Source organism: Xenorhabdus sp. NBAII XenSa04 (assembly GCF_963866145.1).
In the GTDB taxonomy this organism is placed as follows: domain Bacteria; phylum Pseudomonadota; class Gammaproteobacteria; order Enterobacterales; family Enterobacteriaceae; genus Xenorhabdus; species Xenorhabdus indica.
This window is the reverse complement of record NZ_CAWMEB010000404.1, coordinates 1-57,671: the sequence shown is the minus strand read 5'-3', so window position 1 is coordinate 57,671 and position 57,671 is coordinate 1. Positions and strand designations below refer to the sequence as shown.

Below are 57,671 nucleotides of genomic sequence, written 5' to 3'. Positions count from 1 at the left end.
GGCGGCACAAGAACCAGATTTCACGGGCTTTTTTCTGCCCCACAATCCGCGCCATATAAGATGCTCCCCAGCCACCATCAAATGAACCCACTTTAGGGCCTGTCTGACCAAAAATTGCATTGTCTGCTGCAATGGTCAGATCACACATCAGATGTAATACATGCCCTCCACCGATAGCATATCCGGCAACCATAGCAACAACGGGTTTTGGACAGGTACGGATTTGGCGTTGAAAATCTAATACGTTCAGATGATGTGTTCCGCCTTCATCTCTGTAACCACCATAATCGCCACGGATCTTCTGATCACCTCCCGCACAGAATGCTTTTTCTCCCATTCCTGTCAGGATAATTGTGCCAATGCTATCGTCATAACGGGCATCAGACAGTGCCTGAATCATCTCTTTAACGGTCAGAGGACGGAAAGCATTACGCACTTGCGGACGATTAATCGTGATTTTGGCGATACCGTCTGGAGATTTATGATAAAGAATATCTTCAAACCCGCTGGAACAATCTTGCCATTCAATCGGGAAATATAATTTTTCTTCGCTTGGATAGAGCATTATTGAACTTCCTTAACCAAAAAGTGATAAAAAATGGTTCACTGCGGCAGAAAAACCCGCAGGATTGCTGCTGTGAGCATTATGTCCAGCCTGGGGAATTATTTTTGATGGCAGTGCATACCGCTTCACAATTTCTTTAAATTTCTGATCGTGTTCACCACATAAATAAGCAAAAGGCACTGCTATTTTTTGTAATGCAGGCACTAACCAAGGCTGGTGCCCAAGTGAGGTACGTTCTAACATGTCAGCAATACTACAGCCTTTGTTTCGGCTACGAAGATGAATAAAACGGAGGCGCTGTTCCGGTGACAAATCTGCAAATACAGGTTGTTGATACCAGTCAGTCAAAACTGCCGACATGGATTCTTCACGAAAACGTTGTGCCCAATGCCTGTCATGCAACAATCTGGCCTCGCGCTCCTGCTGGGAAAACAGCCCCGGATTTCCCCCTTCTACCACTATTCCCCTTAATCCTTTTTGGTGACTGTGAGTCGTATTGTTTTGAGTTGCCTGGTTTTGGACTGCCTGGTTTTGAACTGCCTGGTTTTGAACTGCATAGTACATAGCAAGCCGTCCACCAAGTGAATAGCCGATTAACCAGTAATCGTGGATCTGATATGCAAGCAAAGTTTCGTTCAATAGCTTGCTCATCTCTGCAAAATCCCCCACAGCCGTAATATCGGCAGAGTCACCGTGACCGGGTAAATCAATCAATAAAGAAGCATATTGGTTACAGGCGGTTACGATGGGCAACCATTCATTGCCACGTCCCAACAGACCATGTAACCAAACCAGCCATGTGTTCTTCCTATCTACATTCACTGTCTCTGCATTGACTATCTGACCGGCCAATTTCATAGTTCAGTCACCTGTTTCAGCAACTCTTGCAGACATATCGCACCTTCGTTATCTGTCACGATTAATTCAATGATTGTTGCTGTTTTTTGCTGCCATGCCTGTTCAAACGACTGTTTCAATTCAGACCAGTTTTGTGGCGCACTATAATTCAAACCAAACATGGCGGCAGCGTGATTAAAATTGATATTTTGCGGCATACAGTAAAAACGCTGGCGTGTTTCCTGTGGTGTAGGCAGTAATGAAAAAATTTGGCCGCCATTATTATTTACGATAAACAACACTATAGGTGAAACGCTTTCCCGCAATAAAGCTAAGCTATTCAAATCATAAAGCGCAGAAATATCGCCAATAATCGCTAAAGTCGGCTTACTGGTCGCCCGTTGCACACCGACAGAAGTCGCTATTAACCCATCAATTCCACTTGCACCACGATTGCTGTAAACCGGATAACCCGCAGGGAGTTGTCCTAACGCATCAATCAAACGGACAATCAAACTATTGCCGACAAATAACTGCCCTTGCTGCGGTAATAATTGATGTAGCTGATGAGCAACCGCTGCCTCACTGAATTTTCCGGCCAATTGTGCGCTAACACAGCCGAATGCTTTTTCAGACCAAATCCCCAGTTCACTCGCCCAAGAAACCTTCGTCTCAAAAACCTTCGTCTCAAAAACATCAGGCATCTCTGTTTGAGCGGGGTGATACCGTAACCAATCAGCCACATGACAGGTAAACTTACGTCCCTGATGATTAGCGGGATCAAGCCTTCCCATAATAGGGTCAATAATCCAATACTCTTCTGGCTGACATTTGGCCTGCCACTGCAATAATCTTTTTCCGGTCAGACTGGAGCCAAACTGAATAACCAACTGCCCTTTTGCCAGGATTTCCTGCGTACAGGGATGGTTCAGCCACAAATCAGCGCAAGGCAAAGGTTGACCTGTTTGGGACAACACATCTCCAATCAATGGCCAGCCCATTTCTTTCGCCCACTGTGCAACAAGTTTCCCTTCTTCGGCTCCTATTCTTCCTGCCAGTACGACACCGCGTTTCTTCCGCCAATAATCCCAATCCGCTACTTTGGCAATAATGTGCGTTACTGATTGCTTAAGCCACGGCTGGTGGCCTTGCCACCAATTACCTAGCGTTTGCAGCCATGCCTGATATTTTTCATCGTCACCATATAACGGCTCAGCATAAGGGCAATTGATATGCAGCCCTCCTTGCTTCAGATTTGACATCGCATTATCAACGACAGAAACCAACCAACTGGCTGAAATATCGATGGTCGGTCGTGGCAGAGAAAGTGTTTGAGCCGGATGTGAGGCAAAAATATTACTCTGGCGAATAGCCTGATTCGCACCACAATCGATTAATTCCGGTGGTCTGTCCGCAGTGAGAAAAACCAACCGTTCACCGGTTAATCCGGCCTCAATCAGGGAAGGATACAGGTTAGCCACTGCGGTTCCTGACGTCACAATAACAGCAACGGGTTCCTGACTCGCTTTTGCCAATCCTAGCGCCAGATGACCTAGCCCTCTTTCATCAAAGTGGGTATGACATACCAGTTTACCGTTCTCTGCGGCAGCTTTTTTTACAACGGAAAGTGTCAATGGTGTGGAACGAGAACCAGGAGCAATACAGACATGACGCAGACCATGACGAGTCAGTGCTTCCAGTAAAAGTTCCGCCCAACGACGGTTCAGTGCGCTGTTTGACATAGAGTGTTCGAAAACTTCTTTCAAAAATAAGATGAATTATATAAGACATTCTTCACGCTTATTCTCTTAAAAACGCCTTCTTTGTTATAGCTCAAAGAAATGCCATGTAATTGACGTTATTTCCATGAACTTATTCATTTGCTGAGTTACCTAGCAATGAACGTAGTCCTGCGGCTTTATTCTCAATTTCTATCCATTCCTGCTCAGGATCAGAGCCAGAAACAATGCCTGCTCCCGCACATAATGACAATAAATCACCCTTTATATAGGCGCATCACAACGAAACAGCAAATTCATTCTGCGCCAAACATAAATACCCCACAGATCCGGCATACCAGCCACGGTGAAATTGCCGTCGTTCCTGCTAATGTTTCAGTAAATATCTGTAACTGATAGCGGTAATAAAGTCGTTCTGGGGTCGAAGCAAGAAAAGCAGAACGACTGAATACCAACTTCGCTAACATTTTTGGCATTAAGGATTTCGCATATATCAGCGATAACATTGGCAATCTGATCCACAAACTTCCCCACTAATAACTTAATAAAACGCAAAATTATACGAGTCACCAGGAATTATTAAAGTACTTATTATTTATCTGATTGTTTATGCGGTTGGTTTTGATCTGAATATCTAACGATAACTTCACCATTTTTACTGACTTATTGCCTATTTTTATTACTCAAATCAATAATTGCAAATTTTCTTTAAATAAATCAGTGATATATTAAGAATCACATTATTGACACCGATAGAATCCTATTTCTAAAAATAAACAACACAAGGCTAACATGCCAAACTTAGTTATCAGAAAATGACTAATTTAATGTTTATGAATTTAATCACACTAAAAACCAAAAATATAATTCTCACTTGCAAAAAGATAATAAAATCATTCTCAAAACCCAAAAGTAAGTTTGAAAAAACAAATCACCTACTGATAATAATCACCAAAAATATCAGCAATGAAAAATATTCACATTCATAATTAACATTTTTTATTGTGGTTAATTTCATTCATAAATATTAAATTAAAAATACTATAAGAAAATTCTCAAAAACAATTAAAAACAACAGGTTAAATATAATGCCTTTATTTTATATAAAAAAATAACAACAAGGTATTACTTATTAACCCATAATAAAATCAAGAAACAATATTGCCTTGATGTTATGTCTATTGTTTTTCAAAAAATACCCATTGATATAAAGCCACACAATACGTATTATTTTGCCTCTTCCAAAATGAAGAAACAAAATGCTTGTCTTAATCAAAATTCAATTTTATTTCGTCTGATTCTGCTGTTTTTTTAAATAAATAAGCAGTATAAAAAGGGGACGCCGTGTTATATCTTTATTTTAGGCCGATAGGCTTTCTTAGATATCGGTATAGTCTGTTATCGTTATTTATATCACTAAGTTGTCTAATAACAACAGAGGCCGCGACAGCGGGTTATGATGCATTAATTCAACGAGCCAGAAGTGGCAATACCATCCCCATACTTGAATATATTCGTCAAGAAGAAAAACGGCGGAAACTCTCTCCTTCTCAGGTAGCTGATTGGTTACAGGTCACAAGCTGGGCGGGTCATGACAATGAAGTGATTAATCTTTGGCAACGCTATCATGCTATGGAATTACCCGCCAGAGGGATCGCCGCTGCCGCACGCGCTTATCGCAATCAGCGCCAGTGGAATCAAGCCATTCAATTATGGCACCTGGCTTCAATTCTTGAAAAACACAACCACGCTATAAAAGCGGGTTTGATTATGACGTTGGCAGATGCCAGGCGAGACAGTGAAGCCCGTCGCCTGGCAAAAAACTTACTGTCCCATCAAACCAGTGCTGCTAATTACCGTTTAATAGCCTATGTGGATCAAGCCGCCGGGCGCTCATGGGATGCCATGCAGATGCTCACTATCGCCCACGAACGTTTCCCCAAAGATAAGGCTACAACCCACGATTATCTGTTCAGTCTGAAAAACAACCGGGTGAATGGTCCGGCCTGGTTACTGGAACAAAAACACACCACACAATTACAGTTATCCCCCGGCCAACAACGCAAACTGGAAGCTGACGCTGCGGCAGAGTTAGTTCGCCTTGCAATGATCCCCAACCGTAGTGAAAAAGAACGATTTGATATCGCTGATAGAGCACTTGCCCGCTATGAACATATGCTCAATCAATGGCGGAAACAACCAGATGCCCAACAAGACTATCGACGTGCTCGTATTGATCGCCTCGGCGCACTGCTTGCCCGTTTCCGGACTCAGGAATTCATTGAAGAGTATTTACGCCTGCAACAACCTTCCCAGACAGAAAAAAACGTCGTTATACCGGATTACGCGCATAAATGGGCTGCGTCTGCCTATCTGAACCTCCGCCAGCCAGATAAAGCAAGGGATATCCTGCGTCCACTGAATTATCCAAATGGAAAATATCCAGATAAAAAAACACCAGTGCACCATATCACACAGGAAGATGATAGCGTTCTTTTTTATGCCAATGTGGAGAGTGAACACCTTAATGAAGCTCAACAACTGGCAACTAATATCAAGCAACGTAATGCTTATATGACGAATGTTTACGGTTCTCCAATCCGGGTGCCTAACGACAACTGGTTGCAAGGGCAACAGTTTTTGGCTGAATCAGCCCAACTGCATGAATATCTTCCCGAAGCAGAAAGACGTTTTACCCATTTGGCTCGTACCGCTCCTGGTAATCAGAAATTACGTATTGATCTGGCAGCCGTCTGGCTGGATCGTGGCTGGCCACGTCAGGCAGAAAGGGAACTGAAACAAATCGAGGGACTTGATCACCGTAATTTGTCATTGGAAATTCAGCAAGGCTATACCGCTTTAGCATTACAAGAATGGCGACAAGTCGATCTGCTGTCTGATGATGTCATCACCCGCGCCCCTGAAAATATGCTGGCCAAACGTTTTAATCGTCTGCGTAATGTTCATCACATGTCAGAACTGCGTGTCAGAGTTAATCAGGGTATTGATTCAGACAGCCCCACGAGTGGTAAAAGTAGTTCAGACATTGATCTTGTCATTTATAGCCCTCCTATTCATGATAATTGGCGCTTGTTTGCTGGCGGTGCTTATAACCGCAGCCAATTCAGTGAAGGCCGTGGCTTAAACCGTGATTTACGTGGTGGTATAGAATGGCGGGCACGGGATATTTGGCTGGAAGGCGAAGTTTCTGGCCGTCATTATCGTCATGGCAATAAAGTCGGTCTGCGTTTTGCCGGATGGTATGATTTAAATGACCAATGGCGTTTGGGAGGTTCAGCGGAACGTCTGGCTCGTAATACTCCTTTACGGGCATTAACCAATAATATCTACGCCAATGGCGGGCAACTTTATACCCGTTGGAGACACAGTGAGCGCAGCCAGTGGACAGCTCGTTTTGCTCCTTCATTTTTTTCTGATGGCAATAATCGCTTTGCATATGCTATTGACGGTATGCAACGCATCTACACAGCACCTTACCTGAAACTCGATGCCACACTGGAAATCAGTACGACACATAACAGCAAACAAAATACCCCTTATTTCAATCCAAAAAATGATTTTACCTTCCTGCCAGTATTGGAAGCCGACCACATCATGTATCGGCATTACCAAACCGTTTGGAGTCAGCAGCTCGCGGCTGGTATCGGTGAATACTGGCAGAACGGGTATGGCGGGGGGCTGATAACGACCGTGAGTTATGGGCAACGTATTAAGTGGAATGATGTTGTGGATGCAGGCGTGAGGATCACGCTGGATAAACGCCCTTATGACGGTAAACGTGAAAAAAACCTGCAAGCTGCTTTTGATTTGATCTATCGGTTCTAAAGGATTTTTTATGACTTTCAACGTAATTCGCTATTGGTTAATGATTTCAGCTTTGCTGGTTAGCCTGTTTATTTCGCAACTCAGCATCATGGCCTATGCTGAAAAACCAGAATTCGTTCCACCAGCAGAGCGCCCTTTGTCCATGAATGAGCGCCCCTGGCCTCACAATGGTTTCGTCGTACTGGCTTACCATGATGTTGAAGATGACGGAGCTGATCAACGATTTATGTCAGTTCGTACCAGTGCGCTGAACGAACAATTTGCCTGGCTGCGCGCAAATGGCTATCAACCTATTACCGTTGATCAGATCCTCGTTGCCAATCAGGGAGGAACCCCATTACCCCCAAAAGCTGTGCTACTCACTTTTGATGATGGCTACAGCAGTTTTTATCACCGAGTTTTTCCCTTGCTAAAAGCCTATAACTGGCCTGCAATTCTGGCACCAGTCGGCATTTGGGTTGATGTTCCCGCAGGAAAGCCGGTGAATTTTGGTGGCTTGAAGGTATCACGGGAACGCTTTACGACCTGGGAACAAATTGCGGAAATGTCCCGTTCTGGTTTGGTGGAGATTGCTTCTCATACCTATCAGCACCACTATGGTGCTATTGGTAATCCACAAGGCAATACCGAACCTGCCGCCGCTATCCGGATCTATGATCCCAAAACAGGTAAATATGAAAGCGATCAGAAATTCCGCCAACGCATGGAACAGGATGTCGCCACAATCACCCAGAGAATCGTTTCTGCTACAGGCAAAAAACCACGCGTCTGGGTCTGGCCTTACGGCATTGATAGCGGCGTTACTCTGGATATTGCCAAACGTCATGGTTATCAAATGGCACTGACACTCGACAATGGACTGGCCAAGGCAGAAAACTTAAATAACATTCCGCGAATATTGCTCACTAATAACCCAACGTTAAAAGAGTTCGCTGAACAGGTTATTCAGGTTCAGAATAAACGCATCCTACGTGTTGCCCATATTGATCTGGATTATGTGTATGATCCTGACCCTATTCAACAAGCACGCAATCTCGATCAGCTAGTACAACGTGTTGCTGATCTTCGTGTTAATACTGTCTTCCTGCAAGCATTTGCCGATCCTAAAGGCGATGGCAATATCTATGAGCTTTATTTCCCTAACCGTTGGTTACCGATGCGGGCAGATTTATTTAACCGGGTTTCCTGGCAACTGCATAGTCGGTTGAATATTGATGTTTATGCGTGGATGCCAGTTCTGGCATTTGAATTAGAACCTTCACTGCCTCGCGTAACGAACTATAACGAAGATAATGGCAAGTTATCCGTGAGTAAAACACAATATCGTCGTTTATCTCCTTATAACCCGGAAAACCGCCGGAGGATTAAAGAGATTTACCAAGACTTAGCTGCTCATTCCATATTTCAGGGTGTGCTGTATCACGATGATGCTGTCATGTCAGACTTTGAAGATGCCAGTCCGGATGCAATTAACGTTTATCAACAAGCTGGTTTTCCAGCATCTGTTGCCGAAATTCGTCAGGCTCCGGAACAGTTTGCCCGTTGGAGCCGTTTCAAGAGCCGATATCTGACTGAGTTCACCCAAGAATTGACTCAAACCGTTAAATCAGTCCGTGGTTATCAAGTAAAAACGGCCCGTAATATTTTCGCCCTGCCTATTCTGGAGCCAGATAGTGAAGAGTGGCTTGCTCAAAATCTGGACGATTTTCTTACCCATTATGATTGGGTTGCACCAATGGCAATGCCATTAATGGAAAAAATATCGCTATCAGAAAGTAATCAGTGGCTATCCCGTTTAGTGAAAGCTGTTGCCCAACGCCCGGAAGCACTGGATAAAACAGTTTTTGAGCTTCAGGCTGTTGACTGGCGAAAACCATTAAATAAAAGAGCGATACCAGGCGAACAAATGGCTGAATGGATGCGTCAATTACAACTGAATGGCGCACAAAATTTTGGTTACTACCCTGATGACTTTCTTAATAACCAACCAGAAATGAACAAAATCCGTCCTGTTCTTTCTCCAGAATGGTATCCACTAAATGATTGATCGTATTCTTGCTTTTATTGTGCTCTGCATTGTATTGAGCATTCCGGTCGGTATCGCCATCACCTTTACAGGTGAGGTTATGCTGCATTTTGTGTTTTTCTGGCCATTATTCATGTCTGCTATCTGGATCTCAGGAGGCATTTATTTCTGGTTCTATCGTGAAAGACACTGGAAAAAAAACGACGTCCCTCCCCACTTGGAAGGGGAACCCCTGATATCTATTTTGATCCCTTGCTATAACGAAGGGCCAAATGTGCGCGAAACATTACGGGCAGCACTAAACCAGCGTTATCCTCACATTGAAGTGATCGCAATCAATGATGGTTCAACTGACAGTACTGCCCATGAACTCAATGAGATGGCTAAACAGCATAGCGCCTTGAAAGTAATACACTTAGAACAAAATCAGGGGAAAGCTACAGCGCTTCAGGCAGGAGCTGCCGCTGCCAGCAGTGATTATCTGGTCTGTATTGACGGCGATGCTCTGCTAGATCGCGACGCAGCAGTATGGATGGTAAAACCCATGATCGATCACCCTCGTGTTGGTGCGGTCACAGGCAACCCTCGTGTCCGTACCCGTTCTACCTTGATTGGCCGGATTCAAGTAGGTGAGTTTTCTTCTATCATAGGCTTAATCAAGCGTACCCAACGGGTTTATGGTCAGGTATTTACCGTTTCTGGCGTTGTTGCCGCCTTTAACCGCCGTGCTCTTGCTGATGTCGGCTATTGGAGCAATGATATGATTACCGAAGATATTGACGTCAGTTGGCAGCTACAATTACACCACTGGTCTATCTTCTTCGAGCCTCGCGCTGTCTGTTGGATTCTGATGCCCGAAACTCTCCGGGGGTTATGGAAACAGAGGCTACGCTGGGCACAGGGCGGAGCTGAAGTATTTCTCAAAAACCTGCGTAAACTCTGGTCATGGGAATATCGCCGTATGTGGGTATTATTTACGGAATTCTGCTGTTCCGTCATTTGGTCATTTACCTTTGCCCTCTCAATTATTTTGTTTTTCCTCGGCATGTTTGTCACATTACCCGAAAATATCCGCGTCTATACACTCTTCCCGCCTGGATATACAGGGTTGGTATTAGCCGTAACTTGCCTGATCCAATTTATTGTCAGTCTGGTCATTGAACGACGTTATGAAAAACACGTTGCATCATCACTTTTCTGGGTGATTTGGTATCCAATGGTGTACTGGATGCTGAATCTGTTCACTACACTTGTATCTTTCCCCAAAGTCATGCTTAAAGTACGCCGGAAACGTGCCCGTTGGGAAAGCCCTGATCGTGGAATAGAGAGAATAGAATAATGAAAGATCCGTTGATATTTACAGAACAAAGATTATTACCTCGTCTTATTGATATTATACTCACCATTATAGCGTGGGCTGGATTTACCTATTTATTCATAGTGGGGCTATTTAATTCGCCCCATCATGGCCCAAAACCTGTTACGTCTGTATTTACCTCAGAAGTAAGTTCAATTGTACTTTATATTATCATCGCCATATTTAATTCACTCCTGTTGATCGGGTGGGCGAGATACAATCAAATCCGCTTTCGTATAGAACGTCGCCGCCATCGACCTGTATTAAATAATGAAGAATTGGCAAAGAGTTTTTCTTTAGAACCGCAATTAATGAACAGACTAAATCAAGGCAAAGTTTCCAGTATCACTTATAATACCCATGGACATATAATAGGAATAACTGAAAAATCAAATCAATTAGTCAGCAAATAATTAGCAAGGAAATTAAAACTTCCTATCGCTTAAACATTTTGCAACCTATCTCAGCCAAATGCTACTTGTGTCTGATAATTATAACACTTGCAAAAACACTATGATGAGATAGGTTCTAATTGAGGGTATATTCCATCAATAATTTTGTTATCTGGATTAAATGAAAAGCAAATACTGGAACTTGTTATGTGCTTGACTGAATGGACTCATTGTATTGTTAGACGTTACGTTTCCAAAGTATTTCTACGGGTACTAACGATTTTTTGCTTAACCATTGTGATGTGTAATTCAATAGTAACAGCCATGCCTGATGCTAAAGAAAAAATAAAACTCAATGAAAACGTTGTACGTGTCGTTTCTGGTATTATCAGTTATACACACTGGCCCGTCACACGTTCAACGCTACATTTGTGTCTGGTCGCACCATCTAATTACATTGATGTCTTAGCCAACATCAATATGCCCACTGATGATACAAAATTACAAGTAGAAATTCTGAACTTCAACGCAGAAAAATTATTAGAGAAATGTGATATTGTTTATTACGGTCAAATTGACCCTATACTTCAACATCAAGTGATTAGTCAAAAAAATAGCAAACCACTTCTCACAATTGCTGAACAAAACCAACATTGTGAAATCGGTAGTGCATTTTGTCTTAATATTGACAGTACACAAACGACGTTTAACCTTAATCTCGATATTTTGACACGCAGTGGTGTACGCGTAGATCCAAATGTCCTGCAATTGGCTCGCAAGGCGGAATAACTGTATGAAAAAGCGTTATTCACTAATGCCATCACGCCCGACCTTACGTCAAGCTGTTCATCGTATTCATTTGATCATTACTTTTGTTACATTATCCGTTGTCGGCCTGTTTCTTTCATTACTGGCGCTAGTTGCCATGCAGAAATATGCTGAAAATAACTTAAAGCAGACCTCATCAACAATAGCTCATACCGTTCAGGCTGCGGTTGTATTTAATGATAAAACAGCCGCGAACGAAATATTGGAGATGATTGCGGCTCATAATAATTTTACAGAAGCGAAAATTTTCGATGCCAAAAATCAAATTTTGGCGAGCTGGCAAGCCAATAAAACAACGCGAACCGGTAATTTCAAGAAACTGCTTGAATATTGGATTTTCCCTGAGCCGATCACTTTTCCCATATATCACCATCAACAACAGGTGGGTTCGGTTTGGTTAATCGGCAATAGTGAACACATCATCAAATTTATCTATCAAGCCTTATTGGTACTATTTGCTTGTTTACTGATTAGCGCCATACTTTCACTCTATCTCTCCCTGCGTATGCACGATGGTATTGTCAGGACATTACAAAACATTGCTGGTGTTGCCCATGATGTCCGGCAACGACGTGCTTTTTCACAACGTGTTCCTTCCGCCAAAATTGCAGAACTTCATGAATTAAGTCAGGTTTTTAACCATCTGCTTGAAGAATTGGAAGAATGGCAACACCATTTACAAACTGAAAAAGCAGCATTGGCATGGCAGGCTCAACATGATTCCCTTACAGGGTTACCCAATAGAGCCACTTTTGAACGCGTATTATCGACTGTGATGAATGATAAATTCATGCGTGAAAGCGCAGTGATCTTATTTATTGATGGCAACCGATTAAAATATGTTAATGACGTCTATGGACATGCAGCAGGTGATCACGTCCTGATCACAATAGCTGATACCTTAAAAATGAAAGTACGAAAAACGGATACTGTCGCTCGTCTTGGTGGTGATGAGTTCGCTATTTTATTACCTTCAGCCAATTTGGAAGATGCAGAAAGAATCGCAAAAAATATTATCCACGCCATGGACACTCCAATTCAGCTCCCCAGTGGCCAACACCTGCGTATCACACTCAGTATTGGTATCGCCCTGTCAAATGGTGATTTGACAGCAGAACAACTACTCTCTGAAGCAGATGCTGCCATGTATCACATCAAACAACGAGGTGGTGGCTGGTATTCCGTTGATACAACAAAAATAAACTATTTATCCAGGAATTCATCATGATAAAAAACCGTGTTTTTATATTTGTGATTGCATTTATTACTCCTCTTCTCCTTAATGCCTGCCAGAATAAAGGAAACCTAACGGCAGAACAGATCACAATCCTTAAACAGCAGGGATTTCATCAAACTGACGAAGGATGGCTGTTTGGCATGTCAGAAAAAGTGCTCTTCGGTAATAATCAATATCATTTACGTCCTGAAGGTGAAGCAAAGCTGATAGAACTGGCGGCGGCTTTATCTAAAGTCGGTATTCATCACGCACGCCTGGATGGTCATACAGACAATTATGGTGAATTGAGCTATAACAACCAGCTCTCACTAAAGCGGGCTAACACTGTTGCGGATGCCCTGACACGTGGAGGAATGCAAAGATCCAACCTGAAAACCCGTGGTTTGGGGCCAAGCCAACCTATTACAGATAACCGCAGCTCAAAAAGCCGGGCAGAAAACCGCCGTGTAGCGATTGTGATTACTGCTCAGTAAATCACTTATATACCTTATGGATTACAAGATGCAACCAACAAAGCGGCGACTTGGAAGACAATGAGTATAAATAAAGTAAGGAATAATCTGATAAAAGATTGGCATTAATCAATAAAATAATTTAATTATTTCGCCAAGGATGGCAATAATAACCCATCAATTACGCAATCTATTAGCCGATCCTCGCCATACAGCTATATATATTTCCTGTATTCAATATCTTCCTGTAAGATAGCCGACGTTGTTTTTTCAAACAGAAAACTATTTTTTATAAACAACAAGCTCACAGAATTTTACAAAATTAGACGGTAAGTCTACTGTTGGGTAATGGGCTTTATCAAAAAGGAGAAATGATGGGGCTGAATTTTAAATCATACCGAACATTGTATCGGGTATTTGTGGTATTATTCATCGTCATCACATTAAGTGTTGGCAATATATTATGGAAAGTATTTTCCAATTATCAGAATAATATCAAGCCTGATATGGAGCTGGAGGGCGTTTTGCTTTCATTGGCAATATTCATGCTCTTATCCACCATCTTTTTATATCAATACACTAAAACTGTTATTATTCCGACATATCAATTAAAAAAATCCATTAAAAATAAACAATTTATCCCTTATATACAACCTATTATTTGTAGCCAAAGTGACACCATCATCGGATGTGAGATCCTTGTACGCTGGCAACATCCTGCACAGGGGCTATTGACACCAAAAGATTTTATCGTGCAAATTGAGAAATCAGATTTGATTGTTCCTCTAACACGTAATTTAATCACGCAAGTACGGAATTTCTTTGTTCCGCTTACCCATCAGCTACCTAAAAACTTTCATTTTAGTTTCAATATCAGTGCAAAACATTATAAAGAAGCCAGCTTATTAGATGATTGTCGTGATTTTCTACGAGCATTCCCTGAGAATTCTGTCCGGTTGATATTAGAAATTACAGAAAGAGAATTACTGGAGCCGGATGAGTACTCGATTAAACTATTTAATAAATTAGATGAATTAGGTGTATTAATCGCTTTAGATGATTTCGGCACAGGTTATTCAAACCACACATATTTACAAAAATTGAATGTTAATATGGTGAAGATAGGTCATAACTTCATCAGCAAAATGAATACGGATATGATTTCGAAGCATATTGTTGAAAATATCATTGACTTAGCATTGCGACTGAATTTAGAAATTGTGGCAGAAGGCATTGAAAACCAAAAACAGGTGGATCAACTAAGAGACCATTCCATAAACTATTTGCAGGGGTATTATTTTGATTGTCCCGTGTCATTGGAAGAATTTGTTAATAAATGGTTGAAGTAAATAATACAGCTATTCTTAATTTTAGGATTATAGAAAATAATTTTAAAAGATATCTGCATCCAGATTAAAGTACTTATTTCAATACCTTCTTAAAAATTATTACCATAGTAGCAATTAATGATATATATCAGGCCATAATGCCACTTAAGCTTAGGGCGCACACCACCGGAGCCACTGGCATTCATTAAATACTCAATAAAATCAGAATTTGTTCCTTCAAATTCTTTAACGGCTTCTTGGCCGAGTGTAATAAGATCGATGTCTCTATCATCAGTATTGGCAAATGACATCACGGATTCATAATTTCCTGATGGTGTTATATGGCACACCAGAACGCTTCAACGGTGGTTTTTTGTTGTTTACGCTGTCGCTCGCTTAATCACCCCGATTTTCCCAATCATCTATTTTTTCCAATAATTCAAATCTGCCTTCTTGTGAAAATACTATATTACTTAATAATATTAATTCGCCGCCAATGGCAGGTTGTAATATTCGATCGGTCTTATCCATAGTATATTTTTTATAGTTCTCCATTCGTCCAGCCTCTATTTCATATTACCAGGTGAGTCTAAAACTCTATTTTAGCAGCATGGACAAGGGTATTTTTGATTCAAAGTTAGAAAATTAACGAACAATCATCCCCAATAAAATCCCTACTACGCTAAAATCCGCATCACTGAATGTGGTATTAGCAATACCGATACTTCCCAGAACAGGCAACAAGAATACAGGCAGAAATGTAATCAATAACCCTTGAGCAAACGCTCCAAGGATCGCCCCTCGCCTTCCTCCCATTGCATTGCCGAAAACACCCGCGGTTGCACCAACAAAGAAATGAGGGACAACACCGGGAATAATCACAGTCATGCTCAACAAATAGAGAATAAACATGCCAACAACACCGGCAATAAAACTGCTCAGGAAGCCAATCAGAACAGCATTTGGTGCATAAGGAAAAACCACTGGACAATCCAGTGCAGGTTTGGCATTTGGTACTAATTTGTCGGAAATACCCTTAAATGCAGGTACGATCTCAGCAATCACCATTCTGACGCCTTGCAAAATGATATAAACACCCGCTGCAAATGTGATTGATTGCATCAGTGAATACATCACTCTGTTTTTTCCACCGCTGACTTGTCGGACTAATTCCTGATCAGCAAATAAACAGGTGATAATAAAAATAATCGCCATAGTTAAAGCGATGGCGACAGAAGTATCGCGCAGAAATAATAAACTTTTAGGTACGTTCATCTCTTCCGTAGAATGCGCTTTATTACCCAATTTGCTGCCAATAAACCCCGCCAAGACGTAAGAAAGTGTTGAGAAATGACCAAGTGCCACATCATCAGCGCCTGTCACTTTTTTCATATAAGGATGAGCAATCGCTGGAAAAAATACCATTGAAATACCAACAACAATTGAGCCGATCACAACCAGCATCGTGCTATTTATTCCTGCTACAGAAAGAATAACCGCCACCATCATCGACATAAATAAAGTGTGATGCCCGGTCAAGAAGATGAATTTCCAAGGTGTGAAACGGGCAATTAGAATGTTAATCACCATAGCAAAGAACATAATCATCGCCATCTCTTTACCAAAACTTTTCTGCGCTATCGAGACGATAGCTTCATTATTTGGTACAACTCCCTGAATACCAAAGGTATCTTGAAAGATAGTGGCAAATCCACCTAATGAAGTCACTATCAGGCCCGCTCCTGCACCTAAGATAACGAATCCAAGTATAGTTTTTACTGTTCCTTTGATGCACTCCGTCACAGGCTGTTTCTGCATTACCAAACCAATTAATGAAATTAGCCCGACTAAAATCGCAGGCTCTGCCAGTACGTCGTTCATCAAAAAACGGAAGAAATCCATATTTTTCTCCAACTACAATTTACCGAGTTCTTGCAATACCGCAGATAAACGCACTTTCATGGCAGATTTATCTAACATATTTTCTAATACAATGATTTTCTGAGCTATCTGCTGTTTAATCAGTTGTTCTGCAATATCTTTTGTCGCAATGAAAATATCGCTCTTGGCCGCTTTTGCTGAACCTAAATCTGTATGTTCAACACTGGCTTCAACGCCTAATTCCTGCAAAATATTTTTAATACTTATCTCCATTATCAGGCTGGTCCCTAAACCATGACCACAAACAACGGTAATTTTCATCTTATTTTCCTGTTAAATAAAAATATTGGTTAATATTCTTGAACAATAGAAAAAATCTCGTCTTGGTTTTTAGCCTGCATTAATCGATTGATTTTTGGCTGATCATCAAATAATCCTGCAAGTTCAGCGATCACTTCTATATGGCTATCACTGCTTGTTGTAGCAAATACGAACAGTAACTTGACCGGATCATTTTCCACAGAGCCAAACATGACACCTTGTTTGATAAACGTCAGGCTCAGGGCAAGACGATTGGCTCCCTGCTCCGGTCTCGCATGGGGGATCGCAATACCTGAACCAATCACGTAATAAGGACCAAACTCTTCATGGGCACGATAAATGGCATCGACATAACTCGGCTGAATCGCTGCATTATCGATAAGCGGCTGACAGGCTAACTCAATGGCCTCTTGCCAATCTTTAACACCAGGAATCCATTGAATAACATCACGATTCAGTAGTGTTTTTAACATTGAATGCTCCTGATTTAACGTGTTTTCCGCCAACAGTACATCTATAAAATATTTTCAAAAGTACGTCACTGAGTACAAGCATAGTCACTGCAAATCAAACATACCGATGGAAAAAGAAAAAAAGCACAATAATATGGAGTAAATCACATTACAGATTGAAATGAAGAGATAGACATTTATACAAAATTATGCGCATAAAAAATCCCCGGATTGTAAGCCCAGGGATTGGAATTTTCTGTTAACAGGCCATATTGGTTAACGGACTAAATGCAAAAAGTGAATGTGCTTTTCGTATTGATCCAAAATATCGTGGATGATCTGTTCCTGAGTCCATCCCATCAGATCGTAATCCTGTCCACCCTCTTTAAGGTAAACTTCAGCACGATAATATTTTTGTTCCTCACTTCTTTCATTATCTTCCAGACCCACAATAGCAAACGCTGGTTGAATATAACCTCGCAGACGAACTTCATAGACAAAATTAAGATTTTCGCCAAAATCCACTTCCAGATGAATGCGGTCATCCAGTTCATCATTGATGACAACAACTTTATTCTGCTTTGCCAATTCTCCAGCCACCATACTCATTGCCTGCTGAATGACTTCGCCCATAAAGCGTTTTACCTGCGAACTTTTAGGGTAATAAACAATATTTCTTAATCTTCGCTGCCATGGGATCGGGTTACGGCTGGCCGGAGGCGCTATTGTGGTCATCTGCTGGCTGTCTTTCTTATAAGCGTCAATTCGTAATGCCTTAAGCAAGCCATATATCGATATCAACAAAATTATCGAGAAAGGAAGCGCACTGGCGATCGTTACTGTTTGCAAAGCAGATAAGCCCCCTGCAATCAATAAAGCAATGGCAACTGCTCCCATCAAACCTGCCCAGAAAATCCGCTGCCAGATAGGTGTATGATGAGCTCCACCAGAAGCCAGTGTATCAACCACCATGGCACCAGAATCAGCAGAAGTGATAAAGAACATCACGACCATGATCATTGCAATGAACGATAAAACGGTAGGCAGTGGAAAATGCTCCAGAAAATTGAACAGCGCCAGGGAAACATCTGTCTGTACGATGCTGGCTAATTCTTTGGCTCCCTGATTAGCAATCATGTCAATCGCACTATTACCAAATGCCGTCATCCACATCAGAGTAAAACCACTGGGTACGAACAAAACACCAGTGACAAATTCCCTGATTGTCCGGCCTCTGGAAACTCTGGCGATAAACATCCCAACGAATGGAGACCAGGATAGCCACCATCCCCAATACAGTAACGTCCATCCCCCTAACCAATTACTGGACTTAGGTTCATAGGCATACAGGTTAAATGTTTTGCTGACAATATCCGAAAGGTAGCCGCCCGTATTTTCCACAAAGGACTTCAACAGCAGTACCGTTGGTCCCAAAGCAACAACCAGAATCAACAATAAAAATGCCAGCCCTAAATTCAACTCAGATAAAACACGGATGCCTTTCTCTAAACCAGAAATAACCGAAATGGTAGCCAGAGCAGTGATTGTAATGATCAATACAACCTGTACCGTCCCATTGATAGGTAAATCAAATAGATGATTAAGACCAGCATTCACTTGGAGAATGCCATAGCCCAAAGACGTGGCTACGCCAAATACTGTACCAATAACCGCAAAGATATCGACAGCATGACCAATTGGCCCATGAATTTTATCACCAATAATCGGATACAGCGCAGAGCGCAGTGTTAAAGGCAAACCATGCCGATAGCTAAAAAATGCCAGAATCAAAGCCACAATGGCATAGATTGCCCAGGCGTGAAGCCCCCAATGAAAGAAAGTTAACTTCATCGCCTGTTTAGCCGCAGCAATACTTTCAGGTGTGCCCACCGGTGGTGACAGATAATGCATGACAGGTTCAGCCACACCAAAGAACATCAATCCAATACCCATTCCCGCAGAAAAAAGCATGGCAAACCAGGAAAAATAACTGAAATCAGGTTCTGCATGGTCAGGGCCAAGCTTTATATTGCCGTATCTGGATAAACCCAAATAGGTAACTGAAAGTAAAATCAACGCAACGGCAAGGATATAAAACCAACTAGCATTAACAAACAAGTCTTGCTGCAAAGATTTAAACCACCTATCGGCAAGCTCCGGTTTCAAACCAGCAAATGCGACCAGTGCAATGATCAAAAATGCCGAGAAGAAAAAGACTGGTGGGTTAATGTAAGTTTTCGTCTTTACCTGTCCAGTATTATCTTGACTCATACTCATCCTTCAAAATTAGTGTCCGACACTATCTCCTATATCAATCCAAAAAATATTTTGTCGAAATTTCAATAAAATAAATATAACCTCAATTAAGGGTTACCCATCCTGTAGATCTTTTGCGCTCATAATTCACTCAAGCTACGTTCATGGTCACCTTAACATAAAAATCAGAGCAGCTGTACTCACAGCGAGGTAGACAACCACCATTATTAACAAACAAATAACATTAATAGTTAATAAATTAACAATAAAAAACATTAACCTCATTTTTCCGTGTGATTTATTAATAGCATATGACCGATAGTGCAATGATCTCTCACTCAGGTTAATAACTGACATAAGGAAGTTAACGCTATGTTAAATAGATTAGATAAGTTAGATGGATTAAAAGGTAAACGAGTTGTGGTAACAGGCGGAGGCCGTGATTTTGGGCAGGCCATTTCTGTCTGGTTCGCACGGGAAGGTGCACATGTTGACCTCTGTGCTCGTCAATTAGAACGTGCCGAAGAGACTCGTGAAATCATTCAGGGTGAAGGTGGGATTGCAAGAAGTTATCAATGTGATGTCAGCGATGCACAATCAGTTCGCAACTTTGCCAATCAATTACTACAAGACAGTAAACCCATCAATATTCTGATACTGAGTGCAGCCCAATGGCTGGAAGGCAATCTGAGTGATAATGACAGTGATGAAGATATCATCAGCACAATGAATTCCGGTGCGACGGGTTCCATGCTATTGACCAAAATGTTATTACCAAGCCTGCGTAAGTCTCAAGGAGCTGATATTATTGCAATGGTGTCAGTCTGCGGCATTCCAAACTTTATCCGCTCTGTCGCACATCCGGTATTTTTCGCGGCCAAACATGCAATGAGTGGCTTTTGCCAGACTATTTCCCATCAATTGAGCAAAGATAATATTCGCGTAACCGGAATCTATCCTCCTGATTTTGAAATTAATGGTTTTGATGAAGATCTGGATGACCATCAAACAATGGGTAAACAAGTACTGAACGGGCGCTCAGTGTGGGAATCCATACGATTTGTTTTGACCCAACCTCGCAGTTGCCATATTAGTGCAATTTATTTTCAGGGCCCAACTTTTGAGGATATGAAACAGTTATAACCATGCTAATTAACTTACCTTGCATGTCATGGTTGGCTATAGCTTCAAGAAAAGGGCACCCATTCTATCAACCTTACTGAACAATAGTTATCATCTCGTTACTGATCGTTCCTTTCTCTCTCTTTTGGTTTATTTTACATAAACAAAGACCCAGCTAATCATGGCTGGGTCTCTAATAATATTAATTAATACCATGCCTTACATAACACTTTTCGCCTGTTGGACAATATCAATCAATGGCTGTGGCCAAACACCAAGGAGCAACACCAGTAATGCGGTAAGCAACACAACAATACCACCGGAGGTTAACGCCCAGTTTCTTGGCGTGTCGCGATTCAGTGCTTTCGGTGCTGGCAGGTATAAACTCACCATCACACGCAGGTAATAATAAAGGCCAATCGCACTTCCCACTACCACTGCTCCGGTCAACCACCACAATCTGGCCTCAACACCTGTTGCAATAACATAGAATTTACCAATGAAACCAAATGTTAACGGTATTCCCGCCAGTGACAACATCATGATCGTCATAACAGCCGACAGGATGGGTTTATGCCAGAACAGGCCACGATAGGAGAATAGTGATTCAGCATCAGGGCCTCTGTACGGGCTGGACATCAGGCTGACTACCCCAAATGCACCAATGCTGGCAAGCAGATAACCGGCCAGGTAAAGACCCGCGGTCTCTTCTGCCAGGGTATAGTCTTTAATGGCGATTAACACCACCAGCAAATAACCTAAATGTGCAATGGATGAGTAACCGAGCAGTCGTTTGATATTGCTCTGCGTCAGTGCCAACAAGTTACCAAACAGGATAGAGGAGATTGCAATCACAGTTAACACAGTGCGCAAAGTCTCGCTGTCGGTCACCGGTGCTTCAATAAACAGACGCATTACTACGGCAAAGATAGCGACTTTACTTGCTGTTGCCAAAAAGGTCGATACGGGTGCCGGCGCGCCCTGATAAACATCAGGTGTCCAAAGCTGGAAAGGAACGAGGGAAAGTTTGAAACCCAAACCCACAATCATCATCCCCAATCCAGCCAGAACCAGAGGTTCATGAAGTTTACTGTCACTCAGGCTTCTGCCCAGTGATGCAAAGGACAGATCACCTGATTCAGCATACAGCAGTGCAATACCGAATAGCAGGAACGAGGATGCTGCCGCAGACAGCAGCATATATTTGATACTCGCTTCCAGTGAGCGCTTTTGGCGGAATGCGTAACCGATCAAACCAAACAGTGGCAAAGTAATCAGCTCAATACCGATAAACAGTGATGCCATGTGGTTTGCAGAAGCAAGCAGAACGCCTCCGGCAGCCGCAATCAACACCAACAGGTAAAACTCTTCTTTGTTATCGGGATAATTTTCCAACCATGAATAGGCGAATGTCGTCGTTGCCAGGCTCGCAATCAGCACCAGGGCAGTATAGAACATTGCAAAACGATCCACATGGATCAGTGGAGTGACATCCATCGGCTCCTGCAACCCAACAAAATAGAGAGAAAGCAGGGCTAGGTTTAAACCAATCACTGTCAAGGTGACATTGGTGAAATGATCGCGTCGCCATGCAATGGACAGCATCACAACCACCACCGTCAACCCAACGATCAATAGCGGCAACAGTGCGATCAATTGTTCAGAAGTTATTGTCATGGCGAATTACGGCCCTGTAGTTAAAAGTGAAGCTGAATACCAATTCTGGATGTTGCTCATCGCCGCAGCCGAGGTATCAAGAATTGGTTGCGGGTAAACACCAAGAATAACCAGCAAGACAACCAGCAGCAGCAAAATAGAAATTTCTCGCGCATCCATCCGTGGTAATGGTTCATCTGATTTCGGCGTTCCGTAGTAAGCCTTCTGCATCAGGTATAAGGCGTACACAGAAGCAAAAACTAAACCAAACACGGATACAGTAGTAACTAAAGTGAATTTACTGAAACTGCCAAACAGGATCATGAATTCACCAACAAAGTTACCGGTTCCCGGCATACCCAATGTCGCCACAGCGAAGAACAGAGATATCGCTGGCAACAATTGGATTCTTGCCCACAGGCCACCCATCTGACGCATATCACGGGTATGCAGGCGTTCATACAACTGACCACACAGAATGAATAGCCCTGCGGCTGACAAACCATGTGCAATCATCTGGATCACCGCTCCCTGATAAGCCAATTGGCTGCCGGTATAAATAGCGATCAGAACAAAGCCCATGTGTGAAACACTGGTATAAGCAATCAGACGTTTGATATCGGTCTGGCTGAAAGCCATCCATGCTCCGTAGAAAATGCCGATGACCCCCAACCACATAGCGATTGGTGCAAATTCCGCAGAAGCTTGTGGAAACAAAGGCAGACTGAAACGCAGCAGACCATATGCCGCTGTTTTCAGCAAGATCCCCGCGAGGTCAACAGAGCCCGCAGTTGGTGCCTGACTATGGGCATCCGGTAACCATCCGTGCAAAGGCACAACTGGCATTTTCACAGCAAATGCGATGAAGAATCCCAACATCAACAAATATTGGACGGTATGCGACATCGGGGTATCCAGCAGTTTTTCATAGCTGAATGACCATTCTCCGGTTGCATCGTGGTAGATGAAAGCCAGTGCCAGAATCGAAATCAACATCACCAGACCACTGGCCTGAGTATAAATGAAGAATTTCGTCGCGGCCGTAATACGAGTTTTGCCTTGTGAACCTCTGTGACCCCATAGTGCGATCAGGAAGTACATCGGCACCAGCATCACTTCCCAGAAGAAGAAGAACAGGAACAGGTCAATGGCAAGGAATACGCCCATCACACCGCCAAGGATCCACAATAGGTTCAGATGAAAGAAACCCTGATATGGCTGGTTCTCATTCCACGAACAGAGGATTGCCATTAAACCTAACAGTGCAGTCAAGACCACCATCAACAGTGACAATCCATCCAGAGCCAAATGGATGGAGATGCCAAAACGTGGTATCCACGGCAGCAGGAACTCTGATTGCCACTGTGGAATGCCTTGTGGGTTGGTCAGCGTATAGCCTCCCTGCAACCAGAGGTACAGAGAAAGCAACAGAGTCAGCCCCATCGCCAGAAGCGCTATCCAACGCGGCATACGGGTGCCGAAGCGCTCTGCCTGCCAACACAGCAGGCCTCCGATGAAGGGCAGAAGAATTAGCCAAGGTAGTAGCATGGCGCAATGTGTCCCTTAATTAAATCAAAAGCAGCAGAGCTAAAACCAGCACTGCACCCAACCCCATAGAGGTAGCGTACCAACGGATTTGTCCGTTCTCACTTAAACCAAGCCCTTTATTGCCCCAACGGGACAATACGGCAGGGACATTCATCAATGAGTTCAGAGGATCATTCCGCAACAGTTGTGTAATACCTTTGAATGGTTTTACAAATACCCAGTCATACAGAGCATCAAATCCCCAGGCGTGGAACCACCATGTGGAGAAAAAACGCCCCGGAGCACTGTTTGCTGTCGCATTAACCAAACCACGTTTGCCAAGATACAAGGCTGCGGCCAGCAAAATGCCAAGTACGGCAACCACACCGGAAACAATTTCTAGTGTCATTTTGCCATCATGTCCTGCAATACTGTTTTCCGACGGCAGAACACCCACCAAAGGTGGTACAATCTGCGCCCCCACAAAAGTGGACAGCACTAACAGCACTGACAGTGGCAAGGTATGAGTAATTCCTTTAACTGAATGTGCTTTGGTATTTTCCCCTCCATGAAACACGATAAAGATCATGCGGAAGGTATACAGTGAGGTCATTAGTGCACCAATCAGCCCTGCAAGCATCAGATTCATGTGACCATTTGCCAGTGCACCCCACAGAATTTCATCTTTACTGTAGAAACCTGCTGTCAGCAAAGGCAAAGCAGATAACGCCGAGCCTCCCACCAGGAAGCAGAGATACACAAATGGAATACGTTTACTTAATCCCCCCATTTTGAAAATGTTCTGCTCATGGTGGCAAGCCAGAATCACCGAGCCAGAAGCAAGGAATAACAGTGCCTTGAAGAACGCATGGGTCATCAAATGGAAGATAGCCGCATCCCATGCCTGTACGCCCAATGCCAGAAACATATAACCAATCTGGCTCATAGTAGAATAGGCAAGTACACGTTTGATATCAGTCTGAACCAATGCTGCAAAGCCTGCCAACAGCAAGGTCACCGCACCAATAATGCCCACCAGATGCAAAATATCAGGTGCCATTAAGAACAGAACATGGCTGCGAGCAATCAGATAGACACCTGCGGTAACCATGGTCGCTGCATGGATCAAAGCAGAAACTGGTGTTGGGCCTGCCATCGCATCTGCCAACCATGTTTGCAGTGGTAATTGAGCCGATTTACCTACAGCTCCGCCCAGAATCATCAAGGTTGCCCATGTGATTGCAGTAGAACCCGCTTCGATATATTGTGGGGCCAGTACCGCCAGTTCGCGGAAACTCAACGTACCAAGCTGGTCGTAGAGGATAAACATGCCAATAGCGAGGAAAACGTCACCTACTCGCGTCACGATAAAGGCTTTCATCGCCGCAGCGCCATTGGCAGGCGTTTTATAGTAAAAACCGATCAACAGGTAACTACACAACCCCACTCCTTCCCAACCGAGATACATCAGCAGCATGTTATCAGCCAGAACCAAGACCACCATACTGGCGATAAACAGGTTGGTATAGGCGAAAAAACGAGAGTAACCTTCCTCACCACGCATATACCATGAAGCATAAATGTGGATCAGGAAACCGACACCGGTTACGACACTCAACATAGTTAATGACAGTCCATCCAATACCAGATTGACTGGAATGCTGAAACTATCCACACTCATCCAGTTCCACAATGTCTGACTGTAAACAAACCCACCTGTTTCATTTTGAGCCATGCTGTTTTGGGAGAGAAAATCCATTCCGACCCAAAGTGTGACCAGTGCTGCCAACCCGACAGAACCAATGCCAATGGACGCGGACAGATTTTCAGACCAGCGGCCACGGGAGAATGCCAACAGCAAAAATCCCAACAGTGGCAATAGAATTGTTAAATAGAGTAAGTTCATCCGCGCATCTCACTGACTATATCAATATTCAGGTTCTGGCGACGACGGTACAACTGTAGTAACAGTGCCAGACCGATACTCGCCTCGGCTGCTGCCAAAGTAATGGCCAGAATGTACATCACCTGACCATCAGGCTGGAGCCAGTAGCTACCAGCAACGACAAATGCCAGCGCTGAAGCATTGATCATGATTTCCAGACCTATCAGCATAAATAGCAGATTGCGGCGGATGATCAGGCAAGTGAAGCCCAATGCAAATAGAATAGCCGCCAGAATCAGACCATGTTCCAAAGGTATCATTGTTAGTCCTCCACACGATTGCTGATCACTTCACCCTGACGGCTTTCACGACCAACGTGATAAGCCACCACAAGTCCGGCCAGTAACAGCAAGGATGCCAGTTCTACTGCCAGTACATAAGGCCCAAATAAGCTGATGCCCACTTCCTTGGCACTGACTACTTCACCACTAATTTCAGCCTCCGGCAGACTGTTAATGGCAAAGATCAAGACAATCAGTAATATGGTTGAAAGAATAGCCGGGCCAATCCAGGCTCTCGGTTTCAACCATCCCCTTTCTTGTTCAACAACAGATTTACCAAGATTCAGCATCATCACGACAAAGACGAATAACACCATGATCGCCCCCGCATAAACGATGATTTCCAATGCACCAGCAAAGTAAGCACCCAGTGAAAAGAACACAACTGAAAGTGCCAGCAGGGAGATAACCAGATACAGCAACGCATGTACTGGATTGGTGTGCGTGATTACACTGAGTGTTGCGAGGATGGCAACCAGCCCTGCGATATAAAATGTGAATTCCATGAATATCGTTCCTTATGGCAACAGGCTTTTTACGTCGATAGGTTTGGCTTCATTGTCGGCTTCACCTTTATCTTTGCCATCAATCGCCATACCTGTCTTACGGTAAAAATTATAATCAGGGTATTTACCCGGCCCGGAAATCATCAGGTCTTCTTTCTCATACACCAGATCCTGACGTTTAAATTCACCCAACTCAAAATCCGGTGTCAATTGGATAGCGGTCGTCGGACAGGCTTCTTCACACAATCCGCAGAAGATACAACGTGAGAAATTGACACGGAAAAACTCAGGATACCAGCGGCCATCTTTATGTTCGGCTTTTTGCAGGGAGATACATCCCACCGGACATACTGCCGCACACAGGTTACAGGCGACACAACGCTCTTCACCGTCAGGATCACGCGTCAGAACGATGCGCCCACGATAACGGGGTGGCACATAAACCGGTTCTTCCGGATACATTTTTGTTTCGCGTTTATGGAAGGCATGAAGCCCTATCATCCAAATACTGCGTACCTGGGTGGCAAAACCAACCAATAACTCTTTTAATGTCATGGTTCAATCACCCCTTTATTGAGCGTTGTATAAAATCACTGCGGCAGTCGCCAGCAGGTTGAGTAAAGTTAACGGCAGACAGATTTTCCAGCCGAATGACACCACCTGGTCATAACGCGGGCGCGGTAACGAGGCACGGATCAGGATGAACATCATCATGAAGAATGCTGTTTTCAACGCAAACCAGACAAATGGAGGCAGGAAAGGCCCATGCCAGCCACCAAAGAACATTGTGACGATTAAAGCGGATACCGTCACAATACCGATATATTCCCCGACAAAGAACATACCGAACTTCATGCCGGAATATTCGATATGATAACCATCTGCCAGCTCTTGCTCTGCTTCCGGTTGGTCAAAAGGATGACGGTGACACACCGCAACACCGGCGATGGCAAAGGTCAAGAAACCAAAGAACTGGGGAATGATATTCCACAAATGTTGTTGTGAATTAACGATGTCTACCATGTTGAAAGAACCAGCCTGTGCCACTACCCCCATCATGGATAGCCCGATGAACACCTCATAACTCAGTGTCTGTGCTGACGCACGCATGGCTCCCAACAAGGAATACTTGTTGTTACTTGACCAGCCAGCAAATAATACGGCGTAAACAGCCAGGCCCGCCATCATCATGAAAAACAGAATACCGATGTTCAGATCTGCTGCCATCCACGTCGGACTTACCGGAACAATGGCAAAGGCCAGTAACAGGGAACAGAACCCGATGACAGGCGCCAAAGTAAAGATCATCCGATCAGAGAAACGTGGTACCCAGTCCTCTTTGAAAAACATTTTGATCATGTCAGCAACAAGCTGTAATGACCCGCCCCACCCTACGCGGTTTGGCCCGTAGCGATTCTGGAACAGCCCAAGCAGACGACGTTCACCAAAACTCATAAACGCCCCACAGGCAACCACGACCAGCAAAATGACAACCGCTTTCAGAACAGAAATCAGAATCTCAATTAATTCGGGAGTAATCCAATTCATTATGCAACCTCCCGTAAGTTATTAACTGATTTACCTGCCAGAACGGGTGGAATGCCCGGCATTCCCAACGGCAGGCCAATCTGCCCCTGAGCAAGATTGCCGCTTAAACGCACAGCTAAGCGTAATTGCTGCCCCGCACAATCAAATGCCATCATGGAACCTTCCTTCACATTCAGCTTTTCAGCATCCTGACGATTTATCATCACATAAGGCTCAGGCATACGTTCCTGAATGACATCTGCACGCTGAGACAATTCCTCACTACCGAATAGGTGGAAATAAGGTGCGATGTACCATTCATTCTTCTGCGCAGTAAAAGTAGCCGGAATACTGTCAAAGTAGTTCAACCCTCCATCGACTGTCTCAATCAGGCGTACTCCAGGATCACCGAAACGCAGTTTACCACCCACTTCTGCCTGGAATTTGTTCCATGCTTGTGGTGAGTTCCAACCCGGTGCCCACGCAAATGGAATTTGCTGACGTTCAGCAAACGGGTTGTTGTTACCTTCCATCGAGAAAGCAAATGCAGTGTCGATATCCTGTGGCTGACGCTGTTCATGAACACTGATATTGGCGAGCATCGCAGTACGACCGCTGTAACGATGAGGTGAACGAGCCAGTTTCTGACCACGGATACGGAATGTGGCATCCGGTGCTGCATTAACGATGCCTTTGAATTGCGGCATCTCTTTGACACACGCTTCAATCACATGGTCAAGCTGAGTCCAGTCCGTCTGGCGTTGTGTGTAGGTTGTATACAAAGAGTGCATCCAGCGCCAGCTTTCCAGCATGACAACAGATTTGTCATAGAATGCAGGCTCATACACCTGGAAGTAACGCTGAGCACGACCTTCCTGATTAACCAGAGTACCGTCACTTTCAGCAAAACTGGAAGCTGACAGGATCAAGTGTGCTTTATCCATGATGGCAGTACGTTGGTGATCAACAACAATCAGGTTTTTCAGGCTATCCAGAGCACTATCAATTTTATCGGCCGGAGCATGACGGTAGAGATCATTTTCCATCACGATAGCCGTATCTGAGTCCCCTTTGGCAATGCGCTGTAGGGCTATATCCAGCGATTGTGCTTCCATCATCGCCAAACCAAGACTGTTCGCATACGCTGCAACATAAGAAAGACCGACATTAGCGCCATTATCTTTCAGCGCCCATGCAATATTAGCGGCTGCCTGAATCAGGGTATCACTGCCTGCATTACTGCCACTGATAATCAATGGTTTTTTCGCTTCACACAGGGCTTGAGCAACGAATTCTACTTTCGCTTTCAGCTCATCCGACAAGTCATTGACGGCAGGCGCTATTTTGTTCAGAGCATGTGCCACAGCAAAACCGAAGCGAGCCTGATCATCAACCGGCGCGTGGTAATTCCATGCCGCAACGTCATCCAGTCGGGTACTATCGACGCTGGTTAAGAACAGCGGATACTTGGCATGTTGGCCGATATTCATTACAGCCGCAATCTGCCAGTCTGCCACTTTCTGAGCTGCCGCCATCTCACGCGCTTTGCCCTTGACTGCCTGGCGAACTGACAATGCCATACGGGCCGCTGTTTGGGTCAAATCTTCACCCAGAACTAACACTGCGTCATAATCTTCAATTTCACGCAGAGACGGCGTATAAACACCACCTTGTTGCAGAATTTCCAGCATCATATCAAGGCGATATTGCTCTTCCGCTGAAATGCCACTGTAAAAATTTTCTGCGCCGACCAATTCACGCAGCGCAAAATTACTTTCAATACTGGCACGTGGTGAACCAATACCAATAGCATTTTTCGCCTGACGCAGAATATCCGCTCCACCCTGCATAACTTGCTCAGCATTCAGCGAAATCCATTGATCGCCGCGAAGCTGCTGTGGTTGGCGAGGACGATCTTTACGGTTGACATACCCATAACCAAAGCGACCACGGTCACACATGAAATAATGGTTAATCGTACCGTTATAACGGTTTTCGATCCGGCGCAATTCTCCGTAACGTTCCCCCGGACTGGTGTTACAACCGATACTGCATTGTTGACAGATACTCGGTGCAAACTGCATGTCCCATTTACGGTTATAACGCTCTGAGTGCGTTTTATCAGTGAAAACACCTGTCGGGCAGATTTCAACCAGGTTACCGGAAAATTCACTTTCCAGCGTGCCATCTTCAGGACGACCAAAATAGACGTTGTCATGAGCACCATAAACGCCCAAATCCGTTCCATCCGCATAATCTTTGTAGTAGCGGACACAACGGTAGCAAGCGATACAACGGTTCATCTCATGAGCAATGAATGGCCCCAGCTCCTGATTTCTGTGAGTGCGTTTGGTAAAACGATACTTACGGAACGAGTGCCCGGTCATCACTGTCATATCCTGCAAATGGCAGTTTCCGCCTTCTTCACAGACAGGACAGTCATGGGGATGGTTAGTCATCAACCATTCCACGACACTTGCGCGGAACTGTTTTGCTTCTTCATCATCAATGGAGATATAGGTGCCATCTGAAGCCGGTGTCATACAAGACATTACCAGACGACCACGTGTATCTTCCGCGTTCTGATATTGCTTAACCGCACACTGGCGGCAAGCGCCAACGCTTCCTAGCGCTGGATGCCAGCAAAAATAAGGTATATCAAGCCCCAATGAGAGGCAGGCTTGTAACAGGTTATCAGCCCCGTTTACATCATAATCTTTGCCGTCTACATGTATCGTAGCCATAGTCAGCATGCTTCCCAATGGCCTGCCGTGGCAGGCGTTAATCAAAAATTCTGCTTTAACAAACCGTTCTTACGCGCCATTCTTACAGGTTATTCCTGCAAACCCACCTTACCAACGTTGCTTGAGCAGGTTCGGCTGAATGCCCGCAATCAGACTGGTATTTCCGTAATCTTTGGTGACAATCCCCGCTTCAAATTCTTCGCGGAAGTATTTGATCGCACTCTGCAAAGGTTCTACAGCACCAGGGGCATGAGCACAGAAAGTTTTACCAGGGCCGAGAAAACGACAGAGTTGTTCTAAAGTTTCGATATCACCAGGCTGCCCTTTCCTCTCTTCAATGGCGCGGAGAATTTTCACACTCCAGGGCAGACCATCACGGCATGGTGTACACCAGCCACAGGATTCACGGGCGAAGAACTCTTCAAGGTTACGGGTCAGGGAAACCATATTAATTTCATGGTCAACTGCCATTGCAAGAGCCGTTCCCAAACGACTGCCCGCTTTGGCGATATTTTCGAAATCCATCGGTAAGTCAAGGTGATCTGCCGTCAGGAAATCGGTTCCCGCCCCACCTGGCTGCCAGGCCTTGAATTTCAGCCCATCACGCATACCACCAGCATAATCTTCAAGAATTTCACGAGCTGTAGTACCAAAAGGCAGTTCCCAAAGGCCCGGATTTTTGACCCGGCCAGAGAACCCCATCAGTTTGGTGCCGGCATCTTTACTTTTGCCTTCACTTAAACCGATGTACCACTCTTTACCATATTCGAGGATGGCCGGAACGTTGCACAGCGTTTCAACGTTATTGACACAAGTTGGTTTTCCCCAGACACCCGCGGTTGCCGGGAATGGAGGTTTAGAACGAGGGTTCGCACGACGCCCTTCAAGGGAGTTAATCAGTGCAGTTTCTTCACCGCAGATATAACGTCCCGCGCCGGTATGAACAAACAACTCAAAATCAAAACCACTGCCCAGAATATTTTTGCCAAGCAACCCCACCGCTTTTGCTTCTTCAATGGCTTTACGCAGGTGAATCGCAGATTCAACATATTCACCACGCAGGAAGATATAGCCACGGTATGCTTTCAGAGCAAAAGCACTGATCAGCATTCCTTCCACCAGCAAGTGCGGTAGTTGCTCCATCAACAAGCGGTCTTTATACGTGCCCGGTTCCATTTCGTCAGCATTACACAACAGGTAGCGGATATTCATGCTTTCATCTTTTGGCATCAGGCTCCACTTCAACCCTGTAGAGAAACCTGCACCACCGCGCCCCTTCAAACCGGCATCTTTTACTAATGTGGTAACTTCATCAGGAGCCATGCCTTTCAGTGCTCTTTCGGCTCCCTTGTAACCATTCTTGTTACGATATTCATCCAGCCAGACAGGTTGTTGGTCATCACGCAACCGCCATGTCAGGGGATGAGTTTCCGCCGTGCGGATAATTTCTTTCACACCTGAATGCGTTGTCATTGATACTGCTCCAGCAATTTTTCAATTTCTTCGGGTTTCACGTAACTGTGAGTATCATCATCAATCATCATGGTTGGCCCTTTATCACAATTACCCAGACAGCAGGTTGGCAATAATGTGAAACGCCCATCTGTGGTGGTTTGACCCGGACGAATGTTCAGGTGTTTTTCTATTGCTGCCTGAACCCCCTGATAGCCTGTGATGTGACAAACAACACTGTCACAATAACGAATAATGTGACGTCCTACTGGCTGACGGTAAATCTGGCTGTAAAATGTCGCCACACCTTCCACATCACTGGCAGGAATACCTAAAACCTCAGCAATGGCTGAGATCGCACCATCCGGCACCCAACCACGCTGTTTTTGCACAATTTTCAGTGCCTCAATTGACGCTGCACGCGGATCTTCGTAGTGGTGTTTTTCCTGCTCAATGGCATCACGTTCTCCGGCACTCAGTACAAACTCATTCGGTGTCTGAGCGTCCGTTACGTTAACCACATCAAGGCGTGCTTGCTTGTTTGCGTTAAATTCACTTTGCATCGTTAGCGATCCACATCAGACATAACAAAATCGATACTACCCAGATAAACGATCAGATCAGAAACCAGACTACCGCGGATCACCGATGGGATCTGCTGTAGATGAGCAAAACTCGGTGTGCGGATACGGGTGCGGTAACTCATGGTGCTACCATCACTGGTCAGGTAATAACTGTTGATCCCTTTAGTCGCTTCGATCATCTGGAATGATTCATTGGCAGGCATGACGGGCCCCCATGACACCTGAAGGAAGTGGTTAATCATGGTTTCGATATGTTGCAGGGTACGCTCTCTGGGAGGGGGGGTGGTCAGTGGGTGATCAGCCTTGAACGGCCCTTCCGGCATATGTTTGAGGCACTGTTCAAGGATGCGCATACTCTGACGGATTTCTTCCACTTTCAGCATCACACGGTCATAACAGTCACCGTTATAGCCAGTCGGTACTTCAAAATCAAAGTTTTCATAACCGGAATAAGGGCGCCATTTACGGACATCGAAACCAATGCCGGTTGCGCGCAAACCAGCGCCTGTTACGCCCCAATCCAGTGCCTGTTTAGCATTGTAAGCCGCCACCCCGACAGAGCGTCCTTTCAGGACACTATTTTTCAATGCTGCTTTGACATAGGAATTCAAACGCTTCGGTAGCCAGTCCAGCAACTCACGCAGAAGTTTATCCCAGCCTCGCGGCAGGTCATGGGCAACACCACCGATACGAAACCAAGCTGGATGCATACGAAAACCGGTAATGGCTTCAACAACATCGTAAACTTTCTGTCGGTCAGTAAAGGCGAAGAACACGGGCGTCATTGCCCCAACGTCCTGAATAAAGGTACTGATGTAGAGTAAGTGGCTATTGATGCGAAACAGTTCAGACAACATGACGCGGATAGCTTTCACGCGTTCAGGCACCTCAATACCAGCCAGTTTCTCAACAGCAAGTACATAAGGCATTTCGTTGACACATCCCCCCAGATATTCGATCCGGTCGGTATAAGGGATATAACTGTGCCATGACTGACGTTCCCCCATTTTTTCCGCACCGCGGTGGTGATAACCAATATCGGGAACACAATCAACAATCTCTTCACCATCAAGCTGAAGAATAATGCGGAATGCACCGTGAGCCGAGGGGTGATTTGGCCCAAGATTAAGGAACATAAAGTCCTCATTTTCAGTGCCGCGTTTCATCCCCCACTCTTCTGGTTTGAAAGTCAGCGCTTCCATTTCCAGATCTTCTTTCTGCTTAGTCAACATGAAAGGATCAAATTCTGTGGCACGCGCAGAATATTCCTTACGCAGCGGATGACCTTCCCAAGTTGGTGGCATCAGGATACGACGTAAATTCGGATGACCATTAAATGTAATGCCAAACATTTCCCACGTTTCACGTTCATACCAATTGGCATTCGAAAAAATTGATGTGATGGTCGGGATATTCAGATCTTTTTCATTGAGCGCAACTTTCAGCATGATGTCACGGTTACGCTCAATGGAAATCAAGTGATAAAACACCGAAAAGTCCGCCGCTGGCAGACCTTGTCGGTGAGAACGCTGACGTTCATCAATACCATGCAAGTCAAACAGCATGACATAAGGTTTGGGTAACTTCTTCAGGTACGTCATTACTTCCAGCAATTGCTCCCGCTTTACCCAGACAACCGGTAGACCGGTTCGGGTAGGCTGGACGGTAAACGCATCAGGGCCAAATTGGCGATTAAGCTCGCTTACGACCGGATCATCCGTGTGATCCCTTGTTTCCCAAGCAGGCCGTACGCTTTCTTGCGCTATCTGATCTGTCATCATTCTTCACCACAACGCTTGATCAGGGTTTAATGTGATCGCAACACATTTTTGAGTTACGACATTGCTCTGGTTATTCTTAATGGCTAAAAGCCTTAAATTTCATCTGGGGTACGCAGGTTTGTCACTGCAATACGTTCACCACGCTTCCGTTCTCTTTCTGATTGCATATTTGCGCGGTAAACCCCTTGATCACCAACAACCCATGACAGTGGACGACGTTCTTTGCCAATAGATTCCTGCAATAACAGCAGTGCCTGCATATAAGCTTCAGGGCGGGGTGGACAGCCCGGAATATAGACATCAACAGGAATAAACTTATCAACTCCCTGAACAACAGAGTAAATATCATACATACCACCTGAGTTTGCACAGGCTCCCATCGAAATGACCCACTTCGGTTCCAGCATTTGGTCATATAAACGCTGGATAACAGGAGCCATCTTGACGAAACAAGTGCCTGAGATCACCATGAAATCAGCCTGACGGGGAGATGCTCGCAGTACTTCTGCACCGAAACGAGCTACGTCATGAACGGCGGTAAAAGACGTCACCATTTCTACATAACAACAGGAAAGGCCAAAGTTATAAGGCCATAAGGAATTCTTCCTTCCCCAATTCACCATGTCATGCAGAGCATGTTCTAATTTACCCATATAGACACTACGGTGGACGTGCTGCTCAAGGGGATCGCTGACAAGCTCCTGTTTTTGCAGGGGATAACGGTCATTCTCACCGTTCGGATCTATGCGGGTGAGCGTATAATCCATCTTTATGCCTCGCTATTACTGCATGTGACTGTTGTTGGTATTAACATTAGCGGTATGAACATCAACGCTGGGTTTACTGACCTGACGCCTTGAACGTGCGGGTGTCCAATTCAATGCCCCGATACGTGCCAGATAAACCAAGCCTGCCAATAACACCAAAATGAAAATGCTTGCTTCGGCAAAGCCTAACCAGCCACTCTCTTTGATAGAGACTGACCATGCATATAAGTAAAGGGCTTCAACGTCGAAGATGACAAAGAACATGGCAACCAGATAAAACTTTGCCGACAGACGGAGACGGGCACTGCCGACAGAATCGATACCCGATTCATAAGGTATATGTTTTGCTCTGGCTTTCGCTCTGCCCCCAAGAAAGTACGCACCCAGTAACATGAGTGCACACAAACCAAGAGCACCTATCAGGAAAATCGCAAACGCCCAGTGGTGGGCCAAAACTCCAGTAGATGTAGACATACTCGTTGCTTACTCATCAAAAGTGGTGTCAAGGGTCTGCTCTTTTTACTTACTGGCAGTATTGCACCACATCGATTCATGGGAAGGGATAACAACCAAATCTGAAACAGTGCTAATCAATTTTTTTGATGGCATGGATCGTCTTGGTTTTTATTCCTCTCAACACTTTTATCTGTCATAACAAAAGTGCCTGCTTATTTATTTACAAAGCACAAACCTTTGATTAACAGATTGTGCTTGCATATCGCTAAAACGTGTCAGTAGAACAAAAAAATATCAACACATTATAACTAGTTTAACCGATAACTCGACTTTACTACACTATTATCTCAGGAAAAACCTGTCTTTCCACTGTATCGGTTGGGATATTTTTATGATCAAGTGCACAGTTTCATTGAAAAACATTAAACAACGGAACGCATTTTATTCAACTCTTAATAAATTGTTTCAAAAAGAAACGATTGAAGTTCAATAACACAACTATTTCTAAAAATAGATTTATCTTATCAATTTAAAAAACGAAAGTTGTTAACAAAACAACATTGTTTTAACTAAAATTCGAAAGGGATAAGAAAATTAATAGAGGATATTTCTGATGGTAAATATCAGAAATGGGAATGAAAACGTGAAAGGATTATTAATAGCAATTTAGAAACAGGCTAATATTTCCACAAATAAAATGGAAATATTAGCCTATAAAACACACGTAATATTACTCGTTTATATTTTCGACCGAAGACTCTTCAGTAGATTCAACAGACTCATCTATATCGTCTGTTTCATTGGATTCAACTGATGTCACGGTATAAGGTGTTTTCTTATTTTGTATAGCATCAAAAACAGTCAGGACAGATTCATTTTGTTCGTTACTGTTGCGATATAAAAAGAATTGTATTTCAGGTAAACGTGGTAGCCCTTCACTTTCTCCCAAAATTCTTAAATCTGCGTTCTGCATTTCCAAAGGACGAGCAGTAATGCCAACCTCTGCATTGACGGCAGAACGAACAGCAGATAAAGAAGCGGCTTCATAAGCAATACGCCATGGAATACCACTCATATCTAGTGTTTCAAGCGCAATCTGACGGAATGTGTTGGTTTCGTCCATTACGACTAAAGGGACAGGCTCATTCATCTGTAACTGGAAATCTGGTGCACAATGCCACAGTACAGGCGAAGAACGTAATACAGTACTAGGATGATGATTAATTTTTGCTGTGGTTAATGCTAAATCAATTTCATGGTTATCCAGCATACTCTCAATAAACTGACTACGTTTAATACGCACATCAACAGCTATACGCGGATAGACAGAAGCAATACGGTTCAACAGGAAAGGCAGGAGAGTATCAACTGTGTCATCAGACGCTCCTATCCTGAGCTCACCGTCTGCATCATTGTATGTTAATGATGCGGTAGCATCGTCATTAGCACGCAGGATTTGGCGCGCATAACCAAGAAGTTGAAGCCCGTGCTCGGTAAGAAGCTTATTACGACCGTGGCGAGCAAATAATTCTCTCCCCACAAGGTGCTCCAAACGTTGCATTTGCTGACTGACAGCCGACTGCGTTCTACAAACTGCTGCTGCTGCTGCTGCAAAAGTATTTAAGTCAGCAACGGCAACGAAAGTTCTTAGCAGATCGAGATCGAGGTTTATTATCTGACGATTTGCATTTATCATTGTTTATTCATCACTTTTTTTTGATTTTAATTACTAACTAACCTGGTGTTTTTACTTCAGCAGTATCAAATAAAATAATACCGATTCTGACATTACTCTACTCTATTAAAGAGGGCAAAGGTTTACTGCATTTTTTTACTATTTATATCTTCATGGGTTTTATTTTCTCCTTTCTTAACAAAATTTATGCAATCTCTAAATTAATACACAAACAAAAACCTATTTACCTCACATAACCATCAATTTCCAGTACAAATAGTCTTTTTCTGACTTGCCTCAAAGAATAACATAACTTCAATTCGGAAAACTTAACCAAACCAAGCAATATTAGTATTTTTAATGAATTAATATTTTTATCGAAAAGTCATGAAAATGTTACGGGTAAAAATTCAAAAACATTGCCAAAGTATCTATGATAAAACCCTTAATTAATTTTATGTCGGCAAAGATAAATTATAAGAATACATTATACAAATTATCTTACTTTTATTGACAATTCAGATTGCATTTCTGTTTTTAGGTTAAAAAATCAGTACCAGATACTCTCTCATCTCTGTCAGCCAACTAAAAACAGTCCATTATTCAGAATTAAAATCTGATATAAAAAAAACAATTGAAACTATAATCCAATTAAACTGATGTTTTTAGATAGCAGACTTATACATTAGACGTTAAAACAACCATTTTCACCAAAGATATCAGAGGCTCTTCAAAAGATTGACAGAGAGGAGTACATTGAACATCACATTTTGTAGGCCGGATAAGATCCACTTTTTGCCCAGAGAAAGGTTAAGGCACCGTATGTTTTCCATTAATAAATCCAGCAAATTAGATAATGTCTGCTATGACATCCGAGGTAATACACTCAAAGAAGCCAAACGGCTTGAAGAGGAAGGGAATAAGGTACTGAAATTAAACATTGGTAATCCGGCACCATTTGGTTTCGAAGCACCTGATGAAATTTTAGTTGATGTTATCCGCAACCTGCCAACAGCTCAGGGCTATTCTGACTCAAAAGGTTTGTACTCTGCGCGTAAGGCAATTATGCAACACTATCAAGCCCGAAATATGCTGGATATTACCGTTGAAGATATCTTTATTGGTAACGGTGTTTCTGAACTTATTGTTCAGTCTATGCAGGCCTTGCTCAATACCGGCGATGAAATGCTGGTTCCGGCCCCTGATTATCCACTCTGGACAGCCGCCGTTTCTCTTTCCAGCGGCAAATCTGTCCACTATTTATGTGATGAACAACAAGGCTGGTTCCCTGATTTAGATGATATCCGCCGTAAAATCACACCGCGTACCCGCGGTATTGTCATTATTAACCCGAACAACCCGACAGGAGCGGTATACAGTAAAGAAATCCTGCTGGAAATTGTGGAAATTGCCCGCCAGCATAATCTGATTATTTTCGCTGACGAAATTTACGACAAGATCCTATACGACGATGCTCAACATCATTCCATCGCCGCACTGGCACCAGATCTTTTTACCGTCACCTTTAATGGCTTGTCAAAAACCTATCGTGTTGCGGGATTCCGTCAGGGTTGGATGGTGCTGAATGGCCCGAAAAAACAGGCAAAAGGCTACATTGAAGGGTTGGAAATGTTGGCATCTATGCGCCTTTGCGCCAACGTCCCGATGCAACATGCAATTCAAACTGCATTAGGTGGCTATCAAAGCATCAGTGAGTTCATTTTTCCGGGAGGACGTCTCTATGAACAGCGCAATCATGCCTGGGAACTGATTAACCAAATCCCCGGAATTTCCTGTGTGAAACCCATGGGGGCTTTATATATGTTCCCTAAGATTGATACCAAACGTTTCAATATTTATGATGACCAGAAAATGGTCTTGGATCTTTTATTACAAGAAAAAGTGTTACTGGTTCAGGGAACTGCATTTAACTGGCCAGAACCAGACCATTTCCGCATTGTTACCCTGCCACATATCGCAGATCTGCAAATGGCTATTGAGAAATTTGCCCGTTTTATTGGTAAATATCACCAATAAACATTAAAAAATGACTAAACCCAATGGATTTCAAGATGCAGCTAACAAAGCTGCAACTTGAAGCATGAAACGTATGACACTGTCTTTTTCAACCGCAAATGGTTTACTTCCGTCCAGCCAACACCCACAATCATAATCATGTTGTTCCATAGCAAGAGAAAATTATGAGTCATTTTTTCGCCCAATTATCTCGCCTGAAATTGATTAATCGTTGGCCTCTTATGCGAAACGTACGTACGGAAAACGTTTCAGAACACAGTTTACAGGTTGCATTTGTTGCACATGCACTAGCGATAATAAAAAACCGTAAATTTGGTGGTAATATTAACGCTGAACGGATCGCAATATTAGCAATGTATCATGATGCCAGTGAGGTTATTACTGGTGATTTACCAACGCCAATAAAATACTACAATCCTCAAATTGCCCATGAATATAAAAAAATAGAAAAGATCGCCCAACATAAATTATTAGATATGTTACCGATTGAATTACAAAATGATTTTCGCCCGATTTTAGACGATCAATATCATATTGAAGAAGAAACTAATATTATTAAACAAGCTGATGCGTTATGTGCTTATTTAAAATGTTTGGAAGAATTATCGGCTGGAAATTCTGAATTCAATCAAGCAAAAATCAGGTTAGAGAAAACATTAGAAAAACGTCATAGTCAGGAAATGGATTATTTCATAACCGTATTTGTTCCAAGTTTCAACCTTTCTCTTGATGAAATTAGCCTGTAAAAACGACCGGGCAGCTTCACGTTTTCGCGAAGCTGCCAGATACGACATCAGAACGGAAAAAGAACGGGAATAATTGTCACACTGATCCCCAGTACAATGAATGTAAAAGGCACCCCCAGTTTCAAGAAATCAGCAAATCGATATCCTCCCGGCCCTAATATCAATGTATTGACGGGAGAAGAAACCGGAGTCATGAACGCCGCTGAAGCCGCTACCCCAATTATCATCGCAAAAGGCAGAGGAGAGACCGACATCTCTTTCGCGGCAGCAATGGCAATAGGTGCCATCAGCACAGCTGTTGCGGTATTGGAAATAAATAATCCAATAATGGCACAAAGCACAAACAGGCATATCAGCATAGCTCGTGGCCCCATATTACCCGCGATATCCATTAATCCACTGACAATTAAATCAATCCCACCGGTTTTTTGTAATGCCAATGCAAATGGCATCATACCAACAATCAGAATGAGACTTGGCCAATGGATGGCACGATAAGCACTTTCCATGTCAATGCAACGAAATTTTCCCATTAACAGACAGGCAATCAAGGCGGCAATAAAATTGGGAATTTCATTGGTCAACATCATTGCCACCATTAAAACAAGATAAAACAGCGCATGAGGTGCCTGAGATGCTGCCGGTGCAGCGCTTTCCACTTCAACGGGCAAATTCAGCACGATAAAATCAGGCGCTTTGGTTTTCAGTTCCCGCACTAACTTCCAGTCACCGATGACCAGCAACGTATCACCAAGCAGCAGCGGTTCATCAACCAACTTACCGACCAATGCCTTACTACTGCGTCGGATCCCTACTACGTTCAGCCCGTAGCGCGTACGGAATTTCATGCTGCGCAACGATTGTCCCAACAAATCCGATTCAGGGATCACAGATATTTCTGCCATGCCGACATCGCGGGATTGATCAGAGAAATATTCCCCGCGCAATATCATAGGTTCTAACAGTTGTTCGCTACAAAATTGCCGCAAATCCACATCACTATCAGACATATCCACCAGCAGAACATCCTGTTGCCGTAATTCCGTTTCGCCGGTTGCAGCGACCATGACCCGACGGAATTTCCGCCAACGCTCAATGCCGATAACATTAGCCCCATAGCGCGCACGTAATCCCAATTCATCCAGTGAATGACCAATCAATGGTGAATGTTGCCGGATAGCAAGACGACGGGCACGCCCGGATAATTTATAGTCATGGATGAGATCACGAAATGAACGATGGTAACGCTCATCCGTTTTATGGGGAGTTTTGCTTCCTAGCCAACGGCGGACAATCAGCATATAAACGATCCCCGCCAACAAAACTAAAATACCGATAGGTGTAATAGAGAAAAAACCAAAGCTGTGTAACCCTTCGCGTACTAACTCACTATTCACCACCATATTGGGAGGCGTCGCAACCAGTGTCATCATGCCACTGATCAGGCCAGCGAACCCTAATGGCATCATTAACCGCCCCGGTGAAGTCTGCATTCTGGCCGCGACACTTAAAACGACCGGAATGAAAATAGCAACAACACCTGTGGAGCTCATAAAAGCCCCTAGTCCCGCAACTGACAACATCAATAAAGCCAGCATTCTGGTTTCGCTATTACCTGCAACCCGAACTAGCCAATCTCCCATCTGATAAGCAACACCCGTCCTTACCAGCCCTTCGCCGATAACAAACAGCGCTGCAATCAACAAGACATTGGGATCGCTGAAACCAATTGTAGCTTCATTTAAGGAGAGCGTACCACTCAGGACAAAAGCAATAATCACCAGTAAAGCCACGACATCCATTCTGACTTTATTGGTCGTGAAAAGAACAATGGCTATCAATAACAGGGTCAATACCCACAACAGTTCGCTATTCAATACGGCCTCTATCAGAAAAGCCGACCTGCCAACAGTCAGGCCGGGTATTATCAACAAAAACCTATTACCATAGGGTATGAATAGAGTCAGTAAACCAGTTTTGTCAGAAAAAAACCTCGGTGTGGATCAACAAACTCCCTGATTCATCGCATAAATCGTTACATAACCCCCAGATTTAACAATTTCGATATCTTCCAGATTCGTGATAGTCATATGAATCTCATCTCTGCGTGGAATATCCGATGAGTCATGAACGACAACAACCTGACAGCCTGCATCCAACCCGGCATGAACCCCCGCCGCTGCATCTTCAAAAACCACACACTCTTCCGGCAACAACCCCAATTTGTGCGCCCCCAACAAATAAGGTTCGGGATTTGGTTTGCCGATCTTGACGGATTCAGCCGTTACCCAATGAGCCGGTTCTGGTAACTCCGCCACTTTATGGCGGGCAGACGCAAGAGGAACAGTCCCTGATGTCACAATTGCCCACGGAATATCCAGCGCATTCAGTTTATCAATCAAAGCAATGGCACCGGGTAAAGCGGCAATACCTTCCGTATCTTCCGTTTCGAGTTTTTCAATCCACCTGAACGTACTGTCAATCTCTTCTTCCGTAGCATCAGGCATAAAATGGCGTAATGATAATATCGCCGGAGTACCATGAACATAGTTCAGGACTTCATCACGGTCGATACCCATCTTATCAGCGAACTTAATCCACGCTCGCTCAACCGCAGGCAATGAATCAATCAGCGTGCCATCCAAATCAAATAAAAAACCTCTACATTTCAGTACCAAAACCCAACTCCTTCAAATGCAGTCATCTGTTAATCATCTGGTATATTTCAACAATATTCAGGTGATATACGCATTAAACTTCAAGTTGCAATTTACAACACTATATATGAAACCTGATTTCTCCTCGCTTCGCGGGGAGAAATCACACGCATCTTGAAGTTAGATTGGTATAGTAAGCAAAAGCAAAAAACCTGAATGAAAATCTACATAGGCAAGATAGCGAAAAAATCCTGAATGGGGAATTTATTAGACAACTGATTCAAAAACCGTCAGGCCAGAATGGACTCTGACGGTTTAAATATCATCAAGGAAAAAGTTATCCAACTGTTTGAACGCCCGTTTCAGCAATTCAGCCAGTGATAAGTAAGTCGGCGTGCTTTCTACTGGCATCATTGCGATCCCGGCTTCAGCAAATTTCTCACGAATTTCGTAAAACCATTTCAGCAAACTTTCAGGCAAAGGCGTTGCTGCCCGTTTTCCTAGCCACCATAACCCCTGTAATGGCAGGCTACAGGCAAATAGTGCTGTCGCAACAGATGGCCCTAACTGCCCACCCAATGCGATTTGCCAGGTTAAGGTAAAGATCGCCAATGGCGGCATAAAGCGAATGCCAAAGCGAGTCGCTTTAATCACGCGGTTTTCCGGAAACACAGGAGCAAGCTGTTTTTCCAGTGGCCATATTTTTAGATATTGTTGCCCTAATTGGACTCTTTTAAACCAACCCTGGTTGACAGGTGGTGTCATATTCATCATGACCTCAATCAATTAAAAGCATAGTTTTTAAAAAATCTCTACAAAAGATAAAATCTTTTTTGTAGTATTAAGTATATTTTGTCTTTATTGCTGGCAAACGGTATCCTACACAGACTTTTGTGTTGGTGCAGTAACAAAACAGAAAGACCGCCTGTTTTCGCAACATTTTGGTTCGTTTGTTAATAAATTGCTTCATTTTTTTAACACTTTTCTTCTTTAAGATTAGATCACAACAAGATAATAGGTAATTCCATGTCAAGTAAGCTGGTACTGGTTCTTAATTGCGGTAGCTCCTCTCTGAAATTCGCTATCATCGATCCTGCCAATGGTGAAGAATATCTCTCTGGTTTGGCTGAATGTTTCGGTCTGCCAGAAGCGCGTATTAAATGGAAAATAGATGGAGCGAAAAACGAAGCTGCTTTAGGTGCCGGCGCAGCACACAGTGAAGCTCTGAACTTCATTGTTAATACGATTTTATCTGAAAAGCCAGAACTTTCTGAGCAAATTTCAGCCATCGGTCACCGTATCGTTCACGGTGGTGAAAAATTCACTTCTTCTGTGATTATCACTGATGAAGTTATCAAAGGCATCGAAGCGGCGATCCCATTCGCACCACTGCACAACCCTGCACACCTGATCGGTATCGCAGAAGCGAAAAATGCCTTCCCTCATCTGGTTGAGAAAAACATTGCTGTATTTGATACCGCATTCCACCAGTCTATGCCTGAAGAAGCATATCTGTATGCACTGCCATATAATCTGTACAAAGAGCATGGCATCCGCCGTTACGGTGCACACGGTACTAGCCATTTCTATGTTTCCCGTGAAGCAGCTAAAATGTTGAACAAGCCTGTTGAAGAACTGAATGTTATCACCTGCCACTTGGGTAATGGTGGCTCTGTTTCTGCTATTGTCAATGGTAAGTGTGTTGATACTTCTATGGGTCTGACTCCACTGGAAGGTCTGGTTATGGGGACTCGCAGCGGTGACATCGACCCAGCTATCGTATTCCACCTGCATGACGCAATGGGCATGAGTGTTGACCAGATCAATACCCTGTTGACCAAAGAATCCGGTTTCCTGGGTCTGACTGAAGTCACTAGCGACTGCCGTTATGTAGAAGATAACTACGAAACTAAAGCAGATGCAAAACGTGCAATGGATGTTTACTGCCACCGTCTGGCGAAATATATTGGTGCTTACGGTGCATTGATGGAAGGTCGTCTGGATGCAGTCATCTTCACTGGCGGCATCGGTGAAAACTCTGCTCTGGTTCGTGAGTTGACGCTGAAAAAAGTGGCTCTGCTAGGTTTTGAATACGATCACGAGCGTAACCTTGCTGCTCGTTTCGGTAAAGATGGCGTGATCACAACTGATAACAGCCGTCCTGCTCTGGTGATCCCAACCAATGAAGAATTGGTGATCGCTCAGGACTCAGCGCGCCTGACTGCATAAGCAAATGACTTCTTATAACCGCCAGCATTGCTGGTGGTTGTTTATCGCATTTACATCATGTTGATTGACTAACGAGCAACCGTTAAAGAGGTTTCCGTGTCCCGTACAATTATGTTGATCCCGACTGGCACCAGCATTGGTTTAACCAGTGTCAGCCTGGGGGTAATCCGCTCCATGGAGCAAAAAGGCGTTCGCCTGAGTGTCTTTAAACCTATCGCGCAACAACGCAGTAGCGGTTCCCAAGACAGAACCACGACAATTATTCGTTCTCACTCCAGCATTCACGCTGCTGAGCCCTTGGAAATGGCTTATGTGGAATCTCTTCTGACCACCAATAAAAAAGATGTGCTGATGGAAGAGATCGTGGCTCGTTACCACGCTAACACTAAAGACGCAGAAGTGGTTCTGATCGAAGGTTTGGTTCCGACTCGTAAACATCCATTTGCGCAGTCTCTGAACTATGAAATTGCCAAAACACTGAATGCTGAAATTGTCTTCGTTACTGCTCTGGGTACTCATTCCCCGGAACAATTAAAAGAACAGATTGAACTAAGCCGCGCAGAATACGGTGGAAGCAAGAACAAGAACATTATCGGTGTCATTGTCAACAAGCTGAATGCCCCGGTTGATGAGCAAGGCCGTACTCGTCCTGACCTGTCCGAAATCTTCGACGAAGCAACAAAAGCCACTGTTACTCATGTTGATCCGAAAACTGCATTCAAAAACAGCCCACTCCCAATTCTCGGCTGCATTCCCTGGAATTTCGATCTGATCGCCACCCGTGCGATTGACATGGCAAAACACCTGAAAGCAGACATTATCAACGAAGGGGCTATCCAGACCCGCCGTATTAAATCTGTGACTTTCTGTGCCCGCAGTATTCCTAACATGCTGGAATACTTCCGTCCTGGCTCTCTGCTGGTAACTTCAGCAGACCGTCCTGATGTTCTGATCACTGCTTGTCTGGCCGCCATGAACGGTGTTGAAGTTGGTGCGGTTTTGCTGACTGGTGGTTATAAGATTGATGACTCCATCCGCGAACTGTGTGAACGTGCCTTCAGCACTGGTCTGCCTGTATTCACCGTGAACACCAATACCTGGCAGACTTCCCTGAACCTGCAAAGTTTCAGTCTGGAAGTTCCTGCGGATGACCATGAGCGTATTGAAAAACTGCAAAACTACGTTGCACAGCACATCAGCAACGAGTGGATTGATTCCCTGGCAGCCGCTTCTGAACGTCCGAATCGCCTGTCCCCACCCGCATTCCGTTACCAGTTGACCGAACTGGCACGTCAGGCTGGCAAACGTATCGTTCTGCCGGAAGGCGATGAGCCACGTACGGTTAAAGCGGCGTCTATCTGTGCTGAGCGTGGTATCGCTGAATGTATTCTGCTCGGTGATCCAGAAGAAATCCGCCGTGTGGCAGCCGCTCAGGGTATTGAACTGGGTGCTGGCGTTGAAATCGTTAATCCGGCTTCTGTGCGTGAACGTTATGTTCCACGTCTGGTTGAACTGCGTAAAAACAAAGGCATGACCGAAGTTGTTGCCCGTGAACAACTGGAAGACAACGTTGTTCTGGGCACAATGATGCTGGAACAAAGCGAAGTTGATGGTCTGGTTTCCGGTGCTGTTCACACAACGGCAAACACTATCCGGCCACCATTACAGTTAATTAAAACTGCACCAAACAGCTCTCTGGTCTCTTCTGTATTCTTTATGTTGCTGCCAGAACAAGTACTGGTTTACGGTGACTGTGCAATCAACCCGGATCCAACCGCAGAGCAACTGTCTGAAATCGCGATTCAGTCCGCAGATTCTGCCAAAGCATTTGGTATCGAGCCTCGCGTTGCCATGATCTCCTACTCCACCGGCAATTCTGGTGCTGGCAGCGATGTAGAGAAAGTTCGTGAAGCAACTCGCCTGGCCCAGGAAAAACGCCCGGATCTGATCATTGACGGTCCATTGCAGTACGATGCGGCTATCATGGCAGACGTCGCAAAATCCAAAGCACCAAACTCTCCGGTTGCTGGTCAGGCTACCGTGTTCATCTTCCCGGATCTGAACACCGGTAACACCACTTATAAGGCGGTACAGCGCTCTGCGGATCTGGTTTCTATCGGGCCAATGCTGCAAGGTATGCGTAAACCTGTTAACGACCTGTCCCGTGGCGCACTGGTTGATGACATCGTTTATACCGTTGCACTGACTGCTATTCAGGCAACTCAACAAGAAAACGCCTAATTTTTAGGTGACTTGTCTTGTACGGTCCCGGCTTAAAGATGGGGGACCGTACAAACTATACGTCTGGAAAAATAATATAGCAGAAGTCATCTCTAAGCGGCCCGATCGGGCTACCTGGGAATACTTTTCCAGCAAAACATGACTAAATTATTCTGAAATTTATTGTTAGTATCAGTTTGAATTCCTATATAGTGCCCTTGAAAGTATATTCCCCATCCATCAAAAGCCATAGATTACTTTTATTAGGTTCAAGTATCATCTCGTTTTTTCCACAATAATCAAAACCCATACGTAAATAAGCTTGCTCTGAACCACTAAAAGGTGAAAGACTCACTTTTCCATTTCTTCCATATTCTTTTGATTTATTGACAGCCTTTTCCATCAATAAAACACCACAATCACGACAACCGGGATGAGTTAACAAATTTTTAACTCTAGGAGATTCTTCTTTCCAAGAAAATATCAATATACCTATAGGTGCACCGTCAATATAAGCCACAAAACAACAAATATTTTCTTGCTCAGAGGATTCAAAAAGCAGCTCTGTAAAAAAGACTGTGAAGATCGAATCATACACAGTGTAGCATGGCATCTTTCATTCCAATCTTTTTGGAAGTCCATGATTTTCTCACCTTTATTAGGTTCATATAACCATTCTTTTTTAATATTTCTTTCTATATTTCTAGCAACCATTATTCCCTCTGAAAAAGATACTTCCTTTATCACAAGAAACCACCTGGCATTAAAAGACTCTAAATTAAATTTCATAATACACACCCACACAATAATACTAATTAAAATTTAATTTTTGTGATTAACAATATAAAATTACTATAAACAGATTCTCAAATAGTTTAATAACATAGAATAATTAATTTTAATTAATAGGTTAATATTTTTTATTTCCAAATCTGTGTAATTCATTAAACACAGATTCAATAGTAAAGCACAATCTCACGAATTTCTATATTCACAATCATTATTTTTAAACAAGGGATATAATCAATTTCAATTAAAATAAATGGCAACCTCAGCTAATCAATAAACTCCACTGATTTTATACTACTTATGTTTTTTCCGCATACGCCATAAAATTTCCAATATCAGAAACCAGATAGGTGTGCCATACAATGCAATACGTGTATCATAATCAAAGATCATAATCACTACTGTGAAAGCAAAAAATATCAGGGTACACCATGTCATCGGAATACCCATTGGCATTTTATAGGCAGAAACCTGGTGTAAATCAGGCCGTTTCTTACGGTATGCCAGATAAGCAAGCAATATCATGCACCAACTATAAACAACCATGATGGCTGCCACCGTTGAAACAATAGTAAATAACTTCATAACATTGGGAATGATAAACAGCAGAAGTACACCACTTGCCATACAAACAACAGAGAATATCAGACCGAAAATCGGGATTGCATTACCCACCGAAAGCAGACCAAATTTACCATGCGCCAGCTTTTCCGTGGACAAGCCATACAACATGCGGGTACAGGCGTACAATCCACTGTTTGCTGAGGACATCGCTGAAGTCAGTGCCACAAAATTAATGATTGCGGCTGCGGCTGGTAATCCGGCTAATGCAAACAACGTAACAAATGGGCTGACTTCCGGAGAAATATTCGGCCATGAAGTGACTGCAATAATACACATCATGGAAAATACATAAAAGATAATGATACGGATAGGAATACTATTAATGGATTTTGGTAAAATTTTTTCCGGCTCTTTCGTTTCAGCCGCAACAGTCCCCACCAGCTCAATGCCGGTAAAAGAGAAAATAGCAATTTGAAAACCTGCCAGAAACCCGATTATACCATTGGGCAAGAAGACTGCTGGCTCAGTCAGGTGACGAACAGATGCTGTGACTCCATTAGGTGAAGTCCAGCCAACAACAACCATCCCTACCCCAACAATAATCAGTGCAATGATTGCCACTACTTTGATCATGGCAAACCAGAATTCAGCCTCTCCGAACAATCGCACCGTAAAAAAGTTGCATAAACACATCAACCCCAAAATAAACAACGCGGTAAGCCAAAGGGAAATATCAGGAAACCAGTACTGAATATAGCCACCACATACCACAACATCGGCAATGCAGCTCACTACCCAGCTCATCCAATATGTCCATCCGAGAAAATAACTGGCTTTTTCCCCTAAATAATCAGCAACAAAATCGGCGAACGTACGGTAATCCAGCTTAGTGAGCAAGAGTTCTCCCATTGCTCGCATAACCATGAAAGCAAAAAAACCGATCAACAGGTAAGTCAGAATAATGGAAGTGCCTGATACAGCTATAGTTTTCCCTGTCCCCATGAATAGTCCAGTCCCGATAGCGCCACCAATGGCTATTAACTGGACATGACGTTTTCCTAATCCACGGTGAAGTTTCTGTGCGCCTATGGGCTGTTCTACAGGTGTTTTTACCATATTCGTCATCAATAACCTCCACGGTTTCTGTTTATGATAAATTTACATCAATTGATTACATTATTTGCTCCAATAACAGACCCGCTCTCAGACCAATGGCAACATTGGCATTAGGGAACAAAATAAAGTTTGCCGGGGAAATAATTTCCCAAGATTGATTTTCCTGACTGGCAATTTCAAAACCATCCGGCAGGGCAGTGAAGTTTTTTGTATCTTCTGAAATATGAAGCCGGAAGCTATTGTCTTGTTTGATAATTGAATCGATAACGCGATAACGTTTGATTGTTGGTTTTTCCCGTTTAACAGAGAATGAACCTGCTACCAGATTATATAATGCCGTCGTGATATTTTTGAAATGAGTCAGATCATTCTGTCCAAAGGGATACACCTTGCCAATTTCCATCGTACAACTGTCCATGTTGAAATATTGGCTGGTAAATTGACTGAAAGTACTGCCTTCACTTTTATGGAAAACCAGTGCATCAATATCGCATCCCTCCAGCCACTGTAATAAATCAGCCGCATACTCACGCTGTTGGAAAGGCAATAAAGCAAATTGTTCATGAAAGGAACCACGTATGGCGGTATGCAAATCAAGATGCCAGCGTTGTGTTGATGTCATAACTACAGGCTCCTGAAAGAATCGCCGTATCACAGATTCCAATTCTGCCGCCCGTTCTGATTCAATCCCGGTAGGGAAATTCTGATACCGCCCACCAAACATACGATTGAGATCATTGTGGATATAGCGCTTATTGTCACGCATGGCGGGCACATTACCGAAAATCAGCAATAAGTTATGCTGTAATGGTAAAGTTCCCTGCACCAGTTGTGATAATAATTGGAGCAGAATTTCCACAGGAGCCGTTTCATTACCATGTATTCCTGCGGAAATAATCAATGTATCGTTTTTTCTCTCTTGTGGAATTAGCTGTAATACCCCTTCCGCCAACCATGCTGCTGTTAATGAGGACGGAAAGCTGAGCGTGTTCTCAAGATTTTTTCCAAGTGGCTTCTTTTCAAGCAATAACGAAAGTAAATCCATCTGTCCTCCGATTAACGCTGAAATTCATAGACAGAACCGATATTGAGGATCTGAGTTAATTCATCCAGAGCAAAATAGACTTCTGTTAACAATTGAGGATCAGCCAGATCACCGGCATACAAAACATCACGATAATGGCGTTCAACCCAATCCGTTAAACGCAGGTACAAATCTGGGGTCATCAGTACAGCCGGATTGACTGCTGCTAATTCTTCCTCTTTCATGGCAACCCGAAGCCGCAGACAAGCCGGACCACCACCGTTACGCATACTTTCGCGCAAATCAAAGAAATGGAGTTTACTGATGGGTGAATTCCCTGACACAACCAGAGACTGCAAATACGCTGAGACATTGGCATTTTGCCGGCACTCTTCCGGCAAAATCAACATCATATTGCCATCAGGCTGGCTCAAAAGTTGACTGTTGAAAAGATAAGATCTTACCGCATCCTGAATGGTCACTTGCGATGCCGGTACTTCAATTGTGATCAACGTTTGCCCCAAATGTGCCAGTTTTTTCTCAAGTTCAGCAAATACTGACTGCTGGTTTAAAAATGCCTGCTCATGGCAGAAAAAAACATTCCGGTTACTGACTGCAATCACATCGTTATGGAAGACTCCGCTGTCAATAGCAATGGGATTCTGCTGAGCAAAGACCGTTTGTGCCTCTTCAAGCTGATGTAATCGTGCGATGGCCTGACTTGCTTCCAATGTCTGCCGCGCAGGATAATGTTCTGGTGTTATCCCGTTCTGAAAGGCACTACGCCCATAAACAAATAACTGCACTCCCGCTTCATCATACTCACCACAAAAACGATTGTGATTTGCTGCACCTTCATCGCCCCAGTCAGCATGTTGGGGTAACGGATCATGATGGACAAAATAGTTCTGATCAGAAAAGACCGCCTTTAATGCCAGGGATGTTGTGGCACTCTCCAGTGAGCGATGCAGCTTGTTATTCAAATTTGCTACCGTAAAGTGAACTCGCCGATCTGCACTATCAGCAGAAGGTGAAACGGTTGCGGCATTAGCTGCCCACATGGCAGAAGCTGAACTGAGATTGGATAATAATAACGGTGAATAACGTGCAGCTTTATTTAATACCTGCTCATCATTGCCTGTAAACCCAAGTTGCCGCAGGACGGGTAGATTAGGACGTTGTTGCGGAGGCAAAACCCCCTGTACCAATCCCATATCAGACAATGCTTTCATTTTTAGTAACCCCTGAAGTGCCGCTCTGCGAGGGTTAGACTCTTGTCCACGATGATTCATTGAGGCTTCATTACCCATCGACAACCCGGCATAATGATGTGTCATGCCCACCAAACCATCAAAGTTTGCTTCAATTCCCGACATAATGACCTCGTCTCTTCCTGCTGTTCATTGAAAATAATGTTAATCAGAAAAATTAAGAGCGGAAAAAATCAAGCCCCGGCACAGGGGTATCAGGCAGAACTAATTTATCTGTCGCCAGAGATGCCATCGGCCAGGCACAATAATCTGCGGCATAGTAAGCACTGGGGCGATGATTACCTGATGCGCCAATCCCGCCAAAAGGTGCCTGGCTGGAAGCGCCGGTCAATGGTTTATTCCAGTTCACGATTCCGGCTCTTACTTCCTGAGACAAACGCTGAAAAAGACGCTCATCAGGGGATATCAATCCCGCTGCCAGACCAAACCGAGTGTTATTAGCAATGGAAATAGCTTCCTCAAAACCGTCATAGCGTTGCAACGTCAACAGAGGACCGAAATATTCTTCATCTGGAACCTGACTGACCCCCGTCAAATCGACAATACCAGGGGTCATAAATGTAGAGTGAGGATCGGGCTGTGTTAAAGTAAGCAGCGCGTTGCCACCTAATGCTACTAATCGCGATTGAGCATCCAATAAACTTTCTGCCGCAGTCAAAGAGATAACGCCCCCCATGAAAGGTTGAGGATCGGCATCCCAACGGGATGGAACTATCTGACGTGTTGCTTCGACCAACCGCCGGATCAGTGCATCTCCCCTCTCTCCACGTCTTACCAGCAATCTGCGGGCACAAGTACAACGTTGCCCGGCGGAGATATATGCGGATTGAATGATGGTATACACCGCTGCATCCAGATCCGCATAATCATCCACGATCAAGGCATTGTTGCCCCCCATCTCCAACGCCAGCATTTTTTCCGGTTGCCCGGCCAATAAACGATGGAAATGAAAACCGGTTGTTGCACTGCCCGTAAACAATACACCGTCAATCTCGCGGTTATCCAGTAAGGCACCACCAGTATCTTTGCCTCCCTGAACAAGATTTAATACTCCCGCAGGCAAACCCGCCCGGATCCATAAGGCCATGATTTTTTCTGCTGTTATTGGGGCCAGCTCACTTGGTTTAAATACTAATGTGTTACCAGCGATTAATGCAGGAACGATATGACCATTAGGTAAATGCCCTGGGAAATTGTAAGGGCCGAAAACTGCCATTACACCATGAGGACGATGCTGTAATATGGCTTTGCCATCCGGCATAGTAGTTTCAGAATAACCTGTTCGTTGCTGCCATGCTTCAATGGAGATAGCAACTTTACCCATCATGGATTGAACTTCCGTCCGGGTTTCCCACAACGGTTTGCTGGTTTCTTCACTGATCACACGGGCAATTGTTTCTTTTTCCTGTGCTAATAAAGCAGCAAACGTCTGAACAATAGCAATACGCTTTTCAACTGCCAGTTTTGCCCATAGCGGAAACGCTCTGCGGGCTGCCTGGCAGGCTTCATCCACTTGATTAACAGAAGCACTATGTGCTTGCCATAAAACGGTCTGATCAAAGGGCGAATATTTGACGAGCAGCACACCTTGCCCTGCAACCCAATTACCATCAATGTAATTTGCCTGATAATTCATTGTGAAGTTTCCTCTGAAAAAAGAGCAACACAGCGCACTGATTCCCCTTCTGCCACCTGAAGTGCATCCATTTCTGCGGAAGTCAGCCTCAGTTCATTATTATTTAGTACGTTATTATTTAACGAGTTATTATTTGATGAATTAATGCCAGCAGGATCAGGAATATTCAGTAGCAACGCTTTAAAATCCTGAAAATGCAGGTTAGAGACAATATATAGTCTGCCGCTGCACTGTCTGGAAACATTTTCGCATCTTTGTACAGATACAAGCTGACTTGCTTTTACTGCTCGTACCTCATCAATATCAGCCTGTAAAATGGCACCGGCGTCAAAAATATCGACCAAATCGTGATAGGTAAAACCTTCTTTTTCTAAAATGATACGGGCTGGTACAGTATTCTCATGGACTTGACCGATAGCCCGTTGAGCCGCTTCAGGCAACAGAGGGACATAAATCGGATGGAACGGCATTAATTCAGCAATAAATGTTTTCGCACCAATGCCGGTTAAATAGTCTGCCTGTGCAAAAGGGACATTGAAAAAGTGTTGCCCAAGAGCATTCCAGAATGGCGATTCTCCCTGTTTATTTACCACTCCGCGCATTTCCGCAAAAATAGATTTCGGAAAAAGATGACGAAAGGCCGAAATAAATAAGAACCGACTTCTGGAAAGGAAAACACCATTGCGTCCTCCATGATAAGTAGGATCAAGGAACAAAGTACACAATTCACTGCACCCGGTATAATCCTGACCAACAATCAGCGTTTCAAAGGCGTTGTAAACACCTAATTCGCGGGATGAGCGCACCGATTTCTGTACCCGGTAATTATAGAAAGGCTCCTCTAACCCAACCGCAACTTCCAGCGCACTCACCCCAATAACACGATGCTTTTCCGTGTCTTCCAGAGTAAACAAGAATCCCTGCTGTGAGCGTCCGCGGGCATCATTAAATGAATCAATACTGCGTGAAATCCGGGATGCCAAGTATTCCTGATTGTTTGGCAACGATGTTAAACCAACTCCAGCACAAGATGAGAGATTGAGGATATCCCCCAAATCTTTATGTTGAACGGATCTGAATAGCATCATGGTATCACCTCAAAACTACTTTTATTCCTGAACAAATCGCTTGAGGGCGCTCTCAAGCCGGGCAAAGCCTTCGTTGATATCCTGTTGTTCAATATTTAATGCCGGCGCAAAACGCAGCACATCCGGCCCGGCAATCAAAGTAATTAACCCTTCTTCCGCCGCGATATTGTTCAGAACCTTAGCCTTGCCCTGATATTTTTTCTCCAGCTCTGCCCCTAGCAGTAACCCCTTGCCACGGATTTCACTGAACAGCAAGTAACGTTGGTTCAAAGTGGATATCTGCCGGATAAATTCATGGTGGCGCGCCTGCACACCTGCCAGGAATTCCCGCTGATTGACTATACTCAATACCTTATGAGCAACTGCGGCTGCCAACGGGTTACCACCGAATGTTGTACCGTGTGTACCGGGTTGGAAAACCTCGGCAATATGCTGTTTAACCAGCATAGCCCCGATAGGGAAACCCCCTCCTAGCCCTTTCGCACTGGTTAATATATCTGGTTCAACACCTGCTTCTTCGTAGGCATACAGATAGCCCGTGCGGCCAATTCCTGTCTGTATTTCGTCAAAAATCAGCAGAGCCTGATGTTGATCACACAATTCCCTTAAAGCCTTCAGGAATGCCTGATCAGCAGGAATAATTCCCCCTTCACCAATAATGGGTTCAACAATAACCGCACAGGTTTTTTCAGAAATATGTGCTTTGATCGTTTCAATATCGTTATAAGGGAGATGGGTAATTTGTTGCGGAAGCGGGGCAAAATCTTGTGAGTATTTGGGTTGTCCCCCAACTGTTACTGTAAATAATGTTCTGCCGTGGAAAGAGTTTTCAAATGAGATAATTTCGTTTTTATGGCTGCCATATCTATCTAAAGCATATTTTCTGGCAATTTTCAGTGCTGCCTCATTCGCTTCAGCACCAGAATTACAGAAAAAAACCTTATCAGCAAAGGTAGTTTCAACCAGCTCTTTTGCCAGTTTTAGGACAGGTTCATTTGTATAACCATTACCGATATGCCAGAGATTTTCCATTTGGGCGCTTAACGTTTCTTTTAATTCATTATTGGCATGTCCCAATACGTTAACAGCAATACCTCCAGCAAAATCAATGTATCCTTTTCCATCCTGATCCCACACTCTGGAACCTTCAGCTCTGACCGGAATAAAGGGTGCCGGTGAGAAACAAGGAACCATATACTGATCAAACCAACTTCTCTGAATCGTTTTCGACATTTGTTTTACCTCGAAAAAATGAACAAGAAAGGCGATTATGAATTCCTATTTAATAGAATATTTCTTCAAATTAATAGATAAAATCTTATTCTCTATTAATTATTCTATTGATTTCCAATTAAATTCATTCATTCGATAAATATTTCATTTAATTTTCAAATTAATCTTCCAATGCCTTTCATTACCCCTTTTGGTTAACAATTGATCGAATCATTACCTTGATTTTTAACAAAGTCAACACAATAAAATCACAATAAATTTACTTTATGATGTTTTTCACAATTTATAAAAATGATTTTTTCTTCAATTTATGCAATGTTTATGCATAAAAACTAAATAAAAAGAGGTATGAAATTAAGCACTGACGAAAAATTAGTTTTTTTGCTCGATAATTATTCAGTTATTAAGGTGGTATTTTTTGATCAGATGTATCAAAAAATATTTGCAAATACAAATTCTTAATATAATCAAAAAACATTATATTAAAATCATATGGTTAGCTAATATTTCTATAGAGGAATGTTAGTGTCATTCAGAGAAACTGGTCTGATAATCCCCCAGAAGTTGATTACCGTTGCTTCTGGAGGATCATTTAATTGTAGTCACACAGTGTGTTGAAACTTATTCAGTAAATATTGATACACCTTGCTTAACTGAATTTTTATTAATGATTTCATCTTTAATAATGGAAGTAGCTTCAATGATATCCGAGTGAGAGTAATGTTCAATTAATTTAATCATTAAAGGATTAGTAACCCAGGCAGAAATATTATTATCCGGCATTTTGGCTACTAACTGATTTACCAATACCCCAATTTCTCCTTTGTAACTTTGATCAGTTTTTCCTGCTTTAAATAGAATAATTTTTGTATGCGTTAATTTACCACTTAAGTCGCAATTAATAATTTTATTTTCAAAAGGAATGGCTTCCAATACTTTATTTATATAAGTATCCTCAGCCCCCATCTGTTGTAGTTTTTCTGTAACAGCCTTAATGACATATGACATATCCATTTGATTTTTTACTCTTTTTAACTCCTCGGTATTTATTATTGTATCTAATAAAAATAACTCGATATCTTTTGCTCCATTCTGTTCAAGTTGAAATGCAATTTCCATCGCTAATTGTCCTCCTAATGACCATCCTAATATTCTGATAGGTTTATCAATAGAAGTTTCAGTTAAAATCAATTCTAAATAGACTTGAGCTATTTTTTCTAATGAACTAATAGGATATTCCGTCAGCAAATTATAATTATTGATACCTATACAGTGATATACATCAGATAATTCATTAGCCAAAGAAGTATATACCTCACTACCGCAATTCGCTGCATGAACCATAAACAATTTATCTGTTGCTGTTGATTTTGGCGTTAATTGATGAAGCAATTCACATTTAGAATGCCCATCCTCCAACCATCCTGCTAGCAAAGACACAGATCGGTAACTAAACAATATATGCAATGGGATCTCAATCTCCATTTCACGATGAAGAGCGGCTGCCAGTTTAATCGCCAG

48 protein-coding genes and 1 pseudogene (1 of these 49 running past the window's edge) are annotated in these 57,671 nt (G+C 43.5%); 13 read left to right on the top strand and 36 right to left on the bottom strand.

Features of this window, described 5'->3' with window-relative positions; genetic code table 11:
- From menB to AAC147_RS14515, 5 genes and pseudogenes are all read right to left on the bottom strand, one after another.
- Positions 1-565, bottom strand: partial view of a 1,4-dihydroxy-2-naphthoyl-CoA synthase gene (gene menB, locus AAC147_RS14535; protein WP_047682374.1) — the 5' portion only. Its footprint begins 293 nt before the window's first position; the window shows 565 of its 858 coding nt (coding positions 1-565); its start codon is at positions 563-565; its stop codon lies beyond the left edge, outside the window.
- Positions 566-577: 12 nt separating this feature from the next.
- Positions 578-1,423 carry a 2-succinyl-6-hydroxy-2,4-cyclohexadiene-1-carboxylate synthase gene (gene menH / locus AAC147_RS14530; RefSeq protein WP_052189569.1) on the bottom strand — a complete coding sequence of 282 codons (846 nt, stop codon included), beginning with the start codon at positions 1,421-1,423 and terminating at the stop codon, positions 578-580.
- Positions 1,420-3,144, bottom strand: coding sequence for a 2-succinyl-5-enolpyruvyl-6-hydroxy-3-cyclohexene-1-carboxylic-acid synthase (menD, locus tag AAC147_RS14525; RefSeq protein WP_047682372.1), 1,725 nt, complete (start codon positions 3,142-3,144; stop codon positions 1,420-1,422). Before menD ends, menH begins: the two co-directional genes overlap by 4 nt.
- A gap of 130 nt (positions 3,145-3,274) precedes the next feature.
- Positions 3,275-3,493: pseudogene (locus AAC147_RS14520) on the bottom strand (chorismate-binding protein); the annotation flags it as partial.
- Entirely contained in the window at positions 3,438-3,617 is a 180-nt protein-coding gene (locus AAC147_RS14515; RefSeq protein ID WP_156115370.1) for a hypothetical protein, read from the bottom strand. The gene AAC147_RS14515 and the pseudogene AAC147_RS14520, both read right to left, overlap by 56 nt.
- 868 nt (positions 3,618-4,485) lie before the next feature.
- Between AAC147_RS14515 and pgaA the strand changes: the two genes are divergently transcribed.
- The 8 genes from pgaA to AAC147_RS14475 all read left to right on the top strand — a co-directional run bounded on the left by pgaA (position 4,486) and on the right by AAC147_RS14475 (position 14,628).
- Positions 4,486-6,987, top strand: a complete 2,502-nt coding sequence (gene pgaA, locus AAC147_RS14510) for a poly-beta-1,6 N-acetyl-D-glucosamine export porin PgaA (protein ID WP_197056387.1) — start codon at positions 4,486-4,488, stop codon at positions 6,985-6,987.
- A 10-nt stretch (positions 6,988-6,997) separates the two neighbouring features.
- A complete protein-coding gene (pgaB, locus tag AAC147_RS14505; protein ID WP_047682368.1) occupies positions 6,998-9,034 on the top strand; it encodes a poly-beta-1,6-N-acetyl-D-glucosamine N-deacetylase PgaB in 2,037 nt (678 codons plus the stop codon).
- Positions 9,027-10,352: a poly-beta-1,6-N-acetyl-D-glucosamine synthase gene (gene pgaC, locus AAC147_RS14500; RefSeq protein ID WP_047682363.1), complete on the top strand. Its 1,326-nt coding sequence runs from the start codon at positions 9,027-9,029 to the stop codon at positions 10,350-10,352. Before pgaB ends, pgaC begins: the two co-directional genes overlap by 8 nt.
- Entirely contained in the window at positions 10,352-10,783 is a 432-nt protein-coding gene (gene pgaD / locus AAC147_RS14495) for a poly-beta-1,6-N-acetyl-D-glucosamine biosynthesis protein PgaD (protein WP_047682359.1), read from the top strand. The genes pgaC and pgaD overlap by 1 nt, the downstream gene beginning before the upstream one ends.
- A 303-nt stretch (positions 10,784-11,086) precedes the next feature.
- Positions 11,087-11,551 carry a YfiR family protein gene (locus AAC147_RS14490; RefSeq protein ID WP_047682357.1) on the top strand — a complete coding sequence of 155 codons (465 nt, stop codon included), beginning with the start codon at positions 11,087-11,089 and terminating at the stop codon, positions 11,549-11,551.
- A 4-nt stretch (positions 11,552-11,555) separates the two neighbouring features.
- Positions 11,556-12,818, top strand: coding sequence for a diguanylate cyclase domain-containing protein (locus tag AAC147_RS14485; protein WP_047682355.1), 1,263 nt, complete (start codon positions 11,556-11,558; stop codon positions 12,816-12,818).
- Positions 12,815-13,300: an OmpA family protein gene (locus AAC147_RS14480; RefSeq protein WP_047682353.1), complete on the top strand. Its 486-nt coding sequence runs from the start codon at positions 12,815-12,817 to the stop codon at positions 13,298-13,300. The genes AAC147_RS14485 and AAC147_RS14480 overlap by 4 nt, the downstream gene beginning before the upstream one ends.
- A 320-nt stretch (positions 13,301-13,620) precedes the next feature.
- Positions 13,621-14,628: an EAL domain-containing protein gene (locus AAC147_RS14475; protein WP_231571432.1), complete on the top strand. Its 1,008-nt coding sequence runs from the start codon at positions 13,621-13,623 to the stop codon at positions 14,626-14,628.
- An 89-nt stretch (positions 14,629-14,717) separates the two neighbouring features.
- Here AAC147_RS14475 and AAC147_RS14470 read toward each other — a convergent pair whose 3' ends face one another.
- The 6 genes from AAC147_RS14470 to betT form a co-directional block, all read right to left on the bottom strand.
- On the bottom strand, positions 14,718-14,921 hold the full coding sequence (locus AAC147_RS14470; RefSeq protein WP_246432571.1) for a hypothetical protein: 204 nt from the start codon (positions 14,919-14,921) through the stop codon (positions 14,718-14,720).
- Between the two features lie 82 nt (positions 14,922-15,003).
- Positions 15,004-15,162, bottom strand: a complete 159-nt coding sequence (locus AAC147_RS14465) for a hypothetical protein (RefSeq protein WP_156115369.1) — start codon at positions 15,160-15,162, stop codon at positions 15,004-15,006.
- Positions 15,163-15,252: 90 nt separating this feature from the next.
- Positions 15,253-16,509: a PTS ascorbate transporter subunit IIC gene (locus tag AAC147_RS14460; protein WP_047682347.1), complete on the bottom strand. Its 1,257-nt coding sequence runs from the start codon at positions 16,507-16,509 to the stop codon at positions 15,253-15,255.
- A gap of 12 nt (positions 16,510-16,521) precedes the next feature.
- Complete coding sequence (locus AAC147_RS14455; RefSeq protein ID WP_047682345.1) at positions 16,522-16,809, bottom strand: PTS sugar transporter subunit IIB; 288 nt, start codon at positions 16,807-16,809, stop codon at positions 16,522-16,524.
- A gap of 29 nt (positions 16,810-16,838) precedes the next feature.
- Positions 16,839-17,282, bottom strand: coding sequence for a PTS sugar transporter subunit IIA (locus AAC147_RS14450; RefSeq protein ID WP_047682343.1), 444 nt, complete (start codon positions 17,280-17,282; stop codon positions 16,839-16,841).
- 255 nt (positions 17,283-17,537) lie between these two features.
- Positions 17,538-19,532: a choline BCCT transporter BetT gene (gene betT, locus AAC147_RS14445; protein WP_047682341.1), complete on the bottom strand. Its 1,995-nt coding sequence runs from the start codon at positions 19,530-19,532 to the stop codon at positions 17,538-17,540.
- Positions 19,533-19,889: 357 nt separating this feature from the next.
- Here betT and AAC147_RS14440 point away from each other — a divergent pair, with 357 nt between their 5' ends.
- The gene (locus AAC147_RS14440) at positions 19,890-20,660 is read left to right on the top strand and encodes an SDR family oxidoreductase (RefSeq protein ID WP_047682339.1); all 771 of its coding nucleotides are present in this window, start codon (positions 19,890-19,892) and stop codon (positions 20,658-20,660) included.
- 198 nt (positions 20,661-20,858) lie between these two features.
- Here AAC147_RS14440 and nuoN read toward each other — a convergent pair whose 3' ends face one another.
- From nuoN to hexA, 14 genes are all read right to left on the bottom strand, one after another.
- The gene (nuoN, locus tag AAC147_RS14435) at positions 20,859-22,316 is read right to left on the bottom strand and encodes an NADH-quinone oxidoreductase subunit NuoN (RefSeq protein WP_047682337.1); all 1,458 of its coding nucleotides are present in this window, start codon (positions 22,314-22,316) and stop codon (positions 20,859-20,861) included.
- A 6-nt stretch (positions 22,317-22,322) separates the two neighbouring features.
- Positions 22,323-23,843 (bottom strand): NADH-quinone oxidoreductase subunit M, encoded by a 1,521-nt coding sequence (nuoM, locus tag AAC147_RS14430; RefSeq protein ID WP_047682335.1) that lies wholly within the window; start codon positions 23,841-23,843, stop codon positions 22,323-22,325.
- A gap of 19 nt (positions 23,844-23,862) precedes the next feature.
- The gene (gene nuoL / locus AAC147_RS14425; RefSeq protein WP_047682333.1) at positions 23,863-25,728 is read right to left on the bottom strand and encodes an NADH-quinone oxidoreductase subunit L; all 1,866 of its coding nucleotides are present in this window, start codon (positions 25,726-25,728) and stop codon (positions 23,863-23,865) included.
- Positions 25,725-26,027, bottom strand: a complete 303-nt coding sequence (nuoK, locus tag AAC147_RS14420) for an NADH-quinone oxidoreductase subunit NuoK (RefSeq protein WP_038268170.1) — start codon at positions 26,025-26,027, stop codon at positions 25,725-25,727. Before nuoK ends, nuoL begins: the two co-directional genes overlap by 4 nt.
- Positions 26,028-26,029: 2 nt before the next feature.
- Positions 26,030-26,554, bottom strand: coding sequence for an NADH-quinone oxidoreductase subunit J (gene nuoJ / locus AAC147_RS14415; protein WP_047682331.1), 525 nt, complete (start codon positions 26,552-26,554; stop codon positions 26,030-26,032).
- 12 nt (positions 26,555-26,566) lie between these two features.
- Entirely contained in the window at positions 26,567-27,109 is a 543-nt protein-coding gene (nuoI, locus tag AAC147_RS14410; protein ID WP_047682329.1) for an NADH-quinone oxidoreductase subunit NuoI, read from the bottom strand.
- A 15-nt stretch (positions 27,110-27,124) separates the two neighbouring features.
- Positions 27,125-28,102, bottom strand: coding sequence for an NADH-quinone oxidoreductase subunit NuoH (nuoH, locus tag AAC147_RS14405; RefSeq protein WP_047682327.1), 978 nt, complete (start codon positions 28,100-28,102; stop codon positions 27,125-27,127).
- Positions 28,102-30,825 carry an NADH-quinone oxidoreductase subunit NuoG gene (gene nuoG / locus AAC147_RS14400; RefSeq protein ID WP_156115368.1) on the bottom strand — a complete coding sequence of 908 codons (2,724 nt, stop codon included), beginning with the start codon at positions 30,823-30,825 and terminating at the stop codon, positions 28,102-28,104. The genes nuoH and nuoG overlap by 1 nt, the downstream gene beginning before the upstream one ends.
- A gap of 108 nt (positions 30,826-30,933) precedes the next feature.
- Positions 30,934-32,298: an NADH-quinone oxidoreductase subunit NuoF gene (nuoF, locus tag AAC147_RS14395; protein WP_047682323.1), complete on the bottom strand. Its 1,365-nt coding sequence runs from the start codon at positions 32,296-32,298 to the stop codon at positions 30,934-30,936.
- Positions 32,295-32,840 (bottom strand): NADH-quinone oxidoreductase subunit NuoE, encoded by a 546-nt coding sequence (nuoE, locus tag AAC147_RS14390; RefSeq protein ID WP_047682321.1) that lies wholly within the window; start codon positions 32,838-32,840, stop codon positions 32,295-32,297. Before nuoE ends, nuoF begins: the two co-directional genes overlap by 4 nt.
- Positions 32,841-32,842: 2 nt before the next feature.
- On the bottom strand, positions 32,843-34,642 hold the full coding sequence (nuoC, locus tag AAC147_RS14385; RefSeq protein ID WP_187650440.1) for an NADH-quinone oxidoreductase subunit C/D: 1,800 nt from the start codon (positions 34,640-34,642) through the stop codon (positions 32,843-32,845).
- Positions 34,643-34,734: 92 nt separating this feature from the next.
- A complete protein-coding gene (locus AAC147_RS14380; protein WP_047682317.1) occupies positions 34,735-35,409 on the bottom strand; it encodes a NuoB/complex I 20 kDa subunit family protein in 675 nt (224 codons plus the stop codon).
- Between the two features lie 15 nt (positions 35,410-35,424).
- Positions 35,425-35,883, bottom strand: coding sequence for an NADH-quinone oxidoreductase subunit A (locus AAC147_RS14375; RefSeq protein WP_047682314.1), 459 nt, complete (start codon positions 35,881-35,883; stop codon positions 35,425-35,427).
- 712 nt (positions 35,884-36,595) lie between these two features.
- Positions 36,596-37,561, bottom strand: a complete 966-nt coding sequence (gene hexA, locus AAC147_RS14370; protein WP_047682312.1) for a transcriptional regulator HexA — start codon at positions 37,559-37,561, stop codon at positions 36,596-36,598.
- Positions 37,562-38,362: 801 nt separating this feature from the next.
- On the opposite strand from hexA, the gene AAC147_RS14365 reads away from it, so the two are divergent.
- Both AAC147_RS14365 and yfbR read left to right on the top strand, forming a co-directional pair.
- Entirely contained in the window at positions 38,363-39,577 is a 1,215-nt protein-coding gene (locus AAC147_RS14365) for a pyridoxal phosphate-dependent aminotransferase (protein WP_047682310.1), read from the top strand.
- A gap of 164 nt (positions 39,578-39,741) precedes the next feature.
- A complete protein-coding gene (gene yfbR, locus AAC147_RS14360) occupies positions 39,742-40,323 on the top strand; it encodes a 5'-deoxynucleotidase (RefSeq protein ID WP_047682306.1) in 582 nt (193 codons plus the stop codon).
- Between the two features lie 47 nt (positions 40,324-40,370).
- Here the strand turns inward: yfbR and AAC147_RS14355 are convergent, their stop codons facing one another.
- From AAC147_RS14355 to yfbV, 3 genes are all read right to left on the bottom strand, one after another.
- A complete protein-coding gene (locus AAC147_RS14355) occupies positions 40,371-42,200 on the bottom strand; it encodes an SLC13 family permease (protein ID WP_047682385.1) in 1,830 nt (609 codons plus the stop codon).
- A 126-nt stretch (positions 42,201-42,326) separates the two neighbouring features.
- A complete protein-coding gene (locus AAC147_RS14350) occupies positions 42,327-43,001 on the bottom strand; it encodes a sugar phosphatase (RefSeq protein ID WP_047682304.1) in 675 nt (224 codons plus the stop codon).
- Between the two features lie 294 nt (positions 43,002-43,295).
- Complete coding sequence (gene yfbV, locus AAC147_RS14345; RefSeq protein ID WP_047682302.1) at positions 43,296-43,751, bottom strand: terminus macrodomain insulation protein YfbV; 456 nt, start codon at positions 43,749-43,751, stop codon at positions 43,296-43,298.
- Between the two features lie 255 nt (positions 43,752-44,006).
- Here yfbV and ackA point away from each other — a divergent pair, with 255 nt between their 5' ends.
- Together ackA and pta are read left to right on the top strand one after the other, a co-directional pair.
- Positions 44,007-45,209, top strand: a complete 1,203-nt coding sequence (gene ackA, locus AAC147_RS14340) for an acetate kinase (protein WP_047682301.1) — start codon at positions 44,007-44,009, stop codon at positions 45,207-45,209.
- A gap of 96 nt (positions 45,210-45,305) precedes the next feature.
- Positions 45,306-47,450 carry a phosphate acetyltransferase gene (pta, locus tag AAC147_RS14335; protein ID WP_047682299.1) on the top strand — a complete coding sequence of 715 codons (2,145 nt, stop codon included), beginning with the start codon at positions 45,306-45,308 and terminating at the stop codon, positions 47,448-47,450.
- Between the two features lie 184 nt (positions 47,451-47,634).
- Here the strand turns inward: pta and AAC147_RS14330 are convergent, their stop codons facing one another.
- The 8 genes from AAC147_RS14330 to AAC147_RS14295 form a co-directional block, all read right to left on the bottom strand.
- Positions 47,635-48,042: a GNAT family N-acetyltransferase gene (locus AAC147_RS14330; RefSeq protein ID WP_047682297.1), complete on the bottom strand. Its 408-nt coding sequence runs from the start codon at positions 48,040-48,042 to the stop codon at positions 47,635-47,637.
- 470 nt (positions 48,043-48,512) lie between these two features.
- Positions 48,513-49,907 (bottom strand): amino acid permease, encoded by a 1,395-nt coding sequence (locus tag AAC147_RS14325; protein WP_052189565.1) that lies wholly within the window; start codon positions 49,905-49,907, stop codon positions 48,513-48,515.
- A 46-nt stretch (positions 49,908-49,953) separates the two neighbouring features.
- Positions 49,954-50,943, bottom strand: a complete 990-nt coding sequence (gene astE / locus AAC147_RS14320) for a succinylglutamate desuccinylase (RefSeq protein ID WP_047682295.1) — start codon at positions 50,941-50,943, stop codon at positions 49,954-49,956.
- Positions 50,944-50,954: 11 nt separating this feature from the next.
- Positions 50,955-52,298: an N-succinylarginine dihydrolase gene (gene astB / locus AAC147_RS14315; RefSeq protein WP_047682293.1), complete on the bottom strand. Its 1,344-nt coding sequence runs from the start codon at positions 52,296-52,298 to the stop codon at positions 50,955-50,957.
- A gap of 52 nt (positions 52,299-52,350) precedes the next feature.
- The gene (astD, locus tag AAC147_RS14310) at positions 52,351-53,829 is read right to left on the bottom strand and encodes a succinylglutamate-semialdehyde dehydrogenase (protein WP_047682291.1); all 1,479 of its coding nucleotides are present in this window, start codon (positions 53,827-53,829) and stop codon (positions 52,351-52,353) included.
- A complete protein-coding gene (gene astA / locus AAC147_RS14305) occupies positions 53,826-54,917 on the bottom strand; it encodes an arginine N-succinyltransferase (protein WP_047682289.1) in 1,092 nt (363 codons plus the stop codon). Before astA ends, astD begins: the two co-directional genes overlap by 4 nt.
- A 21-nt stretch (positions 54,918-54,938) precedes the next feature.
- Positions 54,939-56,150 (bottom strand): aspartate aminotransferase family protein, encoded by a 1,212-nt coding sequence (locus AAC147_RS14300; protein WP_047682287.1) that lies wholly within the window; start codon positions 56,148-56,150, stop codon positions 54,939-54,941.
- Between the two features lie 621 nt (positions 56,151-56,771).
- Positions 56,772-57,671 (bottom strand): thioesterase domain-containing protein (locus tag AAC147_RS14295; protein WP_047682285.1); only part of this gene is annotated, 900 nt, incomplete at its 5' end.

Bases quoted from the DNA above. Each gene is read 5' to 3' on its own strand.
- AAC147_RS14460 (WP_047682347.1), bottom strand. From the start codon at position 16,509: ATGGATTTCTTCCGTTTTTTGATGAACGACGTACTGGCAGAGCCTGCG.
- AAC147_RS14440 (WP_047682339.1), top strand. From the start codon at position 19,890: ATGTTAAATAGATTAGATAAGTTAGATGGATTAAAAGGTAAACGAGTT.
- nuoM (WP_047682335.1), bottom strand. From the start codon at position 23,843: ATGCTACTACCTTGGCTAATTCTTCTGCCCTTCATCGGAGGCCTGCTG.
- menH (WP_052189569.1), bottom strand. From the start codon at position 1,423: ATGAAATTGGCCGGTCAGATAGTCAATGCAGAGACAGTGAATGTAGAT.
- AAC147_RS14490 (WP_047682357.1), top strand. From the start codon at position 11,087: ATGCCTGATGCTAAAGAAAAAATAAAACTCAATGAAAACGTTGTACGT.
- astA (WP_047682289.1), bottom strand. From the start codon at position 54,917: ATGATGCTATTCAGATCCGTTCAACATAAAGATTTGGGGGATATCCTC.
- AAC147_RS14485 (WP_047682355.1), top strand. From the start codon at position 11,556: ATGAAAAAGCGTTATTCACTAATGCCATCACGCCCGACCTTACGTCAA.
- AAC147_RS14465 (WP_156115369.1), bottom strand. From the start codon at position 15,162: ATGGAGAACTATAAAAAATATACTATGGATAAGACCGATCGAATATTA.
- nuoC (WP_187650440.1), bottom strand. From the start codon at position 34,642: ATGATGACAGATCAGATAGCGCAAGAAAGCGTACGGCCTGCTTGGGAA.
- menD (WP_047682372.1), bottom strand. From the start codon at position 3,144: ATGTCAAACAGCGCACTGAACCGTCGTTGGGCGGAACTTTTACTGGAA.
- nuoL (WP_047682333.1), bottom strand. From the start codon at position 25,728: ATGAACTTACTCTATTTAACAATTCTATTGCCACTGTTGGGATTTTTG.
- astB (WP_047682293.1), bottom strand. From the start codon at position 52,298: ATGTCGGGAATTGAAGCAAACTTTGATGGTTTGGTGGGCATGACACAT.
- AAC147_RS14375 (WP_047682314.1), bottom strand. From the start codon at position 35,883: ATGTCTACATCTACTGGAGTTTTGGCCCACCACTGGGCGTTTGCGATT.
- AAC147_RS14480 (WP_047682353.1), top strand. From the start codon at position 12,815: ATGATAAAAAACCGTGTTTTTATATTTGTGATTGCATTTATTACTCCT.
- AAC147_RS14365 (WP_047682310.1), top strand. From the start codon at position 38,363: ATGTTTTCCATTAATAAATCCAGCAAATTAGATAATGTCTGCTATGAC.
- AAC147_RS14455 (WP_047682345.1), bottom strand. From the start codon at position 16,809: ATGAAAATTACCGTTGTTTGTGGTCATGGTTTAGGGACCAGCCTGATA.
- AAC147_RS14325 (WP_052189565.1), bottom strand. From the start codon at position 49,907: ATGACGAATATGGTAAAAACACCTGTAGAACAGCCCATAGGCGCACAG.
- nuoN (WP_047682337.1), bottom strand. From the start codon at position 22,316: ATGACAATAACTTCTGAACAATTGATCGCACTGTTGCCGCTATTGATC.
- nuoE (WP_047682321.1), bottom strand. From the start codon at position 32,840: ATGCAAAGTGAATTTAACGCAAACAAGCAAGCACGCCTTGATGTGGTT.
- astE (WP_047682295.1), bottom strand. From the start codon at position 50,943: ATGGATTTACTTTCGTTATTGCTTGAAAAGAAGCCACTTGGAAAAAAT.
- nuoG (WP_156115368.1), bottom strand. From the start codon at position 30,825: ATGGCTACGATACATGTAGACGGCAAAGATTATGATGTAAACGGGGCT.
- AAC147_RS14300 (WP_047682287.1), bottom strand. From the start codon at position 56,150: ATGTCGAAAACGATTCAGAGAAGTTGGTTTGATCAGTATATGGTTCCT.
- nuoK (WP_038268170.1), bottom strand. From the start codon at position 26,027: ATGATACCTTTGGAACATGGTCTGATTCTGGCGGCTATTCTATTTGCA.
- hexA (WP_047682312.1), bottom strand. From the start codon at position 37,561: ATGATAAATGCAAATCGTCAGATAATAAACCTCGATCTCGATCTGCTA.
- pgaC (WP_047682363.1), top strand. From the start codon at position 9,027: ATGATTGATCGTATTCTTGCTTTTATTGTGCTCTGCATTGTATTGAGC.
- nuoF (WP_047682323.1), bottom strand. From the start codon at position 32,298: ATGACAACGCATTCAGGTGTGAAAGAAATTATCCGCACGGCGGAAACT.
- AAC147_RS14330 (WP_047682297.1), bottom strand. From the start codon at position 48,042: ATGCCATGCTACACTGTGTATGATTCGATCTTCACAGTCTTTTTTACA.
- AAC147_RS14450 (WP_047682343.1), bottom strand. From the start codon at position 17,282: ATGTTAAAAACACTACTGAATCGTGATGTTATTCAATGGATTCCTGGT.
- nuoH (WP_047682327.1), bottom strand. From the start codon at position 28,102: ATGAATTGGATTACTCCCGAATTAATTGAGATTCTGATTTCTGTTCTG.
- AAC147_RS14380 (WP_047682317.1), bottom strand. From the start codon at position 35,409: ATGGATTATACGCTCACCCGCATAGATCCGAACGGTGAGAATGACCGT.
- nuoJ (WP_047682331.1), bottom strand. From the start codon at position 26,554: ATGGAATTCACATTTTATATCGCAGGGCTGGTTGCCATCCTCGCAACA.
- AAC147_RS14515 (WP_156115370.1), bottom strand. From the start codon at position 3,617: ATGCCAAAAATGTTAGCGAAGTTGGTATTCAGTCGTTCTGCTTTTCTT.
- astD (WP_047682291.1), bottom strand. From the start codon at position 53,829: ATGAATTATCAGGCAAATTACATTGATGGTAATTGGGTTGCAGGGCAA.
- yfbV (WP_047682302.1), bottom strand. From the start codon at position 43,751: ATGAATATGACACCACCTGTCAACCAGGGTTGGTTTAAAAGAGTCCAA.
- ackA (WP_047682301.1), top strand. From the start codon at position 44,007: ATGTCAAGTAAGCTGGTACTGGTTCTTAATTGCGGTAGCTCCTCTCTG.
- nuoI (WP_047682329.1), bottom strand. From the start codon at position 27,109: ATGACATTAAAAGAGTTATTGGTTGGTTTTGCCACCCAGGTACGCAGT.
- pgaB (WP_047682368.1), top strand. From the start codon at position 6,998: ATGACTTTCAACGTAATTCGCTATTGGTTAATGATTTCAGCTTTGCTG.
- pgaD (WP_047682359.1), top strand. From the start codon at position 10,352: ATGAAAGATCCGTTGATATTTACAGAACAAAGATTATTACCTCGTCTT.
- yfbR (WP_047682306.1), top strand. From the start codon at position 39,742: ATGAGTCATTTTTTCGCCCAATTATCTCGCCTGAAATTGATTAATCGT.
- betT (WP_047682341.1), bottom strand. From the start codon at position 19,532: ATGAGTCAAGATAATACTGGACAGGTAAAGACGAAAACTTACATTAAC.